Source organism: Bartonella sp. AC158YNML (assembly GCF_042196725.1).
Lineage (GTDB): Bacteria > Pseudomonadota > Alphaproteobacteria > Rhizobiales > Rhizobiaceae > Bartonella.
In genome coordinates this window covers 1-45,148 of the sequence record NZ_JBHIQU010000012.1, presented here as the reverse complement: position 1 = coordinate 45,148, position 45,148 = coordinate 1, and the positions used below count along the sequence as shown (strand labels likewise).

51 protein-coding genes, 1 tRNA gene and 2 pseudogenes are annotated in these 45,148 nt (G+C 38.4%); 48 read left to right on the top strand and 6 right to left on the bottom strand.

The window, feature by feature from the left end; translation table 11 throughout:
* The first annotated feature begins 231 nt into the window (after positions 1-231).
* Complete coding sequence (locus ACFIM1_RS07225; RefSeq protein ID WP_375608737.1) at positions 232-558, top strand: hypothetical protein; 327 nt, start codon at positions 232-234, stop codon at positions 556-558.
* A gap of 23 nt (positions 559-581) precedes the next feature.
* Here the strand turns inward: ACFIM1_RS07225 and ACFIM1_RS07220 are convergent, their stop codons facing one another.
* Entirely contained in the window at positions 582-887 is a 306-nt protein-coding gene (locus tag ACFIM1_RS07220; RefSeq protein ID WP_273756873.1) for a BrnA antitoxin family protein, read from the bottom strand.
* Positions 865-1,164 carry a BrnT family toxin gene (locus ACFIM1_RS07215; RefSeq protein WP_375694546.1) on the bottom strand — a complete coding sequence of 100 codons (300 nt, stop codon included), beginning with the start codon at positions 1,162-1,164 and terminating at the stop codon, positions 865-867. The genes ACFIM1_RS07220 and ACFIM1_RS07215 overlap by 23 nt, the downstream gene beginning before the upstream one ends.
* A gap of 194 nt (positions 1,165-1,358) precedes the next feature.
* Between ACFIM1_RS07215 and ssb the strand changes: the two genes are divergently transcribed.
* Together ssb and ACFIM1_RS07205 are read left to right on the top strand one after the other, a co-directional pair.
* Positions 1,359-1,802 (top strand): single-stranded DNA-binding protein, encoded by a 444-nt coding sequence (gene ssb, locus ACFIM1_RS07210; protein WP_375615402.1) that lies wholly within the window; start codon positions 1,359-1,361, stop codon positions 1,800-1,802.
* Positions 1,803-1,854: 52 nt separating this feature from the next.
* The gene (locus ACFIM1_RS07205; RefSeq protein ID WP_375615401.1) at positions 1,855-2,349 is read left to right on the top strand and encodes a hypothetical protein; all 495 of its coding nucleotides are present in this window, start codon (positions 1,855-1,857) and stop codon (positions 2,347-2,349) included.
* Positions 2,350-2,356: 7 nt separating this feature from the next.
* Here ACFIM1_RS07205 and ACFIM1_RS07200 read toward each other — a convergent pair whose 3' ends face one another.
* Entirely contained in the window at positions 2,357-3,061 is a 705-nt protein-coding gene (locus tag ACFIM1_RS07200; protein ID WP_375614127.1) for a hypothetical protein, read from the bottom strand.
* A gap of 59 nt (positions 3,062-3,120) precedes the next feature.
* The gene (locus tag ACFIM1_RS07195) at positions 3,121-3,579 is read right to left on the bottom strand and encodes a hypothetical protein (RefSeq protein WP_375614126.1); all 459 of its coding nucleotides are present in this window, start codon (positions 3,577-3,579) and stop codon (positions 3,121-3,123) included.
* Positions 3,580-3,876: 297 nt separating this feature from the next.
* Between ACFIM1_RS07195 and ACFIM1_RS07190 the strand changes: the two genes are divergently transcribed.
* The 22 genes and pseudogenes from ACFIM1_RS07190 to ACFIM1_RS07085 all read left to right on the top strand — a co-directional run.
* Positions 3,877-4,191: a hypothetical protein gene (locus ACFIM1_RS07190; RefSeq protein WP_375607311.1), complete on the top strand. Its 315-nt coding sequence runs from the start codon at positions 3,877-3,879 to the stop codon at positions 4,189-4,191.
* Positions 4,172-5,497 (top strand): PBSX family phage terminase large subunit, encoded by a 1,326-nt coding sequence (locus ACFIM1_RS07185; RefSeq protein ID WP_375614732.1) that lies wholly within the window; start codon positions 4,172-4,174, stop codon positions 5,495-5,497. The genes ACFIM1_RS07190 and ACFIM1_RS07185 overlap by 20 nt, the downstream gene beginning before the upstream one ends.
* Positions 5,482-7,536, top strand: coding sequence for a portal protein (locus ACFIM1_RS07180; RefSeq protein ID WP_375607313.1), 2,055 nt, complete (start codon positions 5,482-5,484; stop codon positions 7,534-7,536). The genes ACFIM1_RS07185 and ACFIM1_RS07180 overlap by 16 nt, the downstream gene beginning before the upstream one ends.
* Positions 7,537-7,547: 11 nt before the next feature.
* Positions 7,548-8,459, top strand: a complete 912-nt coding sequence (locus tag ACFIM1_RS07175) for a hypothetical protein (protein WP_375607314.1) — start codon at positions 7,548-7,550, stop codon at positions 8,457-8,459.
* Between the two features lie 97 nt (positions 8,460-8,556).
* Positions 8,557-9,702, top strand: coding sequence for a N4-gp56 family major capsid protein (locus tag ACFIM1_RS07170; RefSeq protein ID WP_375607315.1), 1,146 nt, complete (start codon positions 8,557-8,559; stop codon positions 9,700-9,702).
* A 19-nt stretch (positions 9,703-9,721) separates the two neighbouring features.
* On the top strand, positions 9,722-10,207 hold the full coding sequence (locus ACFIM1_RS07165; RefSeq protein ID WP_375615400.1) for a hypothetical protein: 486 nt from the start codon (positions 9,722-9,724) through the stop codon (positions 10,205-10,207).
* A gap of 72 nt (positions 10,208-10,279) precedes the next feature.
* Positions 10,280-10,978 carry a hypothetical protein gene (locus ACFIM1_RS07160; RefSeq protein ID WP_375614737.1) on the top strand — a complete coding sequence of 233 codons (699 nt, stop codon included), beginning with the start codon at positions 10,280-10,282 and terminating at the stop codon, positions 10,976-10,978.
* Positions 10,978-12,435 (top strand): hypothetical protein, encoded by a 1,458-nt coding sequence (locus ACFIM1_RS07155; protein ID WP_375607318.1) that lies wholly within the window; start codon positions 10,978-10,980, stop codon positions 12,433-12,435. Before ACFIM1_RS07160 ends, ACFIM1_RS07155 begins: the two co-directional genes overlap by 1 nt.
* 41 nt (positions 12,436-12,476) lie before the next feature.
* Complete coding sequence (locus ACFIM1_RS07150; protein ID WP_375614751.1) at positions 12,477-12,860, top strand: hypothetical protein; 384 nt, start codon at positions 12,477-12,479, stop codon at positions 12,858-12,860.
* Position 12,861: 1 nt separating this feature from the next.
* A complete protein-coding gene (locus tag ACFIM1_RS07145; RefSeq protein WP_375692855.1) occupies positions 12,862-13,917 on the top strand; it encodes a tail fiber domain-containing protein in 1,056 nt (351 codons plus the stop codon).
* Positions 13,917-15,680: a hypothetical protein gene (locus tag ACFIM1_RS07140; protein WP_375615399.1), complete on the top strand. Its 1,764-nt coding sequence runs from the start codon at positions 13,917-13,919 to the stop codon at positions 15,678-15,680. Before ACFIM1_RS07145 ends, ACFIM1_RS07140 begins: the two co-directional genes overlap by 1 nt.
* The gene (locus tag ACFIM1_RS07135; RefSeq protein ID WP_375607320.1) at positions 15,673-17,919 is read left to right on the top strand and encodes a hypothetical protein; all 2,247 of its coding nucleotides are present in this window, start codon (positions 15,673-15,675) and stop codon (positions 17,917-17,919) included. Before ACFIM1_RS07140 ends, ACFIM1_RS07135 begins: the two co-directional genes overlap by 8 nt.
* Positions 17,919-18,911, top strand: a complete 993-nt coding sequence (locus ACFIM1_RS07130; RefSeq protein ID WP_375694542.1) for a transglycosylase SLT domain-containing protein — start codon at positions 17,919-17,921, stop codon at positions 18,909-18,911. The genes ACFIM1_RS07135 and ACFIM1_RS07130 overlap by 1 nt, the downstream gene beginning before the upstream one ends.
* Positions 18,904-19,884 carry a tail fiber protein gene (locus ACFIM1_RS07125; protein WP_375607322.1) on the top strand — a complete coding sequence of 327 codons (981 nt, stop codon included), beginning with the start codon at positions 18,904-18,906 and terminating at the stop codon, positions 19,882-19,884. The genes ACFIM1_RS07130 and ACFIM1_RS07125 overlap by 8 nt, the downstream gene beginning before the upstream one ends.
* A gap of 9 nt (positions 19,885-19,893) precedes the next feature.
* A complete protein-coding gene (locus tag ACFIM1_RS07120) occupies positions 19,894-20,148 on the top strand; it encodes a hypothetical protein (RefSeq protein WP_375607323.1) in 255 nt (84 codons plus the stop codon).
* A 13-nt stretch (positions 20,149-20,161) separates the two neighbouring features.
* Complete coding sequence (locus tag ACFIM1_RS07115; RefSeq protein ID WP_375607324.1) at positions 20,162-21,871, top strand: alanine-zipper protein; 1,710 nt, start codon at positions 20,162-20,164, stop codon at positions 21,869-21,871.
* A 13-nt stretch (positions 21,872-21,884) separates the two neighbouring features.
* Complete coding sequence (locus ACFIM1_RS07110; RefSeq protein ID WP_375607325.1) at positions 21,885-22,550, top strand: lysozyme; 666 nt, start codon at positions 21,885-21,887, stop codon at positions 22,548-22,550.
* Positions 22,547-22,774 (top strand): hypothetical protein, encoded by a 228-nt coding sequence (locus ACFIM1_RS07105; protein WP_375607326.1) that lies wholly within the window; start codon positions 22,547-22,549, stop codon positions 22,772-22,774. The genes ACFIM1_RS07110 and ACFIM1_RS07105 overlap by 4 nt, the downstream gene beginning before the upstream one ends.
* On the top strand, positions 22,707-22,925 hold the full coding sequence (locus ACFIM1_RS07100; protein WP_375607327.1) for a hypothetical protein: 219 nt from the start codon (positions 22,707-22,709) through the stop codon (positions 22,923-22,925). Before ACFIM1_RS07105 ends, ACFIM1_RS07100 begins: the two co-directional genes overlap by 68 nt.
* A complete protein-coding gene (locus ACFIM1_RS07095) occupies positions 22,906-23,124 on the top strand; it encodes a hypothetical protein (protein ID WP_375607328.1) in 219 nt (72 codons plus the stop codon). Before ACFIM1_RS07100 ends, ACFIM1_RS07095 begins: the two co-directional genes overlap by 20 nt.
* Positions 23,125-23,197: 73 nt before the next feature.
* Positions 23,198-23,983: a DNA adenine methylase gene (locus ACFIM1_RS07090; protein ID WP_375694540.1), complete on the top strand. Its 786-nt coding sequence runs from the start codon at positions 23,198-23,200 to the stop codon at positions 23,981-23,983.
* 64 nt (positions 23,984-24,047) lie between these two features.
* A pseudogene (locus ACFIM1_RS07085) lies at positions 24,048-24,401 on the top strand (helix-turn-helix domain-containing protein); the annotation flags it as partial.
* 115 nt (positions 24,402-24,516) lie between these two features.
* Here ACFIM1_RS07085 and ACFIM1_RS07080 read toward each other — a convergent pair.
* Positions 24,517-24,606, bottom strand: a tRNA-Ser gene (locus ACFIM1_RS07080).
* A 400-nt stretch (positions 24,607-25,006) separates the two neighbouring features.
* Here ACFIM1_RS07080 and ACFIM1_RS07075 point away from each other — a divergent pair.
* The 21 genes and pseudogenes from ACFIM1_RS07075 to trbL all read left to right on the top strand — a co-directional run bounded on the left by ACFIM1_RS07075 (position 25,007) and on the right by trbL (position 42,630).
* Positions 25,007-25,426, top strand: a complete 420-nt coding sequence (locus tag ACFIM1_RS07075) for a hypothetical protein (protein ID WP_375609660.1) — start codon at positions 25,007-25,009, stop codon at positions 25,424-25,426.
* A gap of 159 nt (positions 25,427-25,585) precedes the next feature.
* Entirely contained in the window at positions 25,586-26,263 is a 678-nt protein-coding gene (locus ACFIM1_RS07070; RefSeq protein WP_208438657.1) for a VirB8/TrbF family protein, read from the top strand.
* Between the two features lie 34 nt (positions 26,264-26,297).
* The gene (gene trbG / locus ACFIM1_RS07065) at positions 26,298-27,179 is read left to right on the top strand and encodes a P-type conjugative transfer protein TrbG (protein ID WP_375609661.1); all 882 of its coding nucleotides are present in this window, start codon (positions 26,298-26,300) and stop codon (positions 27,177-27,179) included.
* A 1-nt stretch (position 27,180) separates the two neighbouring features.
* On the top strand, positions 27,181-27,642 hold the full coding sequence (locus ACFIM1_RS07060; protein WP_208438659.1) for a hypothetical protein: 462 nt from the start codon (positions 27,181-27,183) through the stop codon (positions 27,640-27,642).
* A complete protein-coding gene (locus ACFIM1_RS07055; protein ID WP_375609662.1) occupies positions 27,639-28,937 on the top strand; it encodes a TrbI/VirB10 family protein in 1,299 nt (432 codons plus the stop codon). Before ACFIM1_RS07060 ends, ACFIM1_RS07055 begins: the two co-directional genes overlap by 4 nt.
* A 166-nt stretch (positions 28,938-29,103) precedes the next feature.
* The gene (locus tag ACFIM1_RS07050) at positions 29,104-29,409 is read left to right on the top strand and encodes a hypothetical protein (protein ID WP_273788577.1); all 306 of its coding nucleotides are present in this window, start codon (positions 29,104-29,106) and stop codon (positions 29,407-29,409) included.
* Between the two features lie 261 nt (positions 29,410-29,670).
* Positions 29,671-29,949: a hypothetical protein gene (locus ACFIM1_RS07045; protein ID WP_375609663.1), complete on the top strand. Its 279-nt coding sequence runs from the start codon at positions 29,671-29,673 to the stop codon at positions 29,947-29,949.
* Positions 29,950-30,011: 62 nt separating this feature from the next.
* The gene (locus ACFIM1_RS07040; protein WP_375609664.1) at positions 30,012-31,946 is read left to right on the top strand and encodes a type IV secretory system conjugative DNA transfer family protein; all 1,935 of its coding nucleotides are present in this window, start codon (positions 30,012-30,014) and stop codon (positions 31,944-31,946) included.
* A complete protein-coding gene (traF, locus tag ACFIM1_RS07035) occupies positions 31,943-32,461 on the top strand; it encodes a conjugative transfer signal peptidase TraF (protein ID WP_375609665.1) in 519 nt (172 codons plus the stop codon). Before ACFIM1_RS07040 ends, traF begins: the two co-directional genes overlap by 4 nt.
* A 91-nt stretch (positions 32,462-32,552) precedes the next feature.
* On the top strand, positions 32,553-32,693 hold the full coding sequence (locus tag ACFIM1_RS07030) for a hypothetical protein (protein ID WP_375609666.1): 141 nt from the start codon (positions 32,553-32,555) through the stop codon (positions 32,691-32,693).
* A complete protein-coding gene (locus ACFIM1_RS07025; RefSeq protein ID WP_375609667.1) occupies positions 32,683-33,033 on the top strand; it encodes an ArdC-like ssDNA-binding domain-containing protein in 351 nt (116 codons plus the stop codon). The genes ACFIM1_RS07030 and ACFIM1_RS07025 overlap by 11 nt, the downstream gene beginning before the upstream one ends.
* Positions 33,034-33,074: 41 nt before the next feature.
* Positions 33,075-34,019 (top strand): zincin-like metallopeptidase domain-containing protein, encoded by a 945-nt coding sequence (locus tag ACFIM1_RS07020; protein ID WP_375609668.1) that lies wholly within the window; start codon positions 33,075-33,077, stop codon positions 34,017-34,019.
* 206 nt (positions 34,020-34,225) lie between these two features.
* The gene (locus ACFIM1_RS07015) at positions 34,226-35,149 is read left to right on the top strand and encodes a toprim domain-containing protein (RefSeq protein ID WP_375609669.1); all 924 of its coding nucleotides are present in this window, start codon (positions 34,226-34,228) and stop codon (positions 35,147-35,149) included.
* 82 nt (positions 35,150-35,231) lie between these two features.
* A pseudogene (locus ACFIM1_RS07010) lies at positions 35,232-35,538 on the top strand (hypothetical protein).
* 82 nt (positions 35,539-35,620) lie between these two features.
* Positions 35,621-36,028, top strand: a complete 408-nt coding sequence (locus tag ACFIM1_RS07005; RefSeq protein WP_375609670.1) for a hypothetical protein — start codon at positions 35,621-35,623, stop codon at positions 36,026-36,028.
* 232 nt (positions 36,029-36,260) lie between these two features.
* On the top strand, positions 36,261-37,235 hold the full coding sequence (gene trbB / locus ACFIM1_RS07000) for a P-type conjugative transfer ATPase TrbB (RefSeq protein WP_375609671.1): 975 nt from the start codon (positions 36,261-36,263) through the stop codon (positions 37,233-37,235).
* An 11-nt stretch (positions 37,236-37,246) separates the two neighbouring features.
* A complete protein-coding gene (locus ACFIM1_RS06995; RefSeq protein ID WP_375609672.1) occupies positions 37,247-37,645 on the top strand; it encodes a TrbC/VirB2 family protein in 399 nt (132 codons plus the stop codon).
* Positions 37,645-37,950, top strand: a complete 306-nt coding sequence (trbD, locus tag ACFIM1_RS06990; protein WP_208438669.1) for a conjugal transfer protein TrbD — start codon at positions 37,645-37,647, stop codon at positions 37,948-37,950. The genes ACFIM1_RS06995 and trbD overlap by 1 nt, the downstream gene beginning before the upstream one ends.
* Entirely contained in the window at positions 37,950-40,454 is a 2,505-nt protein-coding gene (locus ACFIM1_RS06985) for a transporter (protein WP_375609673.1), read from the top strand. The genes trbD and ACFIM1_RS06985 overlap by 1 nt, the downstream gene beginning before the upstream one ends.
* Positions 40,429-41,187, top strand: coding sequence for a P-type conjugative transfer protein TrbJ (gene trbJ, locus ACFIM1_RS06980; protein ID WP_375609674.1), 759 nt, complete (start codon positions 40,429-40,431; stop codon positions 41,185-41,187). Before ACFIM1_RS06985 ends, trbJ begins: the two co-directional genes overlap by 26 nt.
* Before the next feature lie 63 nt (positions 41,188-41,250).
* Positions 41,251-42,630: a P-type conjugative transfer protein TrbL gene (trbL, locus tag ACFIM1_RS06975; RefSeq protein WP_375609678.1), complete on the top strand. Its 1,380-nt coding sequence runs from the start codon at positions 41,251-41,253 to the stop codon at positions 42,628-42,630.
* A gap of 70 nt (positions 42,631-42,700) precedes the next feature.
* Here the strand turns inward: trbL and ACFIM1_RS06970 are convergent, their stop codons facing one another.
* Entirely contained in the window at positions 42,701-42,865 is a 165-nt protein-coding gene (locus ACFIM1_RS06970) for a hypothetical protein (RefSeq protein WP_375609675.1), read from the bottom strand.
* Positions 42,866-44,049: 1,184 nt separating this feature from the next.
* Here ACFIM1_RS06970 and ACFIM1_RS06965 point away from each other — a divergent pair.
* Complete coding sequence (locus tag ACFIM1_RS06965; RefSeq protein WP_375609676.1) at positions 44,050-44,490, top strand: hypothetical protein; 441 nt, start codon at positions 44,050-44,052, stop codon at positions 44,488-44,490.
* Positions 44,491-44,791: 301 nt separating this feature from the next.
* Entirely contained in the window at positions 44,792-45,124 is a 333-nt protein-coding gene (locus ACFIM1_RS06960) for a helix-turn-helix domain-containing protein (RefSeq protein ID WP_375609677.1), read from the top strand.
* Positions 45,125-45,148 lie beyond the last annotated feature (24 nt).

Sequence of the window (45,148 nt, the reverse complement as noted above, 5' to 3'; positions counted from 1 at the left end):
GCAAGCCTAGTGAAGAGCAACATAACAGTAGCAATTCAAAAGCGGCTTAAAACAGCAAACTAGTGAAAAGTGCTGATGGTTTTGTGATTAGATATGCGTTTAAATCATCAAAAATGTACCGTACAAAGCGATTTAAAGATTTTATGATGAAAACCACACCAGTAACACAAAACGCTCTGTACGGTCAAATTTAAGGTAAATTAACCTATTGGTAAAAATAGGAATTAAAACATGGAAATATTAAAACAACTGTTCTTAACAAATCATAAACAGCCCATGCAAAAAAAGTGGGTTGCAACGGCTGTTGGGTATGTTCCTTGGGGAGATGGAGCAGAGGAGTATTTTTACAACCTCTATGAATATGAAGACGGCACAAGAGAGTGTGAAAAGTTTGACGGTGGTCAGTACTACACCGTACCAGAAAAGGCAGATTTTAGTACCAAAGCGCAAGTAAAAGCGTGGGTTTACGGTGGTGCTATTCCGAAAAGCGTTCTCAATTACGAACCTCTTATAGATGAGATCAATAAAGAGATCAAAAAATTATCGAAAGCAGTTTGATACTCTTTGTAGCAGGAAAGAGATCAACGCATTGAACGAAGCATGGCGTCACGTAAAATTGCGTTAATCCGTGTTTGATATCCTTTCCCTTGACTTTTAAGCCACGCTAGAACGTCTGAATCCACACGTACTGTTGTGACAGTTTTGGTTGGTTTATAGAATGGATTGCGAACGGCGTTTTTCCAGAATGCATCATTGAGTGACGGAATATCACTATGATCAATTGCACTGTCCGGCATTGCAGCCAGCTTATCAACTTCAACTCTCTGTTTATCTGTCAAAGGTGATAAGTTACCTACATCAATTTCATAAAGAACTTTCTTCTTCATAACGTTTCCTTTCTTTCGAGTTAGCTCGCCGCGCTGAAATAATACGGATTACTTCTATACCATCTTTATCATCATGGACAGTATGCGCCACGAGCAGCAGTAAAAAACCATCCACAAGACCCAAAGTTTGCCAACGATATTCTCCGTTTTCAATACGGTCTTGTTTAACCATGGCGAACGGGTCGGTAAAAACACGTGCAGCTATTTCAAAACTTACACGGTGCTTTCTAAGATTACTTTTCGCTTTAGCTTCATCCCATTCAAATCTTATTTTCATGTCTTATGTTAATACATTTATGTATGTATATCAAGAGTTTTAAATGAACACTGAACTATTTATGTTTTTTTGCATATTAAACATAATTTTATATGTTAAAAAACAATAATATCATTTTGAAATAATTGAAAAAATAAGCAAATCATGCTAAGATTTTCCATGTATTAAAGTACAAGTTTAAGGTAAGAAAAAACATGCTAAACAAAGTGACGTTAATCGGGCATTTAGGTGCTGATCCCGAAAGCAAAACAATGAATTCTGGAACAGAAGTAGTCAATTTTCGTATGGCAACTTCTGAAAGCTATACGGATAAAAATACTCATCAAAAAGTAGAGAAAACGGAATGGCACTCCATTGTGGTTTTTAATCCATATTTGGCAAAAATTGCACTTCAATATCTCAACAAAGGTTCAAAAGTTTACGTAGAAGGAAAATTACAAACACGCAAATGGCAAGATAAAAATGGTATTGACCGTTACACAACAGAGATTGTTTTACCGCAATTCAAAGGCGAGTTGTATTTGCTTGATGCAAAGAAAGAGCAGTCTACCTCTTCTTCCGTTACTTCTCAAAATTATGCTATCGCTTCAGGTGCTAAAGATTATAGCGCATCTCTTAATGATAGCATGCCATTTTGATTAAAAAATAGAGCAAAGAGAAACATGTGGGCTCCCACAGATTAGGGGATGTATGAAAAAGAAAGATACTTATATTTCACAAATGAAAGTACGTCAAGATCCTGTTAATCAATTGGCAATTGAAATGCGTGCTAAACGCTTTGGTTTGACGATTGAAGAGGCTAAAAATCCGCTTGCTGGGTCTTATGTTGGGCGGCTATGTTTGCAAGGTGTGCTTACTCAAGATCAGTATGATGCTGCGCAAAAATATCTTGAAGTGAAAAATGACTATTTGTGTGCAAAAGGTTTACCAAGCGCTGTTTATGACGAAATACCATCATCTTCTGATGACAAAGCAAGAGAAAAATGGGTCGAATTTGCAACAGGACAGTTTTCTAATATGCAAGAGGCGATAAAAGAAACACAACATCTCTATAAACAGTATAATCTTTATGCAGCAATACAATATATTGTTGTCGAAGACCAAACATTACCACATCTTGTGAATTCATTGCGGGTCGCTCTTAACGCGCTTCATAAATATTTTGACAGAAAAACTAAATGGTAAATGTTTATTATAATGTTTCAAAGGCAGTTGATTGCTCTTCTGATAGTTCGGCTATAAATACTGCGTGAGAAAAGCTAAATAATATATATACGAATAGCTCAAAGAATGCGATATAGAATACAATACCCATAGAGAGGTTTTCGTGAAACTCAATAAAAAGAATTAACATTTGTAGTAAAAATGAAACTGGTAGCGATTGTATTCTATATTGGATTGGTGCCATACAGACTGTAAGGGGAAGAGTAAGCATTAAAATAATTGTCCCTAACAAATAAGGGGCAAAAGAGCGGGGGAAAAACGTAGCAATGATGTACCCTGTAGAAAACATAATTATAAAGGTAACCACTGCTGTGAAATAGGAGAGCCCCACTAGGCGCAAGAGTAGAAATAAGCCACGTTTAGCAAAACGAAAGTAATAATTTATTGTTTTTTCTCCGTTTTTTTTCTTAATCGCTTTATGTTCTCTAAATCTTTCTCGTTTTTCAATTATTTCGTTCCATTTGCTTTTATCCTTTGTAAAAGCATAATCGATAGTTTCTAACGTTGGCAGTATTATTGTTAATAGTATTTTTCCTACTAAATTTAGGAACTCTTTTAGAGTTTCAAGTATGCCCCCTAGAAATAATCCAATGCCGTAAATTACTAATATAATAATATCAATTAATATTGGGATTATTAAGATAAGGATTACAATTCCTATAATAAACCACATTTTCTCCCCCTTTTTATTAATCATTAATCATAGTATTGAATTTTTAATTGATTTTTTTCTCAACCAGATTCATTCTGTTTTTCCATTATCATTATCTGTTTCTGTTGTTGCCAAAGCTTTTCGTATAATTCCTCAATTATTTTCTCTTGTTCCTTAATCGCTTTGTAGTGTCTATCGACCATCCTACTGTTTTCCTTAACTGCTTCGTTTCGTTGTATAATCGCTTTATTAATTTTTTCATTCTCATAATCAAACGCCATTTGAGAGTATTCGACTAAGCGATCATGTTCAAAATTTGCTATTATTCCTAGGTAATTTCTCCAAGCAAACAACAAAATTGCTACTACTAATAAAGAGTTTCTTGAAAATTCAAGATACCAAAGCACCCCAAGTACTATGACTAATAAAAGAGTACCTTGAAATTCTGTATTCCGACCATTCTCTGCTTCTTCCCGCATGTCAGAGACTATAGCCCATAGGATGAGTATACCCACTATTACTATGACAATATCACGCATTGTTCTCCCCCGCTTTTTATTAGTTTCTAGTCATATAATTGATTCGTTTAGATGATACAATTGTGAGTGGTTGGTTGTTAAAGACACTAGATTTAGGTAAAAAAATAAAAAATATACAATATCGTGATTTTTTTGTTGACAGGATATGAAAAATAGTGTTTTATGGCGTTGCTGTACTAGTCGAGTTGTGTCTAGAATTACGGTAAAGGTATAACCTTTCTTATAAGTTTATATGATTGTTCAGAGCCCTGCTTTTGCGGGGTTTTTTTATTGTCTTGTTTACAAAAAGAAACACACATGAAAACCACTGAAAAACTTGCAAAAAAAACGCCCCCAAAGGCAGGTCAAGGGCGAGTAAAAGGTGTGCCAAATAAAACGACACGTATTTTGAAAGAAGCAGTGCTTAAGGCAGCTGAGCGCGCTGGTAAGAAATATGGTGATGATGGTTTGATCTCTTATCTAGAAAAACAGGCAATCAAATGCCCCGCTGCTTATCTGTCATTGTTGGGAAAGATTTTGCCTCTTCAAGTGACAGGGGAAGATGGGGGCGCCATTAAGATGATAACGCGTGTAGAAATCGCGCCTTTGGTCAATGACGACACGACAGATTAATATTGTTCCAAAGCTTATACCGATTTTTACAGGTAAGGCTTTGGTGCGTGCTGCTTGGGGAGGAAGAGGGTCTGGAAAGACAAGATCATTTGCCTTGATGGCTGCTTTAAAAGGCTATCAATTTGGTATGGGAGGGATATCAGGCACTATACTTTGTGCACGTCAGTTTCAGAATTCGCTAGCAGAGAGTTCATTGGAGGAGATTAAGCGCGCCATTGAAGCGCACGACTTTTTAAAGGACTATTACAAGGTTGGGGAGTCGTCGATTAAATCGATAGATGGTCGTATAGCCTTTCAGTTTTCTGGACTAGACCGTAATATTGCCAGTATCAAATCCATGGGGCGTATTTTGCTTTGTTGGGTTGATGAAGCAGAGCCGGTTACAGAGACGGCTTGGCAGACGCTTATACCGACTTTGCGAGAAGAGGGAGAGGGGTGGCGAGCAGAGTTATGGGTCACATGGAACCCGTTGCGAGAGAATGCACCCGTTGAGAAGCGGTTTCGCTTTTCAGACAATGAGGCAATCAAGCGTGTAGAGATCAATTGGTCAGACAATCCGAAGTTTCCCAAGATCTTGAATGAAGCACGATTGGATGATCTGAGAAACCGTCCAGAGACCTATAAGCATATCTGGGAAGGGGATTATCTGAAAGCGGTTCAAGGTGCTTATTATCAGAGGGAAATGTTGGCAGCCGAGCAAGAGGGGCGGATAGGGCGTGTTGCGCGTGACCCTTTAATGCAGATACGGGCTTTTTGGGACATTGGGGGTACGGGCGCCAAGGCAGATGCAACAGCGATATGGATAGCACAGTTTGTGGGGCGAGAAATCAGAGTGCTTAATTATTACGAAGCACAGGGACAGCCATTATCGGAACATATCGGTTGGTTACGTCAAAATGGTTATGAGAAGGCATTGATGGTGTTACCCCATGATGGTGCGACGAGAGATCGTGTGCACAATGTGAGTTTTGAGAGTGCTTTAAATGATGCGGGTTTTGAAACGCAAGTAATCCCTAATCAAGGGGCGGGGGCGGTTAAGATGCGAATAGAGGCGGTGCGGCGTATTTTGCCGTCTGTTTGGTTTAATGAAGAGATGACGGTAGCAGGGCGCAAAGCACTGAATTGGTATCACGAGAAATGGGATGAGAAGCGCGGCATTGGTTTGGGTGCAGAGCATGATTGGTCGAGCCATGGGGCGGATGCCTTTGGTTTAATGTGCGTTGTCTATGAAGCACCCAGTGTCAAACCCAAGCAAGAGCGTTATTGCACGATGGAAAGAGAAGCGGCATCATGGATGGCATTCTAGATCAAGACTTTCAAAAAACGACAATCCTCGATGAATATGAAATCTATAAGCGTTTAAAGTCTTGGTACGCAGAAGATATTGAACATGTCAATAAATGGCGTGAACAGGCGCGTGAAGATTTTGATTTTTATAATGGTCGTCAATGGGCAGAGGAAGATCTTGCGGTTTTAAAAGAGCAACGCCGTCCTGTCATGACTTTTAACCGCATTGCGCCCCTTGTGAATGCTATTGTTGGAGCGGAGCGTAATAATAAGCGCGAAGTACAGTTTCAACCACGGCAAATGGGAGCAGCAATACCCAATGAATTGCTTACTGGAGCAGCAGAATGGTTTCGTGATGAGGCGGAGGCGGAATATGCCGATTCCGATGCTTTTCAGGATATGGTCATTTGCGGTATGGGCTGGACAGATACGCGGCTTGATTATGATACAGATCCCGAAGGGATACCTGCTGTTCAACGTTTAGATCCCTTAAAAATGGTTTGGGATGCCAATGCTGTAAGACCAAATCTCATTGACGCACAGCGTATGTGGTATGTTGATCGTAAATCTGTTGAGGATGCTAAAAGTCTTTTTCCTGATGTTGCTGTTGAAGATCTTAACGCCGATTGGGCTATCGATAGTACAACCGCTTCTGAGGATTCTCATGTGTCACTTGATGCGTATCAAGATGACTCCAATGCGACTTCTCTATCAGAGCCGTGTTCTAGGAAACGCTATGTTACGCTGGTTGAATGCCGTTGGTTTGAATATGAGATCACTTACAAGGCGCCTGATCTTCAAACCGGCCAGATGCGCAACTATAGCAAACAGGAGTTTGAACAGCTTCAAAGGGTGATGCCACAACTACAAGGGGTGTGTTTTAATAAAAAAGTGGTGAGGCGCGCTTTTCTAGGACGACGTCTTTTAGCAAAGCCCGATAAGCCATTAGCACCTGATGGGCAATTTGGGTGGGAGTGTATCACGGGCACGCTGGATAAGCTTAAAAACCAGTTTTACGGGATTGTTCGCCCCGCAAAAGATCCACAAAAATGGTCGAATAAATATTTTAGCCAAGTGATGTATATCCTTAATAGCCAGTCTAAGGGCGGCTTGATGGCAGAACGAGGCGCTTTCGATGATGATCGCCAAGCCATGGAAAGCTGGGCGCGAACGGATACGATTACTTGGGTTAAAAATGGCGCGCTTACAGGAGGGAAAATTCAACCAAAGCCAAGTGCACAATTTCCCAATGGATTTTTCCAGCTGTTTAATGAATCGCGTGAAGCGATAACGCATGTAACAGGGTTATCGGCTGAGTTTATCGGAACACGGGAGGTCAACCAAGCCAATGTGCTGGAAAATACACGCCGGCAATCAACGCTTAATTTGCTTGCGGGGCTGTTTGATAATCTCAAGCTTTATCGGTGTAGGCAGGGAAAGATTATTCTCTATCTTATTCAGAATTATCTCTCTGATGGGCGTTTGGTGCGTATTTCTGGACAAGAGAATGCGCAATATGTGCCGTTAACCCGTGAAGCTGTCACAACGCTTGAGTATGACATTATTGTCGATGATTCACCGACAAGCCCCAATGAAAAAGAAAAAACTTTTGCGGCAATTACGCAGATGTTGCCGTTGCTTGGTGGCTTCTTAACACCGGAGATGATTCCAGATCTTTTAAAGCTTTCCCCACTGCCAGCAACATTGGTAGCAAATTTAACGGCAAAAGCACAGCAGGCACAACAAGAACAGCAGCAACAGCAGATGATGCAACAAAGCCAAGGAGCACAATTAACTCCAGAGCAACAAGCAAAGATTGCTGTTTTACAGCAAGAAGCGCAAGCAAAGAGCACACTCTATCAACTTGATGCGCAGCAGAAACAAACGGCATTGCAGCAGAAAAATATCGAACTTTTCTTGAAACAAGAACAAGCGCGTATGCAGCTCGAACTTCAACAGGCAAAAAATGAGATAGCGCAGCGTGATTTAGAACGCAAAGCTTTACAGGCACAGTTGGAACACTATCGAGTTTTGACAAAAAATATAATAACACATTGAAGGGACAGAATATGGAAGAAGAGTTTACGCCTGAAGAACAAGCAATCTATGATGAACATTTTGCCAGTGATAATGCTGTTGAGTTGGTCGAGCTTGAACAAGTTGAGGAAGTTTTTGATGCAGAGGAAAGTTCTGAACAGCCAGCTGTAGAACCGCTTCAGGAGCAGCCAAATTCTGATGTAATAGAATCTGATAAACTAAAGCAAGAGCGGCAAGCACGCCAAAAGGCAGAACAAAGCGCCATTGAAGCGCGTGAATTGGCTATTGAACTTGCGCAAAAATATGCCGCAATGCAGGAAGAAGTCACGCGCCGCCGTGAGGAAAATGTTCCCTCCCTAGAAGACAATCCAAAAGCACATGTTGCATGGCTTAGTCATAAGGTACAAGAACAACAGAAATTGCTTGATGAGTTTTCTCATATGAGAGAGAGCCAAGAGCGCATGAGTCAAGAGGAATATGAACGCCAAAAATTAGGGGATTATTTCGAGGAAGCCAAAGCGCAGGTACAAGATAAATATCCGGATTTAGACAGTATCACCGATTATCTCTATGAAAGAGCAGACAGTGTCCTACAAGCGCAGGCAGATCTTTATCCACAATGGAAAGACCCCATGGCTCGGCAACAGCAAATTGGTGTTGAATTGCGTCAGATATGCCAACAATGCCAAAAAGCCGGTATAAACCCAATAGAGGTGCTGGTGCAAAAAGCGAAAGCTTTTGGCTATAGTGGAGCGCCCGTTAAGGACGAAGTGGGAGCCCTTCAAGAGCGCTCTCAAGCAGCGCGGACACTTACAGCGCGCGGCGGACAAGTTCCAACAGGCGGTATGGATGTGAGAACGCTTTTTTCCATGCCGGAAGCAGAATTTGCTGTATGGGTTGAGAAAAATCCCAAAAAATTTGAACAAATTATGAGCAGAGCGTGAGATGTGCGTGGTGACGCAACAGAGAGAACCAAGTGATTTTTATCGTTTGGGATAGCCGCAAGGCGAGTTTTAAAAACCAAGAAAGGCATTGATTGAAATGGCAGTAACAGAAGTAAAGCTCAATGACCCATTAGCCGTTGGCGTTTGGGCTAAGATGCTAAACACAGAGACCTCAAAAGCGTTGCCTATTACACCGCTGATGGGGGAGAGCAAAAACAGCATTATCCAAGTGTTGGATGTGCTAGGAAAATCCGCTGGTGACTCTGTGACGAGCGGATTAAGAGTCCAACTTATGGGGGATGGCGTTAGCGAGGGACAAACGCTGGAAGGCAATGAAGAAGCCCTCCAATTTATGAATGAAAAGGTGCGCATCAACGAGCTTACTCATGCTGTGCGCATCAAATATGAAGGCTCTATTGATCAACAACGTGTTCCCTTTAATTTGCGTAAGGAAGCAAAAGATGGGTTGGTTGATTGGTATGCAGACCGTTTAAGTATGATGTTTTTCATTCAGGCTGCAGGCTATACAGCACCATGGATGCATTTTGAAGGGCGCAGCATAACGCTTAAACCGGTGCATTATGGTTTTAACGCGCCATCAGAGCCAAGCAAATTGCGTGTTATTCGTCCGAATAAGAAAAAGACTGATGAAGAGCTTACAAAAGATGATGTTTTTACATTAGATCTTATAGATCGGGCTGTTGAACGCGCTAAACTTGCTAATCCACGTTTGCGTCCGGTTCGTGTTGATGGGAAATCGGCATATGTGATGTATCTCCACCCAATACAGGTAACTCAATTGCGTACCAATACAAAGAGTGGTCAATGGTTAGACATTACCAAGGCAGCTTATGATGGCTCTGGAGCTAAGAACCCAATTTTTAATGGTTCTTTAGGGATGTATAATGGTGTTATTTTGCGTGAAGCTGAACATGTCCCCAATGGTGTTAATTCAAAGACACAAGAGCCTGTTCCCTCTGTTCGTCGTGCTATTTTGCTTGGTGCGCAAAGTATCATCATGGCTTATGGACGCATTGGCAATGGTGCAACAGGAGGTGATGATAAAAAGGGTGGTACACGTTATAAACTTGTTGAAGAATTGTTTGATTATCAACGTGAATTTGGTTTGGCGGCAAAGACCATTATCGGCATGAAAAAATCACGCTACACCTTGCCTCATTCTGATCAAGGGGGACAGGATTTTGGTACCATTGTCATCCCTTCTTTTGCTGAAGCAAGCTAATTATTAAAGGATGACAATTATGGCAGAAAAATCGCTAATTACACAGGAACCTGATGAAACTGTTGAACCTATTGAAACCGTTGAACCTATTGAAATTGTTGAACCTATTGAAATTGTTGAGATGACAGATGAGGGATTGCCACCTGTTTTGCAGGGACGCAACAACTCTACGCAGCAGGTTAGTTATTTACGGGCGCGTGTTAAATGTACGGACCAAGGGTTGATAACGAAAATTGGCGTTCTACCCCGAGGGGCTTTTATAAAAAGTATTACAGCTTATCCCATGGAGGATTTTGAAGATGTAAAAGCTACATTTGGAAAAGAGCCTCATGGTAATGATTATGGAAATATAGGGCTTACGCAATATTCCAATAGCAATCTGTACCTCCCTATGAAGGAACGAGATGTTCCATTAGAAGCTGAAAGTGCGATTTACATGACACGAGACAAGAAAAGCACCAAAGGTGATGTTGAGGTGATTGTTGAGTTTTATACAAATCGTTAAAGGCAAGGGGGCGTTTGTTGCTTGCGTCCCCCTCCCATACAAGATGCCGCAAGACATTTGGAAGAGGGTAATATGACAATAATAGTACAGACAGGTGGTCCGATTGGAGACAAACAGACCATTGCTCCTTGGGATAAAAATTTTATCCAGATGTTAAACGATATTCAGGATGAAATAGATGATCAAACAGATGAGTATGTTGATCAAGTGCAAAGGGCGATATTTTCGGCTATTCGCTTTTGTGAACGATTGCCTTTTTATTTCAATGAAAGCCGCGAAGTTGTTTTTACCACTATAAAGGGAAAAAGCCGTTATGGTGCAGAGACACATCCTTCAATGACAGGGGCTGTTCGCATTGTTGATGCTTACATTTATGAAGATAATCACAGCAAATCAAAGCTTTTGCATACAGATCCGCTTTTTATTGAGAATCTTGAGGATGATTGTAGCCATGGCATGCCGACACGCTATGCTTATTTTGAACAAAAGCTTGTATTGTATCCAACACCAGAGCGAGTTTATTCTATCAGGCTTATTCTTGACCCTATAAGAATAAAAGATATTGAGAGTGCACAAGAAGCGTCCATATGGTTTTTAGAAGCCTATGAACTGATCAAAACGCGTGCAAAGTATGAAATTTATACCAATATTATTAAAGAACCACAGATGGCAGCGGCAGCTTTTGCCATGTTTCAAGAGCAACTCGATGCGCTACAAATTGAAACATCACGGCGCAAGAATTTGTTAAAAATTCAACACACGGATTTCTGATGACCTTTATTCCTATTGCTGAGTATAGACCAGATGTTGCATTTATTAATAGTGGTTATTCTAGTGAGATTGTGAACGTTTTACCTGCACCAAATTCGTATATTCCGTTTCCTATTGTGGCGCCGGTCTCAGATCCTTTTCCGGATGTGGTTTTGGGGGTCTATGCGGTGCGCTCATTGGGTGGTGTTCGCATCATTGTGGGGGCACCAACAAAACTTTATGAATATGACAACAGCACGCGCGGCTGGAAAGACATTAGCAAACCTTACACACAATATCACGCCAATGAAACTGCACTTTGGTCTTTTGCCTCCTTTGGTGATCATATCATTGCTGTTAATAGCAATGATCCACCACAAATGCTTTCGTTAAAAACGGATGAAAGGTTTTGTGATCTGAGCGGTAATCCTCCGCGTGCTGGACTTGTACGTGTGTGGGGTGATTTTGTTTGCTTGATGCAATTAACAGATAAGCCAAACCGTGTTCAGTGGTCAGGTTTGAATGATGCGACACATTGGACGGTTGGGGAGAAAAATTGCGATTATCAAGATTTTCCCGATGGAGAATATGTTCAAGGATCTACGGAATCAACAAATCCGCTTATTTTCATGCGCTCCGCCATTTATCACGCAACCTTTGTACCAGGCTCTAAAATTATATTCAGTTTTGCAAAAATAAAAGACAAAATAGGAGCTAAAAGCAGCACAGCAATTGCAAGCCGTGGAGACTGTACTTTTTTTGTCTCTGATGATGGTTTTTATCAAATCAACAGTGCTGGTGAAATGCTCCCTATTGGTTTTGGCAAAGTCGATAAAACCATCTTCACACTTTACAATAACTTTGCCATTGATGAGATGAGGGCATGTATTGATCCGGTCTATTCTCGTGTTTATTTTTCTATCAATGATAACACTGAAGGTATGCATATTTATGTTTATGATTGGCTCTTGCAAATATGGAGTGTCATTAAGGGGCAGAACCTTCTCTTATTTCCCCTCTTTGCTGCTGGTTATACATTAGAAGGCTTAGACGAAGTACAAGAGAGCTTGAAAGATTTACCAGCTTCTCTTGATAGTAAAATGTGGCAAAATGGTGCGCCTGTTTTGGGAGCCTTTACGCCAGACAACACATTTGGTTTTTTTGCAGGTCCTCCGATGGAAGCAGTTATTGCTTCACAAATTGTGGGGGATACGGGCAGGCAAATCAACCTGATGAGTGAGGCTTTTGTTCAAGCGGATACCACAAATGGTTTTTTAAGTGTTGGAGCGGCTTTTATCATTGATAACAAGAACCAATTAAATTGGGCTAAAGAGCGTTATGCCGGCTATAATATTGGGATGTATAATATCCGCTCACGGGCGCGTTATCACGCTTTGCGTCTGAGAATACCAGAAGGTACGCCATGGACGCATATAACAGGCTTTGATGTAACGCTGAAACCCGCGGGCATAAGATGAGTTTTAAGATCTATAATACAGAAAAATGGAGCGCTGAACAAATGGCGCCCTATTTTGACAATGTCATAAAATCGATAGCTTATTTTAATCAAAAATTCCCTGATGATTATAATACAGAGACCATTTTAAACGATATTTTGAAGGGAGAAAAAGTTCTTTGGATTATCGTTGATGCGCATGAAAACTTTATGGCGCATGTCACAACACAGTTACAAGAACTCGTCACTGGAGCATTAAGGGCGGTTGTTGTCACGCTTGGTGGAAAGGGAGGAGCGCCCTTAACAAAGCTTATCACTCAGATTGAAGCCTATTACAAGAAAAAAGGGGCAAAAGAGCTTGTCATCATAGGCAGGCGAGGGTGGGAAAAATCTCTTAAATCGCATGGATATCTCGTTAATCTTTTAGAATATAGAAAGCAGCTTTAATATGGGAAAAAGTTCTAAACCAATCCAGAATACCCAAAACACGACGCAAACAAATGAACCCCCTGCATGGGCAAAAGGTATTTTTGAACACGCAGCTCAAGATGCCATGACTTTTTATAACCAAGGCAGCGGAAAAGCCGTTTATGACGGGCAGCGTGTTGCGGGTTTAAGTGATCAAACAAAGAATGCGATTAATGGGCTTAGCAATAATACGCATAACTATGATAACAATTATTTAAATGGATTAGCCACAGGGCAAAATTCAACAAGCCAAAACTTAAAGAACATGGCTTCAGGGCAACAAATAGGCAATAACCCTTACTTTGATGAAGCGCTTCAAAACACATTAAATAAGGCAACAAGCTCTATTAATAGTTCATTGGCAGGTGCTGGGCGTTATGGTTCTGGGGCGCATACTGGGGTTTTGGCTAATGAATTAGGCGGCATAGCAACTCAAGCTCTCTCACAGCAATATAACCAAGACGTCAACAATATGATGCAAGCTAATGGAATGATTGACCAAGCAAACCAAAATCAGTTGGCGGGCGCCAATAACTTCTTTCAAGGTCAAGGTCAGGCAAATCTTAATGCGTTGACGGGAGGGAGTGTACTTGATGCCAATCATCAACGGCAATTAGATGAAGAGCGGCAAAAATGGGAGCAGCAGAACAATCTTGATTGGGACCAGTTAAGTAAGTTGCTTACAGCTGGTGGGGCTGTTGCTGGAAATTATGGAACGCGAACAGGACAAATGACGACATTGACTCCACAGCCAAAACCTAATCCGTGGGAGATTGTTGGAAATGTTGGAACTATCCTTGGTACTTTTGCTGGGCTTAGTGATATCAGAGCAAAAGAAAACATCAGAGAAGCTGGGCAGAGAAATGGCTATAAACTCTATGAATACAACTACAAGGGGCACCCAGAGCGCTATCGCGGGGTGATGGCACAGGATGTTTTGAAGTCAAAGCCAGAAGCTGTTTTCTTGCATAAGGCGACAGGTTTTTTGCATGTGGATTATAGCAAGCTTGGCTTTGAGATGGAAAGGGTGCAGTGATGTTTTGGCGAGAAGAATTAAATGCATTAGAGCGTGAAAAAGCTTATAGAAAGCGTAAAGCGTTGGAACTTGCTGCTTTTAGCACAGACCCTTTTGATGCGAGCAATGGGGCTGATACTCCACAAAAATTGAGTCCTACAGAGCTTATTCGTGGTTCTCAAACAGGGACAGAACAAGCTGGGAAAAAAACGCCCGCAGAATTGATTATGTCTACAGATGATTTAAAGCGCCAAATGCCTCCATTACCGGATGCTTCAAAGGATACTGTTAAGATACAAGAGGCGCCAGAGCAACAAAAGCATGACTTCTCAGAGCAGGGAGGTGTTGCATCAATGATTCCTCAATCTCCACTTGTTGGGAACATTGATCAGTATAGTGGGGATGAAGCTGGGCGACAGCAAAAAGATGTGATGGATTATATTGCTCAACTTAATGAGAAATCTATAGCGGCAAACTCTTTGAAAAACGATTCTGGAAATGATGAGGAAAAGCTTTTTGATGCACCTATAGGAGAAGAAAAACATTTGAATGCACACTTACCAGAAGAGGAGCATTTAAAAGCAAATGATATGCCAGAACAGGCAACCGATTATGTAAACGCCGTTGGGAACTTTATTCATAAAGATGCAAATCCAAGCAGCTTATGGGAGCGTTTTAGAAAATCAGAATTTTCCGAGCATCTCATGGATTTTTTTGCGGGGTTAGCATCAGGAAAAACACCGCAAGAAAGCTTTTCAAATGCGGCGCTTGTTATGCGGCAGGGCAATAATGTACGTGCTCAAAATAGACCAATTTTTGAGTTTTTACGCTCTAAAGGATACGATGATAAAGACGCACAAGCAATCATGCAATATCCAGATCTTGCCATGAAAGTTATAGGCAACACGTTAAGCCCTCAAGAAGGCTATAGAACATTGACATCAGAAGAAAAGGCAGAGCAAGGATTGCCTGAGGATATGACTTTCCAAGTCTCAACAAGCACAGGGAAAATTATCCCAGTCCAAGGGGGACAACGTTCCACTGCTTCTGGATTAGGGGGAAATACTGATGGCATGCTGTCAAAGCCTGAATCAGGTTATATGTATGTTAAGGATGAAAATGCACTTGGTGGCATACGTGCGGTGCCAATTGCAGGCAGTGGTTCAGAACATAAATTAATTCAAGAACAGAAGGAGGAGGAGCGTAAAAACCAACAAATGCAAATGCGAATTCTGGAAACAGCAGACAGGTCAAATCGTATACTCTCAGCATCTAAAGAATTGCTAAAAACTATTGAGGAACACCCGCATGTTGTTGGTTTCACGGGTTCTATAGGGTCGTTCCTTCCTAATTCTAAGGCAAAAGATTTTGGGCATATGCTCGATTCATTGAAGGCAAGTATCGGGCTTGATGCCTTGAGAAAAGCAAAAGCATTTTCACCAAATGGCGCATCTGGTTTTGGGAATTTGTCTAATATGGAATTGCAAGCATTGCAAAACTCTGTAGCAGCACTGTATCAAGATCTTTCTGCAGAGCAAATGAAGAAATCTTTAAAAACAGTTATTGACACTTTCAATAAATCCAATGCAGCAACGCGCGCAATTCTTTTTGGTGGTGCAGAAGCAACAAACGAGCTCGTTCGAGCCGCCTATGGGCAAGATGCTTATAAGGGAAATCATGCACAGTCAAATGATCCACTAGAAAAACAGATAGAAGCATTGCCGGAAGGCATGTTGTTCGTTGATAGAGATGGACGCATTAAGGAGAAACAAACCAATGGCTGAAGTAATCCCCCCTCTTATTAATCGTAAAAACACAAGAGTCATTGGGCATATAAGTGACTATACACCAGAACAGCTTCAAGAGCTTTTCGCGAAGAATAAGGAAAGGCTAAGTGGTTCTGTTACAGGAAATAATGGTGCAACAGAGGAAACAGAAGAAGATGGTCCACATCCAAGTGTTGCGGGTGCTTTTGGATGGGGAGCTCTTCACGGGTTAACTATGGGCTATGATGATGAAATAGCCGGAATATCAGAAGCGGGTCCTATTGCTTATTGGATGGGAGATAAAGAGGCAGTCAAAAAGTATAATGAAGTGACAAAGCGATGGCGTGATTATCAAAGAGCGGCGAACCGAGATCATTTTTATGCATCTCTTGCGGGGAATTTAACGGGTGCTGCGGCACCCGTAATTGCTTCTGCCCTCTTTCCACCCGCGGCAGGGGCTACTGCTGCTGCTCGTGCGGCAATTGGGGCTGATGTTGTGCTGGGAGGTAGAGCTGGTGTTGCAGGAGCACAAATAACCAGTAAAGCTTTAGCAGCAGGAGAAAGGGCGGTGCAATCTGCTTTAGCAGAGGGTGCGGAACGGGCAGCAGCAAAAGCTGCAGGTGAAGCAGCAATGAAAGCAGTAGCAAGTAAAGAGGCGGCAAAATTTAGCTTAGGGCGTGCAGCAAAAACTGGAGCCATTTATGGTGGAATAGCAGGCAGTGGTGAAGGGGAAGGGCTTGCAGATACTCTAGTGTCTGCTGGGTTTGGTGCAGGGCTAGGCGTTGCAACACCATTTGTGGCACATTCTGCTTTAAAGGTTACACCTTTTGTTACAAAACCATTCAAAGTAACGGCTTCTGGTGTTAAGAACACATCTGCTGTTGTCAAAAAAACAGCTGAGAAATTGTTTGGTAAAACTGAACCAATAACACAAGGTGTAGAAAAAGAAGCATTTCAGATAAGCGATAGAGCGCTTAGGGATGTAAGCCAAACTTTAGGGGATGAAGGTGTTGATAAACTTGAAAGGGCATTAAAACAGCGAGGTCCTGATTCAATGATTATTGATCTTCATGATGAGCTTGCTACAAGAGCTTTTAAGGCAGCAAAAAAAGATTCTGATACATATTCGCTTATAAGTAATCGTTTGAATGAAAGGCAAGATGCGAGTGCATTGCGGGTAAAGAATGCGTTGACAGATGTGATGGGTCCAAAAGTAGATACGCTTAATTTAAAGCAAGAGATTATCAAACAAGCACAGAAAAAGGCTGAACCATTTTATGAGAGGGCGAAAGCTTCTCCCATTTCTAATGCTGTTCGTGAAGATTTATCGCGGTTGCAAGAAACTCCTGCCTTCCAAAAAGCCTATAAAAAAGCAATTGCGCAAATGCCAAATGAAGCGGATGCAACAGTTATAGGGAGCAATGGATATCCAAAGCTGAATATGCGAATTTTACATAAGATGAAAGAGGTTTTGGATGATCAAATTAATTCTGCGCGCATCAAAGGAAAACAAGGATATGCGCGAGATTTGACTCTGTTCAAACAACGCATTCTGGACGTTTTGGATATGTCCTCTCCAGATTATGCTAAAGCACGGAAAATTTATTATGACGAGCGTACTATTGGTGATGCCCTCGAGCAGGGAGAGCAAGCGCTGAAGAAGAGCGTTAATCTCGACACAATCAACAGTCAACTTTCGGATTTTGGGTTGATGGAAAAAGATGCGTTTCAAAAAGGTATACGGTCGCAAGTAGAACATGCGGCAGGCAATGCACAGAATTTTGACCACAATCTTTTGAGTTTGTTTGACACAAAAAATGGTCAAGAAAAATTACAGCGTATTTTTGGTGAAGATAAAGCTAAGCAACTTATGAAAGTGTTGCGACCAGAAGTGGAAAGAACAAAGCTTTTTGCACGCTTGCCAAACCATATAGGTGAAGTGGAAGAGAGGGGGGAACAACAGACTATGGGTATAGGAAAGATTGCTTTCATCAAGGCAGTTGTAAAAAATTTCGCAAGAGAATTTGGACGCAAATTCTCAAGCGTCCATAAAGATACTGAGAGAGATATTGCAGCGCTTATAACAGCGCGGGAAAAAGGAGATTTTGGGTTAGCAAGAGAAAAAGCTGTTGAATTAATTAAGACGTTTCATGAAGCAGAAAAGAAACGCTTAATAACACGAGAAAATTATACGAAATTCATTAATTTTGTTGGCATTATTTTGAATAGCAGCGTTGATAGAACGGTTATAAACTAATGATCAATTTTCATCCTAATGTGAAGCGTGCTATCTCACAGGCAGCACAAAAATATGGTTTACCAGAAAGCTTTCTTGAACGTGTTGCTATGATAGAAAGTAATGGTAATCCAAATGCAAGAAATAAGAACAGCAGTGCAGGGGGGCTGTATCAATTTTTAGATTCAACAGCAAAACACTATCAACTGAATGACAAGTTTGATCCCTTTCAAGCAACCGATGCTATGGCACGGTTAACGAAGGATAATACGCGTTATTTAGTCACAGCATTAGGCAGAGAGCCATCAGAGGCAGAGCTTTACCTCGCACACCAACAAGGACCAGCAGGAGCAGTAAAGCTTATCAAAAATCCACATATTCCAGCAAGCCAGCTTTTAGGTCGACAGGCAGTCACACTCAACGGTGGCAATATGGAAGCTACAGCAGGGGATTTTATGAATCATATTTATGGGCTTTATAATAAAACGGGAGATGCTTTGAAGAGAACGATACAGCAAAACCAAAGCAATGGACAAGCAGCACCAAACGAGATGGGGCCTTTGCGTGGGTTTGAGAGGCTTCAAAAGACAATTCAAGGTAATCAAGTGGGGCAAGGTGATCAAGGGGACAACCAATTGATGGCATATGACACGCCATTCCCAAACAGAATGATGGCACCTGAAAGCAGAGACAATTTAACAGGACAGGTTATGGAAACTACACCATTACAAGCACAAGGTATTGATGCAGGTGCTCTTAAAAAGGGCTTTTCCGGTTTGCTTCATTTAATGAGAGAGAATGGAGAACGACAAAAACAGCAGGCACAGATGGTACAGCAACAAATGTTACAGCAACCAGTCATGGCGGGTTTCTCACAATCGACTGGGGGACCGACAGATTTAACACCTCTCATTGATCCCTCTAGGCGGCAATCTGTTGGTTCCTATGGGCGGCAAAAAGAAGAGCAATTGCGCGAAGAGCTATTAAGAAGAACGGGGGCTTATCATGTCTGATATTTATGACTGGTCACTCACAGCTGATCAAAATGCCAATTCCGATAGTATCATTAATTGGGCAGAAGGGCAGCCACCTAGTTCTGTTAATGATAGTGCGCGGGTCATGATGCAGCGTATACGTGAATATCTTGCCGATAATGGTGGTTCTCTTGACTCAAAGTTTATTGTGAATGGAAAGGAACAAACAACATCAATCACGTTGACGACGGTGTCGCCGATAGCGAAATATAAAAACGATATCATTATCCGCTTTAAGGCGCGTGGTATAAATATTGGTACGACAACAATAAACATGAATAATATAGGAGCAAAGCCACTCTATAAAGCCACCAGCACGGGGATAGTACCATTGATAGGTGGTGAGTTACAAACGGGCGGTATTTATGAAATAGTCTATAATGATGGCGTATCAACAAAAGGTCTTGATGGCTGGTATCTTTTAAACCCTACCCCCATTCCACTACCAAAGGTCGAAACCTTTCCTTGCGGTTTTATTGCGACCTTTGCTATGCAAGAAGTGCCAAACGGTTGGCTTTTATGTGATGGCGCTACTTATGAACGCAAGGATTATCCGCAATTATTCAAGGCGATAGGGGATAAATGGGGAAAAAACAGCGATACAACCTTTAAAGTTCCAGACTTTAGAGGAATGTTTTTGCGCGGCTTTGATAATGGTCGCGGTTTAGACAGAAGTAGAAAATTTGCTGATATACAGCAAGATTGCCTTAAATCGCACACACATGCTTGTAGTGTTGAATCGGCGGGGCAGCATACACACGAGTTTCAGTATAATGGAGTGGGATGGAGTGCCAATGATATTGGTAGAAGAAACCCCTCTTATCACTATGCCGTTCTTGGAGGAACAACACAACCTGCTGGAGTGCATACGCACAAGATAACACTTTCTTCAACGGGCGAGGCAGAAACACGCCCTGTTAATGTACCGGTTGTTTATGCCATAAAATCGTGAGTTTTTCAAATGATCAATAATCCGTCTGCTATTGATGATATTGCGGACGCGGAGCAAATCCGCGTCCTTTTTTATGCAAGCAATAGAATGGTCCATGCACCATTAAATAAGGTGCTTGATCTTGTCAAAAGCGACATACAGCATGATCTTTTAAGCGCTTTGGCAGAATATAAAGAAGCGACAGATAAACGTCTCGAGACCATGCAACAACTTATTGATGAATTGCAGTCCTCTCTTCACACAACAAGACAACGAACTGATTAAGGAATGAAACGCGATGCCATTACCCTATCACACACATATATTTAAGCTTGAACCAGCAACAAAGAAAGAAGTCAAAGAAGGTGTTTTAAATAGTAAGGCTCTTGCACCAGTTTCAGTGGGGAGTGCAGCAGCTTATGAGGTAGAATATTTTGCAACTGCTGCTCAAGGAAAAAAGGCTGATGATGCTGTTGCAAAGAGAGATATTGGAGCCCTTGCTTACAAAAATAAGGTCACAATTCACGATATTGAAGCAAGTGGTGAAGCGCATGAGAATGCGATTTTATCAGGCGCTGGTTGGGTAAAAATATCGCCTTTAGGGATTGGCGATATGAAGGCTGCTACATATGATCCCGACAATGTGGGGGCAAATGCATTTTCTATGGAAAATATGCACGAGGGTCCTACAAAAAAGATCTTAACCACAGAGGAAAGATCAAAGTTACGATGGTTGAGTGCTACGCAGCCAACAATGGAAAAATGGCGTATGGGGGATGAAGGTGTTTATTATCCCATATCTCCGGTAGATCTCAAAAATACCATTCGTTATTTTGTAGGCTCAAAGTCTTTTGGTATGTCAAAATCAGTCTATGATCCAGATAAAATAGAAAAAGATGCCTTTGATATGGAGAATATGAAGGAAGGGAAAAAGCATCTTATCTTAACTCCTCCAGAACGTGCACAGATTGCAAAAATTGATAAAGTTGAAGATGTTGCACAACAAGGGATTCATGTTGCAAGTGAAGCGAAGAACGTTGCAGATAGTGCATTAAGAACAGCAAATGATGCAAAAGCTTATGCAGTAGATGCAAAAAAAACGGCTGAGACAGCACAAAAAACGGGAGACAGTGCAAAAGCTGAGGCAAATATTGCGCAAACAGCAGCCGATAAAGCGCAAGATACAGCACATAGTGTACAGAAAAAAGTTGATCTCATTCAACCTCTTGCCAAACAAGACTGGATTGATGGCACAAAAACAGTGGATGCACTTATTTCACCAGCCAAACTGATGGCTTCAATCAAAGCAAATAGTAGCAATAGCAGCGGCGGTAGTGGCGGCAACAATGATGGCGGGGTTAGAAAACCTGTTGAAATTCTGATGACAGAAAGCGGAGATATTCTATTGCCTGATGGTATTACTGCTGACACCGATATCGAAGTATGGGCTTGGGGCGGTGGAGGTGGTGGTGTTAAAGATGGCGGCGGAGGCGGCGGTCAATGCGTGCATGTTAAAATGAAAGGTTCTGATTTAGATAAATTAAAAACAGCTTACATTGGTCGTGGTGGTAAAGGCAATGACAGTAACATTTTATGCAATGGTGGTAAAACAATTATCAAAGGGCTTGTTACTGCAGAAGGAGGATATTCCGTCTCCATGATTTTTGTTAACTTTGGAGGGAAAGGTGGCGATGGAGGAGGAAACAGGGACGGCAGCAGTGGTGAAAGCTTTATTTTTTCTGGTGGTAATGGTGGAGGGAGTGGAATAGACGGCAAGAGAGCTGGTACTGGTGGAAGTTCTTTTCTTGGCGGCGGCGGCGGCGGTGGCGGTAAATGTAAGGGTTCTATCATGGGGCAGGGTGGTGAGAGTTACAAAGGTGGTAGAGGTGGTCGTGGCGGCAATGGAGCTGGCGGCGGCGGCGGGGGATATTTCGATGGGAAATCCGGAGGCGACAAAATTGGCGGCGACGGTGGTGACGGAGCAGTACTCATAAAAGTATATTTATAAGGTGAATTGAACAATGGTACGGAAAATAAGTAAAGACTGTTTATACTGTTTAAAAAAGTGGGAAGGTTTGCGCTTGCAGGCTTATCAAGATGCTTCTGGCATATGGACGATTGGTTATGGTCATACGAAAAAAGCCGGTCAACCAACAGTTGTTGAAGGTATGGTGATTACAGAAAAAAAAGCTGAAAACATGCTTTTAGCAGATTTGCGGCAATATGAGAGGGCGGTAGAAAAAGCAGTTTGTGTGAATTTAAGCGACGAGCAGTTCGGCGCTCTTGTTTCCTTTTGTTATAATGTGGGTATTGCAGCTTTCCAAAACTCTACATTGCTTAAAAGGCTTAATCGGGGGGATTATGAAGCGGTACCAACCGAATTGCAGAAATGGACCAAAGCGGGAGGCAAACGTTTACAAGGTCTCGTACACCGGCGTGTAGCTGAGGCAGGGCTATGGGCGAAAGGGGCTTATGTTTCTTCTAATTATCAAACAGTAGAAACGAAACAACCAACAGGGTTTCTCAAAGCAGAAGCATTGGCACCGATTATTGGTTCTTTCTCAGGTCTTGGTGGGTTTTTAGCGGGCAATGGACCAATCCAATGGGCTTTAGCCGCCATTATGGTTTTAGCCGCATGTACTGGCATTTTCTTTGTTGCTAAACGCTTTCAGGAGCACCGCCTATGATCTTATGGATGAAAAGAAACTTGATGGTAACAGGTGCGGCTTTAGCCGCTTTTTTTATAGTTTTAGCCAAAGCTTTCACTCTTGGAAAAAAGGCTGAACAGCAAAAGCAAACAGAAAAAACCTTAAAAGCAGCAACAACCCGTCTTGAGGTAGAAAATGAAATTAACAAAAAAAGTGATACTGATGTGCGTGCTGCTCTCTCTCGTTGGTTGCACGACAAATAAATATATCTCTTCTTGTGTTGGTTGGTTACCTATTTATTTAAGCCAGCAAGATGTCGACACCATCAGTTCGAGCTTAGCAAGAGAGATCTTAAAACATAATAAGCAAGGAGAACGCTTGTGTGGGTGGCAACATGGTAAGAAAAAAAGCTGAAAAACATACAGAGCTTACAGAATCGGAAAAAGAAATGCTTCAAGAAATGATCATCACTTATCAAAGCGTGAAAATGATGTCTCGCTTGATGAAGTGGATAGCATTTTTTCTTTTTTTGCTTATCCTTGATTTTGCACGCCTCATGGATGCGTTAGATAATGTCATTGCACATTTAAAGCAGTGGTTTTCAAAGAATTAGTCTCACTAAATTTATCCTTAAAATATGAAAAAATGATTAGGCTTGCAAAAGCTTGAGGGAATGAACTTCGCTTATGAAAGAGGAAAGTTTTACACAAACGCTGTTTGCGTGGATGGGTGGTAAACACTATCTGCGTAAGAAAATTATACCGATTTTAAATAATATTGACCATGAAACCTATGTTGAACCATTTTTAGGCTCTGGTGTTATTTTTCTAAATAAAAGACCAGCAAAATATTCTGTGATTAATGATTTGAATGGAGAGATCACGAATCTGTTTCAATGCGTTCAAAACTATTTTGATGATTTAGCCAAACGATTGGAGTGGTTTGTTTGTTCAAGACAGTTGTTTTTTGATCTTGCTGCGATTGACCCAGAAGAGCTCTCCAAAGTTGAAAGAGCCGCACGGTTTTTATTTCTCCAGCGTTGTGTGATGTATGGGAAAAAAGAGTATGTCTCTTTTAGCTTTGGAAGAAAAAGACTGGCAGAGTTTAATCCCGAAAAGCTTTTAGCGAGGATGAAACGTGTTAGACAGAAGCTTCTTGATACGACGATTTTAAATTTGTCGTGGGAGCGGGTTATCGAGCTATTTGATGCACCCGACAGTTTATTTTACCTAGACCCTCCTTATCTTGTAAAGAAGAAGTGCTATAGCTCTGGGAATTTTGTTGAAGATGATTTTGTAAGTATGGCAAAAGTTCTCAAAAGTATTCAAGGCAAATTTGTCTTGAGTCTGAATGATTGTGATGCGGTTCGAGAGATCTTTAGGGATTTTGACTTTTTAGAAGTTGAGACCCTTTGGACCTCTGGTTTTGCTAAAAAACCACCACAAAAAGAACTCTTGATTCGTAATAATTGAAGAAAATCATAAAAAGATTTGTTAGAATCAGAAGAAATATTTCTTCTCTAATAGGACTTTCTAGATGCTTACATCCTTTGGCAAAATTTTACGTAAACTTCGCATTGATCATTCAGAACGCCTTTTAGATATGGCTAAAAAATTAGATATATCTGTAGCATTTTTATCATCTGTAGAAATTGGCAAAAAATCTGTTCCTGTAGGATTGGAGGAAAAGATAATTGAACTCTATGCTTTAGATCAAGAGGTAGCAGAAATTTTGAGAAGAGAGTCGGATTCTTGTCGCAAAAGTTTTATTATAAAGCCTTCTGATACTTTCAGATGTGAAACTGTTGGTATGTTTTCTAGACTGATAAACATTATTTCACAAGAAGATTTAGAACTATTAAAAAAATTATTAGAGAAAGCTGGCAAAAAGAATGCATTTTGTAAAGGAAAGTGTAAAAATTCTATTCCCGAACCTTTATTTATTTATCCCGAACCTTTAAAAAAGTCATATAAAATCAAAAAGTTATAGCACCATAAAAGTGCTGTGGCGGAGGGGGTGGGATTCGAACCCACGGTACAGTCTCCTGCACGCCGGTTTTCAAGACCGGTGCCTTAAACCGCTCGGCCACCCCTCCAAACTAGATATGCTTTTTGACAAACTTCTTGTAAAAGGTCAATCATTTTAATACGCTTTCTATAGTGTTTTTTTAAGTTTCAATAAAAATAATTCCTCATAAGCCAATTCTTTGAGAGTGTTACCTAATCGTTTTATTTTTAAATGTGGTAATCCTTTCTGAAAAAAATGAAAGGAAGATATGAGATTTATCATTTTATTTTGCTGTCTAAAAGTTTTTCATAAAGCAATATTTTTTTAGTTTTAACAATCAATGTAGTTCGACACTAGGTTTTATACTAAGTGGGAAGAGGTGGGATTAGGTAGGAATACGTGATAATTTGTTGTTTTTATGTATAAAATTTAGCATTAAAAGCGCGTTTTGTCAAAATAGATTTTGACACCTAAAATTGTAAAAAAGAGTGAAAAATAGTGTAAATCAGAAAGAAGAATTTAAACAAGAAGTTGCTAAATTGGCCGGTGTTCACAATATGAATGTTGTCTTTGATGATCCTAATTTAAATGCTTTAAAGAATGAAGTGAAGCAACACAACAGAGATAACATTGATAATTCACTACAAGAGTGGATAGAAGAGCGAAATAAATATACTGAAAACTTCCCTTATGTTGCATGGAACGGTGAAGAATCCGTATTTAATTATGTAGGGCGTAGAAAAATTAGAGAAAAGAATTATCTTCTTTTTGAAAAAAATCAGAAAATTTTTGTCAAGGAAACTACAAAGAGAGGTTTTATTCAAGCTGGGTATTGGAAAAAAGGCATAAAAGTCAAGATTACAAAAAACACTGTTAAAAATATTTCAGATAAAGAAATAGAGACTTAAAGTATGTTTTTTAGTTAAAAAATATATTTTTTTTGATTTTGGATAATTATTTTATGGATAAGTCGGAATTGTTTTCTTCACATTCAACGAAAAATGTTTCATAAGAAAGTTAATTTATCTTTAGAGAGCTGTTTAACTTTATAATTAAGGGGGGGGACTGTGAAAACAAGCAAAGATTCTATAAAAGACAAACCCTCTAATCCCTATATTATAGCGCGTAAAGAATGGATGGAAAGGTATGGGGATTATATTAAGTCCGCTAATAATTGGCGTCTAGCAACTTTTGGAATGATTATTATTACTGCAATGTCAGTAGGGGCATTCATTTGGAAAGCAAATGAAGAAACTATAGTTCCTTATATAGTGCAAACCAATTCGGTGGGTGAGGTAACGCATTTATCAAAGGCAAATGTTGCTTCTAAACCAAATGCAACCCACATTCGGGCGGCATTACGTAATTGGCTGATTGGGGCACGTACTGTTTATGTTGATATGAGAGCAGAAGAAGATCTCATAAACCAGACATACTCAATGACCTTACCTCAATCACCAGCATATGCTATGCTTGTTGAATATCATAAACAAAATGATCCTTATTCACGTGCTTCAATGGAGACAGTAGAAATTCAAGTTAATGCAATTGTTCCTGTTTCTAATGATACTTGGCAAATTGAATGGACTGAAAAGAAAAGAGCACGATCAGGAGCTATTATTGATAGTAAACTTTGGCAAGCTACCGCTACAATTATTTTAGCAATACCAAAAACTGAAAAGCAAATGATGCTAAACCCTATTGGGTTATATGTTAAACAATTTGCATGGACGCCAAGACTTTAAAAACAATCATAGTAAAGCGTAAAGCGGGAATTTTATGTTTAAGAAATTTATTTTTATAAGTACAGTGTTTTTTGTAACATCAAAAGCTCTGGCAACAGATGTATCACACAATATTAATTTTGTTTCTCCTCAAAGAATACATCTTACTGATAAGGAAGCATGGGGAATTAGATTAGCAAATCAATGGAAGAATAATCCCAAAAGACCTATATATTCTGGCGACGGCAGTGTTAGATATCTTTATGGAGCTACTTTGCCTACATTGGTGTGTACACCATTAGAGGTTTGCACGATTCAGTTACAATCGGGAGAGACTATAAATTCTCTCCATGCTGGTGATACTGTAAGATGGAAAATTAGTCCCACGGTAAGTGGTGTAGGAGCCGCAGAAACAACTTATGTTGTTGTAAAGCCTGTAGATGCTGGTTTAACAACAAATCTCTTTATTACGACGGATCGCCGTACTTATATGATCAAACTTGCTAGTACGCAAAGTTCTTCAATTCCTGTTCTTTCTTTTATTTATCCTGATGATACAGATCAAGATTGGTCTGCGTATAAAGCAGCTACAGATAAAAGCCGTACTACATTACCAACGGGTCAAAACTTAGCTGCTCTCGATTTTAACTTTCGTATCACGATTAGTGATCGAAGAATTAAATGGTATCCGAGACGTGTTTATACAGATGGGTTTAAAACTTACATTGAATTACCTAGTGATGGAATTAGAGGAATGGCGCCTGCTTTAATTGCTGTTGGTGATGATGGTGGTTTCTTAAAAAAGTCTAGTGAAAGATTAATAAACTATCGCATTATTGGAAATAGATATGTTGTTGATGCCGTTATTAGCAAAGTAGCTATGATTTCTGGTGTAGGAAGTTCTCAGCAGAGAGTAACAATTATTAGGGGGCGTTAAAATGTTAAAATATTTATTGCTGTTACCTCTTGCTTTGACAGTTGGTTGCACATCTATAAGTCGTCATTCATCTTTGTTGGTCAATTATGTTGATCAAAATGTTACGGAGAATGACGCAAATTTAATTACTAGTGATTTTGTTCGCTATCTTAGAGATCCTTTACCACCTGCAACTACAACATTTATTGTAAAAACAAATGATACAGAAGATAAGTTTACATCTTTATTGGTCAATCTTCTACAAAGGAATGGCTATGGTGTAATTTATACAGATCAACCAGAAAAACATAAAAACATGGGTATAAATTTAACCTACAAAGTTATGCCCTTGGATCAAGGTATAGTATTGGTGGCACAATATGGTTTAACTGAAATAACGCGTCATTATGTTCGTTTAAAAACTGGAAATATTGTACCAGCCGCTCCTTTTATTGCTCGTGTAGATGATGGGGGTAAAGGGTGAAAAACAATCAAAAAAGTAGTCTTTCTGAATCTCCTGATTTTTTTTCTATAAAACCCAAAGGACGAGGTGTACGGCGGTTAAACAATATACCTTTTATAGGTGCTATAGGTATCATTTTTTTTGCTCTGCTTGGTATTACATATACTTTTATGTTGCGACAGCAATCTAATAATGTTGTCTTAGAAGACAAAAAAAAATTATTTGTGGATGAAACACCGTTGCCAATTCGTCCAGAGGGTGATGATTATGTTCAAGCAAAATTACCAGAGATCTTACCAGAACAGTCAACCAAACCAATTGAAACTAAGCAGTTGCTAACAAAAGATCCAGAACAAAAGCCGCGCGATGAAACTGTAGATGAAGAAGATGAAACGCAAAAGAGATTATTAACACGTATTGTAGAGAGGCGTTTTGCTAAAATGGAGGCTGCTTTAGATTCTGATCCTATGGTTTCTTTTACAATCAATTCAAAGATGCAAAATCAGTCTCAAGTTCAAGATACAGATCCGCAAAAAGCAACTCTTGAAAATTTATTTGGTCGATCTGGATTATCCGCTAATTCATCGTTGTACAATGGTGATGGAGGACATGACCTTAATATGCAATCACAAAAAATTGCTTTTTTATCTCAATCTCCAGAAGCAGCTGTTTATTTAAAAAATACGCGTCAAGAAGCTATCAAGGCAAGTCTTGAGATTAAGGCTGGAACCATTATTCCTAGTGTTATGATAAGTGGTATTAATAGTGATCTGCCTGGACAAATTATAGCTCAAGTAAGAGAAAGTGTCTACGATTCCGCTACTGGTCAAAATGTTTTAATTCCTATGGGGTCGAGACTGATAGGAACATATGATAGTCGTGTATCTACTGGTCAAAAAAGAGCGCTTATTGCTTGGTCGAGAGTTATTTATCCTGATGGTTCTTCTTTATCTCTTGGGAATATGCCGGGGACAGATCAGTCTGGTTATGCTGGATTTAAGGATAAGGTTCATAATCATTATTTAAAAATTTTTGGTAATGCTTTTTTACTTTCTGTCATTTCGGGAGCTTCACAATTGTCTCAGAAAACACATAAGACAGGTAATGATGATAGTAAAACAGAGACAGCAAAAGAAACGTTAGCGGCAGAGCTTGGTAGACAATGGGGCGAAGTCGGTATTGAAATGACACGTAAAAATTTAGGTATTCAGCCAACAATAATTATTCATCCTGGTTATAATTTCAATGTCATGGTAACAAAAGATATTATTTTACCTGCTTGGCAAGGTCATCCAATGGCGGCACGTCCTTATTAATTTTAAAAAGACTGCTTTAATTTTTAGTAGAGATTTTTTGGAAATTCTCATGCTACTTATTTTAGATTGAAAAAACAATTTTGTGTAAAGAAACCATAAGCATTTTAATTGATCATATTCAAATATTAAATTAAATATGGATAAGCATTACAAAAAGGAGTTTTCTATACAAAAGAAATTACCCAAAAGTTATATGACTGATGATGAACGTGAGGAATTACGAGTAGGCGGTTTAGATCAAGAATGTATCTACATTGCTGAATCAGAAGCCGCAGATCATGCTGGTGATGATAAAGCAGCATGGGAATGGTTAGCAATGGCTGATTTACCAGCTCACACACTTTTGTTTCTTAGATCTCAAAATGGAGCGCAATTTATACGTGATATGGGATTTTCCACCAAGAATGCGGATAAAGAATATGGTCCAGATTGGTTAGACAAAGGTGTTATGATAGGGGGGCAATATTTCTAAAGAATTAGAACGGATTTTGTCTCGTGAAGAAGGCTATGTGAAAAAAATCAATGATACATTAGCTTCTAAGAGATTATGTGATGTACGAAATGATTTGTGTAATTATATTCGTAATGTTGGAAAAAGCGGGGATTTATCATCGCTTCTTGATATAGAGCGGAGCATAATAAAAAATGATTTGTTTAGGTACTCCAATAGCAAATCAATGTTTAATAGCCTTAAAACGGCTTTAACTGAAATAGATGTTGTTAAGAAGCATGTGTGCTTGTTGGTGATCCTGTACAATATAAGGTGATAAATGAGGCTTATAGTTTATCCAAAAATCGGAAAGGTGGCTTGCCTTATGACGAAGCGCGACAAGCAATGGCATCTCATTATACACGATTGGGGAATCTCGACAAGGCGCGTTTAACATCTGTTGAGAAATCAATCATTGATGTGCGGAGGGACAATATGAAGGTGATGCGAAAACTCTACGAAAAAATGCAAGCCAAAGCTATAGGTATAGATCTTACGCGCGATAAAGGTCATTCTCTTTAAGAGATATTATATTTGTATTTAGTATATTGATATATACATTAACAATGAATAGGGGGGGGAAATTGGGAAATCAATCTACACGTACACCCAAAAGAAAATCTCGATTGATATTTATCTTTTTATTCATTGTATATTTTATTCTCCTTAATCAATTTTGTACACAATATTTAGCACATACTTTTCATTATAGTGTTTCTCTTGGTCCTAATTTTAAAGGAGTGTATTCGCCCTTTTCTTGGTTTTCTTGGGTCTTTAAATTTTATGATTATGCTCCTAGTCAGTGTAATGTAATATTTGTTCTCTTTTGTGCTGGTCTTTTGATTGGATTTGTTGGTTTTACTCTTTGGGCTGGTTTTTCTTCAAGGAGTAACAAAAGTACCGATGATTTACATGGAACAGCGCATTTTGCAACTTTTGATGAAATTCAAGAAATGGGGCTTATACCACATAAAAAGAAAGGAGAGGGTGTATATTGTGGAGCATTTGCTGATCCAAAAACAGGAATGTTGCATTATTTGCGTCATGATGGACCAGAGCATATAGCAGCTTTAGTGCCTACACGTTCTGGTAAAGGTGTTGGTTTAGTAGTACCTACTCTTTTGAGTTGGCCACACAGTCTTTTTGTTCTTGATACAAAAGGTGAAAATTATGCCATGACTTCTGGATGGTGGAAAAAGTATGCAGGGAATAAGATTCTAAGATTTGATCCAGCAGAACCAAAAGTTGGATGTTCATGGAATCCATTAGGAGAAATTCGTTTCAGAACACGTTATCAAGTAGCGGATGCACAAAACATAGCCTTAATGGTTATTGATGATGATGGAAAAGGAATTGCCGGGGATCATTTTAGATCTGCGGCTTTTGAACTTTTGAATGGTCTCATTCTTCATGCTCTTTACAAGGCAGAAAAAATTGGACGTATACCTTGTTTGCAAGATTGTGCACACATGTTAACGGGAGTAGGAGATTTTGCTACTGTTATTGAAAATAATGATGGTTTTGATGAAGACGGTGATCCAAAAGCGCTTTTTAGTTTGTTTCATGAAATGGAAAATCTTGATATAAAAAGTGATGATCCTCTATTTCAGGAAGCAGATAAAGAAGCAAAACTTGTTATCAACGGTGTTGGCCGTCGTATGGCTGGAACACCAGCACGCGAGTTAGGGTCTATTATTTCGACGGCAAATAATGCTCTGTCTCTTTATCGTGATCCTATTGTTGGTGAAAACACAAAATATTGTGATTTTTATATTAGTGATTTGATGGATACTGAAGATCCCGTCTCACTGTATTTTATTACAACGCTGCGTAATTTAGATAGAATGAGACCATTAGCACGATTGCTATTGACCCAAATGGTTCTTTCTCTTTCAGATCGCATGGAATTTGATGATGGAAGATCCAAAACCAATCACAAACATCGTTTGCTTTTAATGCTTGATGAATTTCCAACTTTGGGAAAATTGGAAATTTTTGAAAAGGCTCTTGCCTACATTGCTGGGTACGGGCTTAAAGCTTATATCATCACTCAAGATGTGCAACAGCTCTACAAAGCTTACACCACAAATGAAAGTATTATTTCAAATTGTCATATTCGTATTGCTTACGCTCCTAATAAAGTCGAAACAGCCGAATGGATGAGTAAAATGGCGGGAGAGACGACGGTTGTTCGCGAAAAGATTTCCACTTCTGGAAAACGTTTTGGTATGGCACTTGAACAGGTTTCAACGTCTTATGAAGAAACACGCCGCCCATTGATGACGCCCGATGAAATCATGCGCCTGCCTGGAGCAAAAAAAGATAATTCTGGGAATATTGTTGAACCTGGGGAAATGCTTATTTTTGTAGCTGGAAATAGCGTCATTAGGGGAACACAAATTCTTTATTTTTTAGATCCAGTTTTTTCAGAAAGGTCAAAAATTTCTCCTCCTGCTACAGATCGTTTGCATGAGAGAAATAAAATCAAAGAAGATAAGAAAGGCTTTGTTCTCTCATGAAAAAAGCTATGGCCATTCTTACTTTATGTACTATTACGCTTGCATGTTTTGTTCTATTTGCCGTTTCCCAAGGGTTTAGAATTAATTATTCGCATTCGGCGCCTGTAGGTCTTTGGAAAGTTAATTATTTTCAAAAAGAAGTACGAAGGGGGGAGCTTATGGAGGTTTGTCCTCCAGATGTACCTATCGTTAAGATGTTTATTGAAAAAGGATATCTTCAATCTGGAGCTTGTCCTAGCGGGTCTGTTCCTTTTTTGAAGCCATTAGTAGCTCTTTCTGGTGATGTGATTAACATAACTGAAAAAGGTATCAGTGTTAATGGTCATTTATTGAAAAATAGCCAAAGAAGAGGGGGGATATCAAGTATGCCAAATGGAAAATACCTTGTTGAAGAAGGATATGCTTGGTTTGTTTCAAGTTTTGATCCTGTAAGTTTTGATAGTCGTTATTTTGGAGCTGTTTCGATTATGAATATTATCGGTTCTGCTAAACCCATTTTAACTTTTAAGAATTGAGATTTTAATAATGAAAAAAGCGTGAATACAAGTATGTCATGTAATTTCTACAGTTTTAAATGATGTTTTTATACCCGGAATACAAGTTGAGTTGGATTCAGAAGAAGCAGAAAGCTATGGAGTTTTTTTAGAAACAGCCCTTTCAGAAGAAGACGCTTGGGATTCGTCGTGTATTACAGATCCATCTGAAATTGATAATTTTAATGATATAGGGGGGAGTGATGAGTTTTGATTATGCAAAATCAGTAACAGATCATTTTATTAAACTGCTTCAACAAGGAGCAGCACCATGGCAGCAACCATTACCTCCCGGATGTGTGAGATCTCCTTATAATCCACAAACAGGTAAAAATTATAATGGTATTAATAATCTTTGGCTTGCAAGCCAAAAATATACTGATCCACGTTGGCTTACATATCAGCAGGCAAATGAAATGGACTGTAGAATTAAAAAAGGTATGAAAAGTACGGATATTATTTATTGTAAACAGAATGAAAAGGTCTCTTTTTATGATGGTGATGGAAAAAACATGAGAAGTTTGAAAAACTTTCTTACTCCCGTATTTTTTTAGCAAAAGTTTTTAATGGTGAACAAATTGATGGATTACCTCCATTGGAACCATGTCCTATTTTATCGGAAGAGGTAAGACATGCACGAGCAAAAGCACTTTTAACCGCATCAGGCGCAAAAATTGATATTGATGATAGAAATCATGCTTTCTATCGTGATGGTGATAGTGATACTCTTTTTTTACCAAAACAATCTCAATTTGATTCAAGTGATTATTTTTATGCTACAGCATTACATGAACTTGGACATTGGACTGGACATTTTTCAAGACTTAATCGTGACATGATGTATCCTATTGGGTCTTCTGGATATGCCAAAGAAAAGCTTCGAACAACTATTGCCTCCTTTATGATTGGAGAGGAATTGAATATAGGTTATGATCTAAGTCATAACGCTTCCTATGTTTCTTCATGGATTGAAGCTATGCAGAATGATCCAAAAGAAATTTTTAGAGCGGCTTTTGAAGCAGAAAAAATCAAAAATTTCATAATGGGATTAGAAACAGTCAAAGTTGTTGAGGCTGAGAAAGAGTCATTTATATCGATAAACACTGATCGTGAACTAGCTAATACAGAAAAGATTTTTTTGAATGTTCCTTATTCACAAAAAGAAGAGGCAAAAGCCGCTGGAGCTAAGTGGGATAAAGATGCAAAATCTTGGTATGTTCCTGCTGGTACAAATTTAATTGAAAAAGGTTTTGCTAGGTTTTCTTATGGAGATGCAAAACCAAACACAACTTTGCCGATAGAACAACAGTTCAAGGAGGCGCTTCGTTCTGCTGGTTTAATTGTTGATAATCCACTTATGGATGGAAAATTGCATAGAGTTTCCGTTGAAAATGATAAAAAAACTCAAAAGAGTGAGGCTTATATTGGTTATTTCTCATTGGATGGTGGCTATATTCAAAATTTTCGCACTGGTGACAAAATTTATTGGAAACCTGAAAAGTCTGCGGCTCCTTTATCTTTAGAAGAAAAAAAAGATTAGCCATAGAAGCTAAAGAGCGACAAGAAATTTTAAGAAAAGAGATTGCAGAAAAACAAAATAATGCAGCGATACTTTCATCACAAATATGGGAGGCTAGTAAAATAGCAACTCCAGATAATGCATATTGTAAGCTTAAAGGTATAAATCAGACGAGTGATTTAAGAGAGGTTCCCTCTGATTTTCCAGAGGACATTAAAAAACAAGGGGTGAGAGTTGCAAAATCTGTTGAGGAAGCAAAAATAATAAAAAAAAGCAATCCTAATATCCGCACATTTTTGGCAGGTGATTTAATTATTCCAATATGGGATAAAGATAATAATTTAAGTACCCTTCAGACGGTTAATCCTACTTTCAAATCTTTTATGAAAGATGGAAAAAAACATGAGTGTTTTACGATTGTAGGTTCTAATAATGTAGGAATATCCGCCCTTAATAATGATTTAGAAAATCCTATCCTTATTGCGGAAGGATATGCAACAGCTTTTTCTGTAGCACAAATGACTCATATGCCAGTTGTAGCGGCTTTTGACTCTGGAAATTTAAAAAATGTAGGTAGAGTAATGCGTGATAAATATCCAGATCGCGTAATTTTGTTTATTGCGGATAATGATCATGCTTCGCAAGAAAAATTACTTTCTAATGGAAAAAAAGGAACCAATGTTGGAATTACCGCGGCTTATAATGCGGCAGCAGATGTTGGAGGAGGAGTAGTTTATCCGGAATTTCAGAAAGAAGAGAACGAATTTTCTGATTGGGATGATTACAAAAGAATACATGGTAGTGATAAAGCCAGAAACGATTTTACATCTAAAATGAAAATTGCCGAAATAGAAGCAAGAGTGATGTCCGAGCGACTCCAAACACTTGCAAATATGCAGGACCAATTTGCTATTGATGACCCAACAACAGCACTTGATGATCAATATGTTTATGAAGAGCGTGAAGCTGCTAATCAACTTCGCCAAAGAGCAACTATCCTCAATGGTCGTAATATTAATTCAAGTGATAAAGCTATGATTTCTCGTGTAAGATCTCATATTTTGCAGGATAGAGAACAAAAACTTTCTCAAAATCTCAACGCAGCTTCATATAGAGAAAGAAAAAATCGCGAAATTGAAAGTGAGTTTTAGTTAGGTAGAGGATTTGTTTTTTATTGCTCAGATCTAGCCTTTAAATTAATATGTAAACATACACTAAGATAAGGAGGTTTTCATGGAAAAGAAATTACCAAAAAGTTATATGACTGATGCTGAACGCGAGGAATTACGAGCAGGTGGTCTTCCTCAAAACAGTATCTATATGGTTGAAGCAGAAGCAGCTTCCAAGGCGAATGATAACAAAGCAACTTGGGAATGGTTAGCGATGGCTGAATATCCAGCACATGCACTTTTACTTCTTAGACATCAACGTGGAGCGCAATTTATACGAGATATGGGATTTTCTACAAAAAGTGCTGATGAAAAATATGGCCCGGGACTGGTTAGATAAAGGTGTTGTAATAGGAGGTCATCATTTCTAATAAATTAGAAGAGCTTTTTTTACAACAAAGTATACTAGTACAAGATCTTGAAAAAACATTAGTATCTCAAAAATTACACAATGTGCGAAGTAATCTATGTGATCATATTCGTAACGTTGGAAAAAGTGGGGATTTATCATCGCTTCTTGATACGGAGAGTGATCTTATAAAGGATGATTTGCTTCGGTATGCTAATAGTAAAGCTATGGCCAGTAGCCTTGAAACAGCATTAACTGAAATAGATGTTGTTAAAGATCACATAAAATTGGTTTCTAATCCTGAGAAATATGATGCGATAAATAGAGGACATAGTCTACCAAAGCATCGTAAAGGAGGATTGCCTTATGATGAAGCGCGAAAAGCAATGGCATCCCATTATACACGACTAGGAAATCTGGACAAAGCGCGTTTAACAACAGTGGAAAAGTCTATCCTTGATGTGCGGAGGGACAATATGAAGGTGATGCGAAAACTTTATGAAAAAATGTAAGCCAAAGCTATAGGTATAGATCCTGCGCGCGATAAAGGTCATTCTCTTTAATAAAAAACTATAGAATTTAAGCAACAGGAATGTGGATTTTTGCTATTACGATAGATATTTTTGTTGTTCAAATTTAATCTTTAAATTATTATGCCGGCATTATTTTAAAAAGCTTTAAGTTTTACATTCTTCTCATTATCTAGAGTAAACGGGGTATATTCTTAAAAGCGGGGATGGGAGAATGGTTGTTACAGCATTTAAAGGTGGACGAAGTTTAGAGCAAAACAGACGTCTCATTGAGAAGCTGCGTTTTGAATTTGGACAACAGATATGTGATTACCTAGATGATCCTACAGTCATAGAAATTATGTTAAATCCTGATGGTACCTTATGGGTTGAACATTTGGGAGAACCTAAAAAAGCTGTTGGCGTAGTGGATGCGCATAGGGCAGAAGCTGCTATGGGAACAGTGGCTACAGCTCTTGGAACGCAAATTACCAAAGAAAACCCTATTCTTGAATGCGAATTACCAATAAATGGAAGCCGCTTTGAAGCGGTAATTCCACCTATCGTTTCTGCCCCAACATTTACAATTCGAAAAAAAGCAACGAAAATTTTTACTTTAGATGACTATGTTGCAAAAAACATCATCACTCCACATCAAAGATCGCTTTTAAATGTTGCTGTTAAAGATCATAAAAATATTCTTGTTGTGGGTGGAACAGGAACTGGAAAAACTACCTTAACGAATGCAATCTTAAAGGAAATGACAGATACATTTCCTGAAGAGCGCTTTGTAATTATTGAAGATACAGCTGAACTTCAATGCGCGGCACCTAATACTGTAACATTTCGAGCTGTGGAATATATTGATATGACGCGGTTGTTAAAGGTGACTATGCGTATGGCACCAGATCGCATTATTGTTGGCGAAGTAAGAGATGGTGCAGCTTTAGCTTTGTTAAAAAGCTGGAATACTGGACATCCAGGTGGAATAGCAACCGTTCATGCCAATGATGCAACAGCAGGATTAACAAGAATCCAACAATTAATATCAGAAGTAACCATTGCTTCCATGCAATCACTGATAGCAGAAACAATTGATGTAGTTTTGAGTATTGAAAAAACTTCCTCAGGTCGCAAAGTCAAAGAAATTATCGAAGTTTATGAGTACGATCACGCACTCAACAAGTACATAACAAATATTATTCATTAAAGGAGCAAAATATGCAAATATCTTTAACACAAACAAGAAGTAATTTATACAATCATATTGTGTTGTTTTTTCTTATTATAGGTGCGGCTTTATTACTCTATCTTATCTTGGGGGATATTGCATGTGCTTCTGACGCAACATCTGGTGGTGGAGCATCTCTGCCATGGGAGGCACCTCTTGAGAAATTGAAAAAATCAGTTTCTGGTCCTGTTGCTTTCGTGGTTTCTTTATTGGGGCTTGTTGCTGGTGGAGCTACACTGATTTTTGGTGGTGAAGTTAGCGAGTTTGTAAAGCGTATTATCTATCTTGTTTTGGTCATCAGTGTGATTGTTTTTGCAAACACTCTTCTTACAGGCGCTCTCTTTTCTGGTGCTGTTGTTCCTGCTAACGTTGTGGTTGGAGGACTTTAATGGGAGGCAAACAATATACACAATTGTTCCGTTCTCTTCACAGACCTCAACAAATTATGGGAGGAGAACGTGAATTAATGCTGCTATCAATGCTTTTAACTGGAATTCTTATTGTTTCAGCAATGAACATTGTAGCAGCAACTATAGGTATTTGTATCTGGGTTGTTTGTCTTTACGTTTTACGTAGAATGGCCAAATTTGATCCTATCTTGTCTCGAATTTATATTCGTCAATTGAGATATCGTAGTTATTACGCTCCGTTTTCACGACCATTTCGTGTTGCAAAATCAACAAGGCCTTATTAATGTTTAAGTTAAAACATTTTCGCTCTACGTTTGCTGGACTTCCTGATCTTTTAAATTTTGCAGCTTTAATTGATGACGGCATTATTTTGGGAAAAGATGGTTCTTTATTGGCCGGCTTTTTTATCCGTGGGGATGACCCCATGTCAGCAACGGATGCAGAAAGAAATTATATAACAGGTTTGGTTAACACATATCTTTCTCGATTTCATTCGGGATGGGCGATATGGGTGGATGCTATACGCCTAGAGTCACCAAGTTATTCAGATCCTGAATTGTCTCATTTTCCTGATCCCATTACAGCATTGATTGATGCAGAAAGACGTTTTTATTTTCAGAGAAGTGATACGCACTACGAAACAGAATACGCTTTATTAATGCAGTATCTACCGCCTACACGAAAATCGTCAAAGTTGGGGGAAATTGTTTATGAAGACGATACCGTTGAATCAACTACTCCTGCTGAACGTTTACTTGACGATTTTAAAAAGAAAATAGAGGATTTTTATGTTGGGCTTGGTGATCTTCTAAAAATGCAGCGAATGAAAGCGGTCACTATTAGGAATGGTGATGAGACTTATGAAAGCGACCAGCTTGTTAATTATTTACATTATGCCATTAATGGCAAAGCGGTTGCTCTTCGAATACCAGATTGTCCTATGTATTTGGATTCTTGGCTAGGTTATACTGACTTGTGGCCTGGTGATACCCCACGTCTTGGAGATAAGTTTATAACATGTATTTCAATTGATGGTTTTCCATCGGCTAGTTATCCTGGAATATTAGATATTCTTGATGGTTTTCCTTTACATTATAGATGGTCAAGTCGTTTTATATTTATGGACCAGCATGAAGCTGTTGCCGCATTAAATAAATATAGATTGAAATGGCAACAAAAAGTGAGAGGATTTTTTTCGCAGGTTTTTAAAACTAATAAAGGAACTATTAATACTGATGCTTTGTTGATGGCACAACAAGCTGAAACAGCAATGAACGAAGCTCGTTCAGGTCTTGTTGCTTATGGTTATTATTCACCAACAATTGTTTTAATGCATGAAGACCGTGAGGTCTTAGCAGAAAATGCTAGATTAATTAAACGCGAAATTGAACATAGAGGTTTTGCCGCTCGTATTGAAACAGTCAATACAATGGAAGCATGGTTAGGGACAATTGCTGGTCAAACTTATCCAAATATTAGACGTCCATTAATTAATACTCAAAATCTTGCTGATATGTTACCTCTCTCAAGTGTATGGCCAGGTTTACAATTTAATCCTTGTCCACTCTATCCTGATAATTCTCCTGCTTTATCTCAAGTAGTAACGACAGGTGCAATGCCATTTCGGATTAATTTACATGTTGATGATGTTGGTCACACACTTGTATTTGGTCCAACTGGAGCTGGTAAATCAACACTTTTAGCGTTTTTATTAGCGCAAGCGCGTAGATATTGGTCAAGAGCAACAGATAAAGATGGTAAGCATTTACCTGCTAATATTACTGCTTTTGATAAAGGTCGTTCATTATATACATTATGTTATGCTATAAATGGACGTCATTATGGTATTGGTGATAGTGATAGCGCTGTCGGTGCTCTTATGCCTCTTGCAGACATTGATACAGAAGCCGATAATCTCTGGGCGCAAGAATGGATTGCTATTTGCTATGAATTACAGACGGGTCAAACACTGTCTCCTCAGCAAAAAATGGAAATTCATCGTGCAATGAAGCAGATGAGTCAAACACCTAAAAACATGCGTTCACTCAGTAATTTTGTTACTTCGATTCAGAACCAAGAAATCCGTAATGCACTTGCACATTATACGATTTCTGGTGCTATGGGACATTTGTTAGATGGTCAAGAAGAGTTTGAAGATCATAATGATTTTATTGTCTATGAAATTGATGAACTCATGAAGCTAGGTGATAAAAATGGTTTACCTGTTTTGTTATATCTATTTAGACGTTTTGAAAGAAGCTTGAAAGGACAACCATCTATTCTTTCACTTGACGAAGCATGGATTATGCTTGGCCATCCTGTTTTTCGTGAGAAAATTCGTGAATGGTTAAAAGAACTAAGAAAAAAGAATTGCCTTGTAATCATGGCAACACAAAGCCTGTCTGATGCAGTTCGTTCTGGTATTCTTGACGTTTTGTTGGAACAATGTCCTACCAAGATTTTGTTACCCAATGAAGAAGCAGAAACAAAAGGTGCTGAGGGAGCGCCGGGAGCAGTTGATCTATATAGAATGATTGGTTTGAATGATAAAGAAATTCAAATTATCAAAACAGCAAAAAAGAAAAGACAATATTATTATAAATCTATTCTTGGACGCCGTCTTTTTGAATTAGGATTAGGTAATATTGCTCTTTCTTTTGTAGCGATTTCTAGTAAAGAAGATCTCGCTGAAGTTAAAAAACTCATCAATGAAGACACACAAAACTGGCCTTTAAAATGGCTTCAAATGAGGGGAGTTAATTATGAAAAATATCTTGAAGAGACTTAAAGCTTTTTCTGTAATGAGTACATTTATTATAATCAATTTTATTATTTTAATTACTCCAGTGAAAGCTCTTGTACCTGTTACCTGTACTAATTGTTCTAATCTTCTGACACAGGCATTAGAGTATGCAAAAGATGTGGAGATTGCATTAAACACTGCAGAACAGGTCGCAGTAGAGATTAAGCAATATAAAGACATGATAGAACAGGCTAAAACGCTTGATTCTATCAGCGTTGAAAGATTCGAGAATGATTTGAAACTATTGAACAGAACTTATCAAGATGCAAAAATCATTGCCTATAATATGCGGAATCTGCATAGTAAATTTAAAGAACGTTATCCTGGTTATGAAAATTTTTTAAAAAAGATTGGAAAAAAAAGTCCTATAGAAGATTTTAGAAAATGGGCAAAAAATGGTTTTTCTAATGCACGTATCGCTATTGAGGCAGCTGGAATTAACATAAGTAGTTTTGATAACGAGAATAATTTTATGCGGAGACTCATCAACCGTTCAGCAACTGCAAAGGGTCGTATGCAAGCCATTCAAGCTGGAAATGAAATTGCTACCCAACAAGTTAAGCAACTGCAAATGCTTCGTGAACTCGTGGCTAATAATATTACTTTGCAAGCAAATTACACAGCTGATGAAGTAGAACGTAAAGCAAAAGATGAAGCTAACGTTGAAAAATTTTTTGAAACAAAATCGCCAGATACAGATCGTGGACATGCATTTTAAAAAATGGACAATTACCCAGTGTTAAGGAATAAAAAACGCATTTTTTTAATATTTTTTTTGATTGTGTTGGGGTATATATTTTTTACAGATATTTCCTTTGCAAATGGCTTAGACAAAACTAAAGAATTTAATGGTTTATTAGATTTAATACAAAATCAATCTCATCGCTGGTACTCAAAATTGCATTATTATGGTTTTCGTCTTTTTTGGTTATTGGCTACGCTTCAATTTATTCTTAGTTTTATTCCTCTTTTGTTTAAACAATCTGATATTGCTGATTTTGTGGGAGAATTGGTTAAGTTCATTCTTGTGATAGGCTTTTTTGCTGCTCTTTTAGAATATTCTCAAGAATGGGGAACAGCTATTGTTGAGAGTTTTCGTACGGCAGCAGCTGATGCAAGTGGAAGAGGAAGAAATCTTTTTCCTTCAGATATTTTGGGTGAAGCTTCTGATATTATGGAAGCTATGGCAAATGTTAGCACTTGGAATCCTATAACTTCTGTATTGATTGCTATTCAGTCTGTTATTGTTTTTTTATGCTTTGGTTTTATAGCTGTTTTATTAGCTGTTACACTTATTGAATCGTATATTATAATCAATGCATCTGTTATATTTATGGGGTTTGGAGCGTCTCAATGGACACGAGAAATAAGTATAACAACATTTCGCTATACTGTCTCTGTTGGTGCAAAATTATTTGTAATGACACTCTTAGTGACTTTGATTTCCGATTCTATGAAGGCATGGAAAGATGCATATGTTTATTCTTCTGCGTCAAATTGGACATTGCTAGGACTTTCTTTGTTATGTGTGTATTTAACAAAGACTATTCCGGAAATTATTGCTGGTTTAATTTCTGGAACAAGTGGTGGGAGTGGTGCAACTATTGGAGCAATGGCTGGCGCTGCTATAGGAGCTGTTGTTGTAGCAGCAACTGCAGCAGCAGGAGCGCCAGCTGTTGCTGCTGGTGGAACAGGTGGTGCTTTAGGAGGAGCAAGCGGAGGAATGGGTGGCGGGGGAGCTGCGACAGGGGTAGGTAGCAATACAAATGCTTCTCAACTGACAGGAAACTCTTTTAAAGATAGTGGTAATAAACCTACATCGGGCGGAAATCCACGCGTAGCTGGAGGGGAAAGCCGTTCCACTAGCACTAGTAAATCTCAATCTAAATCGGTCACTTCAGACCAATCTAAATCGGCTGCTTCAGACGAATCTAATTCAGCTCTTCCAAAAATGAGAGATGCTACCGATATGACTTTAAAAGGTCTTGGACATATGGCTGCTTTTTGTGTTCCAGGAATGGAAAATGCAGCAAACCTTAGTCTTAATGCTCCACCTACACCACCAGAATATAACGATATCCAATTTTTTAGTGACAATAAACCTCAATCTGATATTGAAAATACAATTTCTGGAGCAGGATTTATAATAGATAAGAACTAAAGAAGCTATGGTTTTATTTTTGAGAAATAGATAGTAACTTCTTTAGTTAGAGATTGATACTAGCATTTTTTTAAAATGCATGTCCACGATCTGTATCTGGCGATTTTGTTTCAAAAAATTTTTTAGCTTGTTCCTCTTGTTGGGCTTTACGTTTTTCCTCTTCACTTTTACCACAACCTGTGATACTCAATCCTATAGTCAATAGAGCCAAGCATATTAAAATAATTTTTTTCATTTTTTCCATCTTTAAAAATTATATGTATTAATCTCATCAATTATATCGGAATGCAGATTTAATTATCGTGATCTTTTGTTTTTTATTAGTATTGTTAATGGGAAAATACGTGAACAGTTTATTGTAAATATCTTATAAGTCTATCATAATAAAAAATGAGAAGGAAAGAGCCAAAACCTAATATAAACGAACAAATTGTAATATTTATTAGTGCTTTTGACCAACCTATTGATAATATCATAATAGGAATTGTAAATAATCCCAAAAAACCCATAATCACTATAAGGCTTAGTATCAATCTTAAAGGACCACGAAGCCATAAAAGCAAAAGGACGAGCGCCTCTTTGCTCATTTGCGATTTTGACATTATTTTCCCCTCACGCGCTTAAATCAAGATGCTCCATAATATACACAGTACGATAAATGATACAAGTTATTTTGTTATAAAATCTTCAAGATCTATTTGATGTTCAACGGATGAGATATCCGGTTTGATAGAAGATGATTCTATTTGATATTCTTTCATAAAAGCAACTTTTTCTTCTTTGAAGAACAAAATAGGATTCACTTAGTATTGATTAGGCAATTTTGGTTTCAAAATTCCTTTTTGTATAAGTTCTCTTAAACCGTTGTGAAAAGTTCTGTCGACCATATTGCGCTTTGTTCCATTTATACCCCCATCAAACCAAATTAAGGTAACGCTGCTGGGATCTTCGTTTGTTGATTTATTAGATTGATATTCTTCTAAAACTATTATTAAAGCACGATGTCCTGTACAAGATAAATTAAAAATTGCTTGAATGCCATAAGCAAATATTTCTATAAAATTTTCTTTATTTGTTTTTTCTGTGACGTGAATTATAGGTACAACAATTATAGGTACAACCTCTATTTTATCAGTATCAGAATTGATAAACTTTTGTTGTATAATGCACGTTTTAACAATTTTTTTATCAGCAAATATTTCAGAATTTTTAAGAAAAGAATTTTCATACGGGGAATATTTTTGCTTTCACAAGTTTATTTTATCCATTTTGATCGTCTGTTGATTTTTTATCACCTGTTACGGCTTAAGAAAGTTTTTCTTCGCAGAAATAAAAGTTATATTGACACTTGAGCGAATGTAAATTCTCGTTATTGGAGATTCGATTGATTATTTTAATATGGCAATTGTGTTACCATAAATGACAGTTAGTATATCAGATAAACAAAGAAAGCAAATCGTTAGGCACGATCAGAGTCCTTTCATTAATGATATTGTGGTTTCTATTAAGGATCCAGAAGAGCAGTTTATTGTCAATGTGGCGCTAATTTTTGATTTAAAAGCAGCAGGAATAAAAGTTTTTTTAGTTTTGGCTTGGATACTTCAAAACAGATTAATTCGCACTAATACTGTGATTTTAGATAAGGCTATTTTAAAAACATTTCTTGAAGCTCAAGAAAGTAAGTTAGCATTATCACCAACAACCTTTTTTCGTGGTGTAGCTGAATTAGAAAAAGCAGGTATTATTGCTAAACAAAATCACAGAGCTTGGTATTTTATTAATCCAAGTCTTGTTTTTAAAGATAGGAAAGTTGTTTTTACAAAAAATGTTGAATTAGAGAATGGGAAAATGGGGACTTAATTTTTCTTTACTATATTGAAAATATTTTTCTTTTGAATATAGTTTCATCTTGACTCATTATGTAAATCTACGAGTCGTTTCAAATAGAGAGAAATATAATGGCAAAAAAATAAAAACTCAACCCCATTAACAGAAGGGTTTCTAAAATACCCATACTACATATACGGTAAATTAAATCAACGAATTAGATTCAACAAAGTAATTCCTAATTTAATTTATCGTGATGCATTCTGCAAGAGAAATTTTGTAGAAAAGGGATATTTTTAGCATTTTTGCCTCCAATAGAGAGGTTTTAAAAATTATGGTTAATAAAACATCTGGTAGAAAATTAACTTCAAAGCACTGGGAATATATAAAAATTGCTGATAATACTGATATTGGACACATTAGTAGAAGCCAACTTATTTTTCTTGTACAAGAATTACCTATAATTGGTCTTATCAAAGGAACGGAAGTCCATTTATTAACCAAACTTTTGAATACTGTACCCGTTGCGCATTTTGAAAAAGGTAAAATTCCACTAGTTTTTAAAAGCAACCATCAAATTGGTCTGGAAATTAGTTGTACGTCTGTTCATGTAAGCTGCTTGAACTTCGTTACACGGCTTTGCTTGTGTCATACGCATTTGCCATGAATTTAAATACCATAAGATGAAAAG

Coding starts and splice junctions, on each gene's coding strand:
- ACFIM1_RS07225 (WP_375608737.1), top strand. CDS start 232: ATGGAAATATTAAAACAACTGTTCTTAACAAATCATAAACAGCCCATG.
- ACFIM1_RS07220 (WP_273756873.1), bottom strand. CDS start 887: ATGAAGAAGAAAGTTCTTTATGAAATTGATGTAGGTAACTTATCACCT.
- ACFIM1_RS07215 (WP_375694546.1), bottom strand. CDS start 1,164: ATGAAAATAAGATTTGAATGGGATGAAGCTAAAGCGAAAAGTAATCTT.
- ssb (WP_375615402.1), top strand. CDS start 1,359: ATGCTAAACAAAGTGACGTTAATCGGGCATTTAGGTGCTGATCCCGAA.
- ACFIM1_RS07205 (WP_375615401.1), top strand. CDS start 1,855: ATGAAAAAGAAAGATACTTATATTTCACAAATGAAAGTACGTCAAGAT.
- ACFIM1_RS07200 (WP_375614127.1), bottom strand. CDS start 3,061: ATGTGGTTTATTATAGGAATTGTAATCCTTATCTTAATAATCCCAATA.
- ACFIM1_RS07195 (WP_375614126.1), bottom strand. CDS start 3,579: ATGCGTGATATTGTCATAGTAATAGTGGGTATACTCATCCTATGGGCT.
- ACFIM1_RS07190 (WP_375607311.1), top strand. CDS start 3,877: ATGAAAACCACTGAAAAACTTGCAAAAAAAACGCCCCCAAAGGCAGGT.
- ACFIM1_RS07185 (WP_375614732.1), top strand. CDS start 4,172: ATGACGACACGACAGATTAATATTGTTCCAAAGCTTATACCGATTTTT.
- ACFIM1_RS07180 (WP_375607313.1), top strand. CDS start 5,482: ATGGATGGCATTCTAGATCAAGACTTTCAAAAAACGACAATCCTCGAT.
- ACFIM1_RS07175 (WP_375607314.1), top strand. CDS start 7,548: ATGGAAGAAGAGTTTACGCCTGAAGAACAAGCAATCTATGATGAACAT.
- ACFIM1_RS07170 (WP_375607315.1), top strand. CDS start 8,557: ATGGCAGTAACAGAAGTAAAGCTCAATGACCCATTAGCCGTTGGCGTT.
- ACFIM1_RS07165 (WP_375615400.1), top strand. CDS start 9,722: ATGGCAGAAAAATCGCTAATTACACAGGAACCTGATGAAACTGTTGAA.
- ACFIM1_RS07160 (WP_375614737.1), top strand. CDS start 10,280: ATGACAATAATAGTACAGACAGGTGGTCCGATTGGAGACAAACAGACC.
- ACFIM1_RS07155 (WP_375607318.1), top strand. CDS start 10,978: ATGACCTTTATTCCTATTGCTGAGTATAGACCAGATGTTGCATTTATT.
- ACFIM1_RS07150 (WP_375614751.1), top strand. CDS start 12,477: ATGGCGCCCTATTTTGACAATGTCATAAAATCGATAGCTTATTTTAAT.
- ACFIM1_RS07145 (WP_375692855.1), top strand. CDS start 12,862: ATGGGAAAAAGTTCTAAACCAATCCAGAATACCCAAAACACGACGCAA.
- ACFIM1_RS07140 (WP_375615399.1), top strand. CDS start 13,917: ATGTTTTGGCGAGAAGAATTAAATGCATTAGAGCGTGAAAAAGCTTAT.
- ACFIM1_RS07135 (WP_375607320.1), top strand. CDS start 15,673: ATGGCTGAAGTAATCCCCCCTCTTATTAATCGTAAAAACACAAGAGTC.
- ACFIM1_RS07130 (WP_375694542.1), top strand. CDS start 17,919: ATGATCAATTTTCATCCTAATGTGAAGCGTGCTATCTCACAGGCAGCA.
- ACFIM1_RS07125 (WP_375607322.1), top strand. CDS start 18,904: ATGTCTGATATTTATGACTGGTCACTCACAGCTGATCAAAATGCCAAT.
- ACFIM1_RS07120 (WP_375607323.1), top strand. CDS start 19,894: ATGATCAATAATCCGTCTGCTATTGATGATATTGCGGACGCGGAGCAA.
- ACFIM1_RS07115 (WP_375607324.1), top strand. CDS start 20,162: ATGCCATTACCCTATCACACACATATATTTAAGCTTGAACCAGCAACA.
- ACFIM1_RS07110 (WP_375607325.1), top strand. CDS start 21,885: ATGGTACGGAAAATAAGTAAAGACTGTTTATACTGTTTAAAAAAGTGG.
- ACFIM1_RS07105 (WP_375607326.1), top strand. CDS start 22,547: ATGATCTTATGGATGAAAAGAAACTTGATGGTAACAGGTGCGGCTTTA.
- ACFIM1_RS07100 (WP_375607327.1), top strand. CDS start 22,707: ATGAAATTAACAAAAAAAGTGATACTGATGTGCGTGCTGCTCTCTCTC.
- ACFIM1_RS07095 (WP_375607328.1), top strand. CDS start 22,906: ATGGTAAGAAAAAAAGCTGAAAAACATACAGAGCTTACAGAATCGGAA.
- ACFIM1_RS07090 (WP_375694540.1), top strand. CDS start 23,198: ATGAAAGAGGAAAGTTTTACACAAACGCTGTTTGCGTGGATGGGTGGT.
- trbG (WP_375609661.1), top strand. CDS start 26,298: ATGTTTAAGAAATTTATTTTTATAAGTACAGTGTTTTTTGTAACATCA.
- ACFIM1_RS07060 (WP_208438659.1), top strand. CDS start 27,181: ATGTTAAAATATTTATTGCTGTTACCTCTTGCTTTGACAGTTGGTTGC.
- traF (WP_375609665.1), top strand. CDS start 31,943: ATGAAAAAAGCTATGGCCATTCTTACTTTATGTACTATTACGCTTGCA.
- ACFIM1_RS07025 (WP_375609667.1), top strand. CDS start 32,683: ATGAGTTTTGATTATGCAAAATCAGTAACAGATCATTTTATTAAACTG.
- trbB (WP_375609671.1), top strand. CDS start 36,261: ATGGTTGTTACAGCATTTAAAGGTGGACGAAGTTTAGAGCAAAACAGA.
- ACFIM1_RS06995 (WP_375609672.1), top strand. CDS start 37,247: ATGCAAATATCTTTAACACAAACAAGAAGTAATTTATACAATCATATT.
- trbD (WP_208438669.1), top strand. CDS start 37,645: ATGGGAGGCAAACAATATACACAATTGTTCCGTTCTCTTCACAGACCT.
- ACFIM1_RS06985 (WP_375609673.1), top strand. CDS start 37,950: ATGTTTAAGTTAAAACATTTTCGCTCTACGTTTGCTGGACTTCCTGAT.
- trbJ (WP_375609674.1), top strand. CDS start 40,429: ATGAAAAATATCTTGAAGAGACTTAAAGCTTTTTCTGTAATGAGTACA.
- ACFIM1_RS06970 (WP_375609675.1), bottom strand. CDS start 42,865: ATGAAAAAAATTATTTTAATATGCTTGGCTCTATTGACTATAGGATTG.
- ACFIM1_RS06965 (WP_375609676.1), top strand. CDS start 44,050: ATGACAGTTAGTATATCAGATAAACAAAGAAAGCAAATCGTTAGGCAC.
- ACFIM1_RS06960 (WP_375609677.1), top strand. CDS start 44,792: ATGGTTAATAAAACATCTGGTAGAAAATTAACTTCAAAGCACTGGGAA.